At 42.5% G+C, this 57,671-nt stretch carries 57 protein-coding genes and 5 pseudogenes (2 of these 62 only partly in view); 26 read left to right on the top strand and 36 right to left on the bottom strand.

Translation table 11 applies throughout. The annotated features are described in order from the left end of the window. From GWP43_RS02395 to GWP43_RS02425, 7 genes are all read left to right on the top strand, one after another. Positions 1-244, top strand: partial view of an alpha-L-fucosidase gene (locus tag GWP43_RS02395; protein WP_162662414.1) — the 3' end only. 1,178 nt of this gene lie to the left of the window's left edge; only the last 244 of its 1,422 coding nucleotides appear in the window; its start codon lies beyond the left edge, outside the window; its stop codon occupies positions 242-244. 135 nt (positions 245-379) lie between these two features. Further along, complete coding sequence (locus GWP43_RS02400; RefSeq protein ID WP_162662416.1) at positions 380-1,018, top strand: TetR/AcrR family transcriptional regulator; 639 nt, start codon at positions 380-382, stop codon at positions 1,016-1,018. A 280-nt stretch (positions 1,019-1,298) separates the two neighbouring features. Further along, positions 1,299-1,877 (top strand): MptD family putative ECF transporter S component, encoded by a 579-nt coding sequence (locus tag GWP43_RS02405; RefSeq protein ID WP_162662417.1) that lies wholly within the window; start codon positions 1,299-1,301, stop codon positions 1,875-1,877. After that, a complete protein-coding gene (locus GWP43_RS02410) occupies positions 1,877-2,557 on the top strand; it encodes an energy-coupling factor transporter transmembrane component T (protein ID WP_162662419.1) in 681 nt (226 codons plus the stop codon). Before GWP43_RS02405 ends, GWP43_RS02410 begins: the two co-directional genes overlap by 1 nt. A gap of 48 nt (positions 2,558-2,605) precedes the next feature. Continuing rightward, positions 2,606-2,902: a DUF4258 domain-containing protein gene (locus tag GWP43_RS02415; protein WP_162662421.1), complete on the top strand. Its 297-nt coding sequence runs from the start codon at positions 2,606-2,608 to the stop codon at positions 2,900-2,902. After that, positions 2,880-3,119, top strand: a complete 240-nt coding sequence (locus GWP43_RS02420) for a type II toxin-antitoxin system MqsA family antitoxin (RefSeq protein WP_230977938.1) — start codon at positions 2,880-2,882, stop codon at positions 3,117-3,119. Before GWP43_RS02415 ends, GWP43_RS02420 begins: the two co-directional genes overlap by 23 nt. Positions 3,120-3,160: 41 nt before the next feature. Then, positions 3,161-4,606 (top strand): ABC transporter ATP-binding protein, encoded by a 1,446-nt coding sequence (locus GWP43_RS02425; protein ID WP_162662423.1) that lies wholly within the window; start codon positions 3,161-3,163, stop codon positions 4,604-4,606. Positions 4,607-4,813: 207 nt separating this feature from the next. Here GWP43_RS02425 and GWP43_RS02430 read toward each other — a convergent pair whose 3' ends face one another. Beyond that, positions 4,814-5,635: a glycoside hydrolase family 191 protein gene (locus GWP43_RS02430; protein ID WP_162662425.1), complete on the bottom strand. Its 822-nt coding sequence runs from the start codon at positions 5,633-5,635 to the stop codon at positions 4,814-4,816. 10 nt (positions 5,636-5,645) lie between these two features. After that, positions 5,646-6,365 carry a class I SAM-dependent methyltransferase gene (locus GWP43_RS02435; RefSeq protein WP_162662426.1) on the bottom strand — a complete coding sequence of 240 codons (720 nt, stop codon included), beginning with the start codon at positions 6,363-6,365 and terminating at the stop codon, positions 5,646-5,648. A gap of 65 nt (positions 6,366-6,430) precedes the next feature. Here GWP43_RS02435 and GWP43_RS02440 point away from each other — a divergent pair, with 65 nt between their 5' ends. Together GWP43_RS02440 and GWP43_RS02445 are read left to right on the top strand one after the other, a co-directional pair. Then, the gene (locus tag GWP43_RS02440) at positions 6,431-7,264 is read left to right on the top strand and encodes a hypothetical protein (RefSeq protein WP_162662428.1); all 834 of its coding nucleotides are present in this window, start codon (positions 6,431-6,433) and stop codon (positions 7,262-7,264) included. A gap of 33 nt (positions 7,265-7,297) precedes the next feature. After that, positions 7,298-8,284 carry a helix-turn-helix transcriptional regulator gene (locus GWP43_RS02445; RefSeq protein WP_162662430.1) on the top strand — a complete coding sequence of 329 codons (987 nt, stop codon included), beginning with the start codon at positions 7,298-7,300 and terminating at the stop codon, positions 8,282-8,284. A 327-nt stretch (positions 8,285-8,611) separates the two neighbouring features. Here the strand turns inward: GWP43_RS02445 and GWP43_RS02455 are convergent, their stop codons facing one another. From GWP43_RS02455 to GWP43_RS02465, 3 genes are all read right to left on the bottom strand, one after another. Beyond that, the gene (locus GWP43_RS02455) at positions 8,612-9,361 is read right to left on the bottom strand and encodes a CPBP family intramembrane glutamic endopeptidase (protein WP_162662432.1); all 750 of its coding nucleotides are present in this window, start codon (positions 9,359-9,361) and stop codon (positions 8,612-8,614) included. Between the two features lie 84 nt (positions 9,362-9,445). Then, complete coding sequence (locus GWP43_RS02460) at positions 9,446-10,360, bottom strand: alpha/beta hydrolase (RefSeq protein ID WP_162662434.1); 915 nt, start codon at positions 10,358-10,360, stop codon at positions 9,446-9,448. 63 nt (positions 10,361-10,423) lie between these two features. Further along, a complete protein-coding gene (locus GWP43_RS02465) occupies positions 10,424-12,346 on the bottom strand; it encodes a beta-N-acetylhexosaminidase (RefSeq protein WP_230977944.1) in 1,923 nt (640 codons plus the stop codon). A gap of 263 nt (positions 12,347-12,609) precedes the next feature. Here GWP43_RS02465 and GWP43_RS02470 point away from each other — a divergent pair, with 263 nt between their 5' ends. Next, on the top strand, positions 12,610-13,284 hold the full coding sequence (locus GWP43_RS02470) for a B3/B4 domain-containing protein (protein WP_162662437.1): 675 nt from the start codon (positions 12,610-12,612) through the stop codon (positions 13,282-13,284). Between the two features lie 10 nt (positions 13,285-13,294). Here the strand turns inward: GWP43_RS02470 and lepA are convergent, their stop codons facing one another. After that, a complete protein-coding gene (gene lepA / locus GWP43_RS02475; RefSeq protein ID WP_162662439.1) occupies positions 13,295-15,100 on the bottom strand; it encodes a translation elongation factor 4 in 1,806 nt (601 codons plus the stop codon). 210 nt (positions 15,101-15,310) lie between these two features. On the opposite strand from lepA, the gene GWP43_RS02480 reads away from it, so the two are divergent. Both GWP43_RS02480 and msp read left to right on the top strand, forming a co-directional pair. After that, positions 15,311-16,186: an Rpn family recombination-promoting nuclease/putative transposase gene (locus tag GWP43_RS02480; protein ID WP_162662441.1), complete on the top strand. Its 876-nt coding sequence runs from the start codon at positions 15,311-15,313 to the stop codon at positions 16,184-16,186. Between the two features lie 243 nt (positions 16,187-16,429). Beyond that, positions 16,430-17,959, top strand: coding sequence for a major outer sheath protein Msp (gene msp / locus GWP43_RS02485; RefSeq protein ID WP_162662443.1), 1,530 nt, complete (start codon positions 16,430-16,432; stop codon positions 17,957-17,959). A 233-nt stretch (positions 17,960-18,192) separates the two neighbouring features. On the opposite strand, the gene GWP43_RS02490 is transcribed toward msp, so the two are convergent. The 3 genes and pseudogenes from GWP43_RS02490 to argS all read right to left on the bottom strand — a co-directional run bounded on the left by GWP43_RS02490 (position 18,193) and on the right by argS (position 21,955). Further along, a complete protein-coding gene (locus GWP43_RS02490; protein ID WP_162662445.1) occupies positions 18,193-19,179 on the bottom strand; it encodes a hypothetical protein in 987 nt (328 codons plus the stop codon). Further along, positions 19,176-20,102: a DUF58 domain-containing protein gene (locus tag GWP43_RS02495; RefSeq protein ID WP_162662446.1), complete on the bottom strand. Its 927-nt coding sequence runs from the start codon at positions 20,100-20,102 to the stop codon at positions 19,176-19,178. The genes GWP43_RS02490 and GWP43_RS02495 overlap by 4 nt, the downstream gene beginning before the upstream one ends. An 88-nt stretch (positions 20,103-20,190) precedes the next feature. Continuing rightward, positions 20,191-21,955: pseudogene (gene argS / locus GWP43_RS02500) on the bottom strand (arginine--tRNA ligase). Positions 21,956-22,286: 331 nt separating this feature from the next. Here argS and GWP43_RS15505 point away from each other — a divergent pair. The 6 genes and pseudogenes from GWP43_RS15505 to GWP43_RS02520 all read left to right on the top strand — a co-directional run bounded on the left by GWP43_RS15505 (position 22,287) and on the right by GWP43_RS02520 (position 27,214). After that, on the top strand, positions 22,287-23,048 hold the full coding sequence (locus tag GWP43_RS15505; RefSeq protein ID WP_414162713.1) for an arginine deiminase: 762 nt from the start codon (positions 22,287-22,289) through the stop codon (positions 23,046-23,048). Between the two features lie 47 nt (positions 23,049-23,095). Further along, positions 23,096-23,179, top strand: a pseudogene (locus GWP43_RS15510) (arginine deiminase family protein); the annotation flags it as partial. 46 nt (positions 23,180-23,225) lie between these two features. Next, a complete protein-coding gene (locus GWP43_RS15515) occupies positions 23,226-23,516 on the top strand; it encodes an arginine deiminase family protein (protein ID WP_414162714.1) in 291 nt (96 codons plus the stop codon). Between the two features lie 139 nt (positions 23,517-23,655). Beyond that, a complete protein-coding gene (gene argF / locus GWP43_RS02510; RefSeq protein ID WP_162662448.1) occupies positions 23,656-24,648 on the top strand; it encodes an ornithine carbamoyltransferase in 993 nt (330 codons plus the stop codon). A 19-nt stretch (positions 24,649-24,667) separates the two neighbouring features. After that, positions 24,668-25,612, top strand: a complete 945-nt coding sequence (gene arcC, locus GWP43_RS02515; protein ID WP_162662450.1) for a carbamate kinase — start codon at positions 24,668-24,670, stop codon at positions 25,610-25,612. A 180-nt stretch (positions 25,613-25,792) separates the two neighbouring features. Continuing rightward, on the top strand, positions 25,793-27,214 hold the full coding sequence (locus tag GWP43_RS02520; RefSeq protein ID WP_162662451.1) for a YfcC family protein: 1,422 nt from the start codon (positions 25,793-25,795) through the stop codon (positions 27,212-27,214). Positions 27,215-27,494: 280 nt separating this feature from the next. Here GWP43_RS02520 and murD read toward each other — a convergent pair whose 3' ends face one another. Then, positions 27,495-28,946 (bottom strand): UDP-N-acetylmuramoyl-L-alanine--D-glutamate ligase, encoded by a 1,452-nt coding sequence (murD, locus tag GWP43_RS02525; RefSeq protein WP_162662453.1) that lies wholly within the window; start codon positions 28,944-28,946, stop codon positions 27,495-27,497. Positions 28,947-29,112: 166 nt separating this feature from the next. Here murD and GWP43_RS02530 point away from each other — a divergent pair, with 166 nt between their 5' ends. The 3 genes and pseudogenes from GWP43_RS02530 (at position 29,113) to recO (ending at position 32,107) form a co-directional block, all read left to right on the top strand. After that, positions 29,113-29,643, top strand: a complete 531-nt coding sequence (locus tag GWP43_RS02530; protein ID WP_162662456.1) for an adenine phosphoribosyltransferase — start codon at positions 29,113-29,115, stop codon at positions 29,641-29,643. 15 nt (positions 29,644-29,658) lie between these two features. Continuing rightward, a pseudogene (asnS, locus tag GWP43_RS02535) lies at positions 29,659-31,081 on the top strand (asparagine--tRNA ligase). 123 nt (positions 31,082-31,204) lie between these two features. Continuing rightward, positions 31,205-32,107: a DNA repair protein RecO gene (gene recO / locus GWP43_RS02540; RefSeq protein ID WP_162662458.1), complete on the top strand. Its 903-nt coding sequence runs from the start codon at positions 31,205-31,207 to the stop codon at positions 32,105-32,107. Between the two features lie 73 nt (positions 32,108-32,180). Here the strand turns inward: recO and GWP43_RS02545 are convergent, their stop codons facing one another. The 3 genes from GWP43_RS02545 to GWP43_RS02555 form a co-directional block, all read right to left on the bottom strand. Next, positions 32,181-32,801 (bottom strand): DUF2812 domain-containing protein, encoded by a 621-nt coding sequence (locus tag GWP43_RS02545; protein WP_162662460.1) that lies wholly within the window; start codon positions 32,799-32,801, stop codon positions 32,181-32,183. A 1-nt stretch (position 32,802) separates the two neighbouring features. Further along, entirely contained in the window at positions 32,803-33,117 is a 315-nt protein-coding gene (locus tag GWP43_RS02550; protein ID WP_162662462.1) for a PadR family transcriptional regulator, read from the bottom strand. Positions 33,118-33,427: 310 nt separating this feature from the next. Further along, positions 33,428-33,631, bottom strand: a complete 204-nt coding sequence (locus GWP43_RS02555; protein ID WP_230977950.1) for a hypothetical protein — start codon at positions 33,629-33,631, stop codon at positions 33,428-33,430. Between the two features lie 26 nt (positions 33,632-33,657). Here GWP43_RS02555 and GWP43_RS02560 point away from each other — a divergent pair, with 26 nt between their 5' ends. Next, entirely contained in the window at positions 33,658-33,858 is a 201-nt protein-coding gene (locus tag GWP43_RS02560; RefSeq protein ID WP_230977952.1) for a winged helix-turn-helix transcriptional regulator, read from the top strand. Between the two features lie 227 nt (positions 33,859-34,085). Here the strand turns inward: GWP43_RS02560 and GWP43_RS02565 are convergent, their stop codons facing one another. The 5 genes from GWP43_RS02565 to GWP43_RS02585 form a co-directional block, all read right to left on the bottom strand. Beyond that, positions 34,086-35,096, bottom strand: coding sequence for an SH3 domain-containing protein (locus GWP43_RS02565; RefSeq protein WP_162662464.1), 1,011 nt, complete (start codon positions 35,094-35,096; stop codon positions 34,086-34,088). Between the two features lie 105 nt (positions 35,097-35,201). Continuing rightward, positions 35,202-36,227, bottom strand: coding sequence for a DUF4365 domain-containing protein (locus GWP43_RS02570; protein WP_162662466.1), 1,026 nt, complete (start codon positions 36,225-36,227; stop codon positions 35,202-35,204). Positions 36,228-36,358: 131 nt separating this feature from the next. Continuing rightward, the gene (locus GWP43_RS02575; protein WP_162662468.1) at positions 36,359-37,135 is read right to left on the bottom strand and encodes a hypothetical protein; all 777 of its coding nucleotides are present in this window, start codon (positions 37,133-37,135) and stop codon (positions 36,359-36,361) included. 187 nt (positions 37,136-37,322) lie between these two features. Continuing rightward, on the bottom strand, positions 37,323-37,712 hold the full coding sequence (locus tag GWP43_RS02580) for a toxin-antitoxin system HicB family antitoxin (RefSeq protein WP_162662470.1): 390 nt from the start codon (positions 37,710-37,712) through the stop codon (positions 37,323-37,325). Positions 37,713-37,920: 208 nt separating this feature from the next. Continuing rightward, positions 37,921-38,133: a toxin HicA gene (locus tag GWP43_RS02585; RefSeq protein ID WP_162662472.1), complete on the bottom strand. Its 213-nt coding sequence runs from the start codon at positions 38,131-38,133 to the stop codon at positions 37,921-37,923. A gap of 129 nt (positions 38,134-38,262) precedes the next feature. On the opposite strand from GWP43_RS02585, the gene GWP43_RS14430 reads away from it, so the two are divergent. Continuing rightward, positions 38,263-38,709, top strand: a complete 447-nt coding sequence (locus GWP43_RS14430) for a hypothetical protein (RefSeq protein ID WP_230977954.1) — start codon at positions 38,263-38,265, stop codon at positions 38,707-38,709. Between the two features lie 222 nt (positions 38,710-38,931). After that, the gene (locus tag GWP43_RS14435; RefSeq protein WP_330997104.1) at positions 38,932-39,549 is read left to right on the top strand and encodes an integrase catalytic domain-containing protein; all 618 of its coding nucleotides are present in this window, start codon (positions 38,932-38,934) and stop codon (positions 39,547-39,549) included. Between the two features lie 356 nt (positions 39,550-39,905). On the opposite strand, the gene GWP43_RS02595 is transcribed toward GWP43_RS14435, so the two are convergent. From GWP43_RS02595 to GWP43_RS02675, 18 genes and pseudogenes are all read right to left on the bottom strand, one after another. After that, on the bottom strand, positions 39,906-40,949 hold the full coding sequence (locus tag GWP43_RS02595; protein WP_162662474.1) for a restriction endonuclease PLD domain-containing protein: 1,044 nt from the start codon (positions 40,947-40,949) through the stop codon (positions 39,906-39,908). 88 nt (positions 40,950-41,037) lie between these two features. After that, the gene (vapC, locus tag GWP43_RS02600) at positions 41,038-41,439 is read right to left on the bottom strand and encodes a type II toxin-antitoxin system tRNA(fMet)-specific endonuclease VapC (protein ID WP_162662476.1); all 402 of its coding nucleotides are present in this window, start codon (positions 41,437-41,439) and stop codon (positions 41,038-41,040) included. Next, a complete protein-coding gene (locus tag GWP43_RS02605; protein WP_162662477.1) occupies positions 41,439-41,660 on the bottom strand; it encodes a hypothetical protein in 222 nt (73 codons plus the stop codon). The genes vapC and GWP43_RS02605 overlap by 1 nt, the downstream gene beginning before the upstream one ends. A 106-nt stretch (positions 41,661-41,766) precedes the next feature. Beyond that, positions 41,767-42,216: a hypothetical protein gene (locus tag GWP43_RS02610; protein WP_162662479.1), complete on the bottom strand. Its 450-nt coding sequence runs from the start codon at positions 42,214-42,216 to the stop codon at positions 41,767-41,769. 261 nt (positions 42,217-42,477) lie between these two features. After that, positions 42,478-42,624, bottom strand: a complete 147-nt coding sequence (locus GWP43_RS14205) for a hypothetical protein (RefSeq protein WP_203232438.1) — start codon at positions 42,622-42,624, stop codon at positions 42,478-42,480. 23 nt (positions 42,625-42,647) lie between these two features. Next, positions 42,648-43,139 carry a hypothetical protein gene (locus GWP43_RS02615; RefSeq protein ID WP_162662481.1) on the bottom strand — a complete coding sequence of 164 codons (492 nt, stop codon included), beginning with the start codon at positions 43,137-43,139 and terminating at the stop codon, positions 42,648-42,650. A gap of 247 nt (positions 43,140-43,386) precedes the next feature. Beyond that, complete coding sequence (locus GWP43_RS02620; protein ID WP_162662483.1) at positions 43,387-43,797, bottom strand: PIN domain-containing protein; 411 nt, start codon at positions 43,795-43,797, stop codon at positions 43,387-43,389. Next, positions 43,794-44,063, bottom strand: coding sequence for a type II toxin-antitoxin system RelB/DinJ family antitoxin (locus tag GWP43_RS02625; protein ID WP_162662485.1), 270 nt, complete (start codon positions 44,061-44,063; stop codon positions 43,794-43,796). Before GWP43_RS02625 ends, GWP43_RS02620 begins: the two co-directional genes overlap by 4 nt. Before the next feature lie 476 nt (positions 44,064-44,539). Then, entirely contained in the window at positions 44,540-45,031 is a 492-nt protein-coding gene (locus GWP43_RS02630; RefSeq protein WP_162662487.1) for a hypothetical protein, read from the bottom strand. Between the two features lie 158 nt (positions 45,032-45,189). Beyond that, complete coding sequence (locus GWP43_RS02635) at positions 45,190-46,215, bottom strand: hypothetical protein (RefSeq protein ID WP_162662488.1); 1,026 nt, start codon at positions 46,213-46,215, stop codon at positions 45,190-45,192. Between the two features lie 330 nt (positions 46,216-46,545). After that, a complete protein-coding gene (locus GWP43_RS02640) occupies positions 46,546-47,826 on the bottom strand; it encodes an integron integrase (RefSeq protein ID WP_162662490.1) in 1,281 nt (426 codons plus the stop codon). A 201-nt stretch (positions 47,827-48,027) separates the two neighbouring features. Continuing rightward, entirely contained in the window at positions 48,028-48,618 is a 591-nt protein-coding gene (locus GWP43_RS02645) for an SAP domain-containing protein (RefSeq protein ID WP_162662492.1), read from the bottom strand. A gap of 117 nt (positions 48,619-48,735) precedes the next feature. Next, the gene (locus GWP43_RS02650) at positions 48,736-49,983 is read right to left on the bottom strand and encodes an NAD(P)/FAD-dependent oxidoreductase (RefSeq protein WP_162662494.1); all 1,248 of its coding nucleotides are present in this window, start codon (positions 49,981-49,983) and stop codon (positions 48,736-48,738) included. Between the two features lie 51 nt (positions 49,984-50,034). Beyond that, positions 50,035-51,588 carry an NAD(P)/FAD-dependent oxidoreductase gene (locus tag GWP43_RS02655; RefSeq protein WP_162662496.1) on the bottom strand — a complete coding sequence of 518 codons (1,554 nt, stop codon included), beginning with the start codon at positions 51,586-51,588 and terminating at the stop codon, positions 50,035-50,037. Between the two features lie 3 nt (positions 51,589-51,591). Then, on the bottom strand, positions 51,592-53,085 hold the full coding sequence (glpK, locus tag GWP43_RS02660) for a glycerol kinase GlpK (RefSeq protein WP_162662498.1): 1,494 nt from the start codon (positions 53,083-53,085) through the stop codon (positions 51,592-51,594). A 135-nt stretch (positions 53,086-53,220) separates the two neighbouring features. Then, positions 53,221-54,331, bottom strand: a pseudogene (locus tag GWP43_RS02665) (D-alanine--D-alanine ligase family protein). 84 nt (positions 54,332-54,415) lie between these two features. Then, a pseudogene (locus GWP43_RS02670) lies at positions 54,416-55,559 on the bottom strand (tetratricopeptide repeat protein). A gap of 51 nt (positions 55,560-55,610) precedes the next feature. Continuing rightward, on the bottom strand, positions 55,611-56,429 hold the full coding sequence (locus GWP43_RS02675; RefSeq protein ID WP_162662500.1) for a PilZ domain-containing protein: 819 nt from the start codon (positions 56,427-56,429) through the stop codon (positions 55,611-55,613). An 87-nt stretch (positions 56,430-56,516) separates the two neighbouring features. Between GWP43_RS02675 and GWP43_RS02680 the strand changes: the two genes are divergently transcribed. Both GWP43_RS02680 and GWP43_RS02685 read left to right on the top strand, forming a co-directional pair. Beyond that, positions 56,517-56,777 (top strand): exodeoxyribonuclease VII large subunit, encoded by a 261-nt coding sequence (locus tag GWP43_RS02680; RefSeq protein WP_230977963.1) that lies wholly within the window; start codon positions 56,517-56,519, stop codon positions 56,775-56,777. 151 nt (positions 56,778-56,928) lie between these two features. Then, positions 56,929-57,671 carry the 5' portion of a DUF4261 domain-containing protein gene (locus GWP43_RS02685; protein ID WP_162662502.1) on the top strand. 52 nt of this gene lie beyond the right edge of the window, so 743 of the gene's 795 nt are visible here — the first part of the coding sequence; its start codon is at positions 56,929-56,931; the stop codon falls past the right edge of the window.

A 57,671-nucleotide genomic window follows, 5' to 3' on the forward strand; every position in this document is an offset into this window, starting at 1 on the left:
TATGTTAGGTTGGAAGTGTGTTTCCCCTCTAAAAGAAGATATAAAGCTCTGCTTTGAAGATGACGATACGCGGCTGTATTTTTCGCTCTGCAAGGGAAAAACATGCGGTCTTATCAACTCTTGCTACCGCTTACCACAAAACCGCCGTATATGCACACTGGAGCTTTCCACCGTTGGGGCACCCAACTGCCGCGGGGAACTCATCCCTGACAGCATAGTGCTGACCTTGGAAAAACAACTTTAAATGCGACGGGTGAACAAAGCGTGAACTTTAGAAACTGTTGCATTGACGTGCGAACAACGTACACGTTCCGTTCTCATTGACAGAGAATGAGAAATATCTATAATATAACTAAGTTATATTTGACGGGTGTTTTAAATGGCAAACGGAGATTTCGATCTGACGCATAAGAAAATACTGGAATGCGGAAAAAAGATTTTCAAAGAAAAGGGCTTTGAAAAAGCCAATCTGCGGGAAATCTGTGCGCAGGCAGGCGTTACGACCGGAGCCTTTTACGGTCATTTTGAAGACAAAGAAGCTCTTTTTTCCAAATTGGTGCAGCCGGTTATTACCGATGTTGAATACCATTATAGCTTAATCAAACAACAAAGCTTTACAATGTACAAAAAAGAAACGGTAATCACAAAACAGACAATCGAATCCATCCTTGATTTAAAACTAAAGGGCGCAATTGGTATGGTGTCCTATTTTTTTGATAACAAAGATATTTTCGAGCTCTTGGCGTTTTGTTCATACGGAACAAAACATGAGCATTTTTTAGATGAAATAATAGAAAAAGAAGATGAAAATCACCTGAAAATCTTAGAGATGATTCACGGAAAAAAGAAAGCAGCCCAAGTAATCACCAAAAAAGGCATTCACTTACTGAACCATGCGTACCTGTATGCGCTATCGGAAGTTGCCGTTCATTGCGAAACAAAAGAAGAAGCCGAACGCAATGCCTATTTAATTGCAGACTTCTTTAATGAAGGCTGGAAAAAAATGCGCACGGTTTAATTGTAATTATGAATTAAAACTCATTTATAATTATGAATGAGGAAAGTGAGTTTTTTTAGGTTTAAATATAACTAAGTTATATTACGGGGAGCAGAGGAGATGGAAATTCTCTTATTAGTTATTCCCAATTAGAGAAAACCTTTTTGAAAATAGAGGGAGCAGATTCAAGGCGCGTGCAAAAAACACCCGCAGGCGTACTTGCTGTACGTTGAGGATTGTTTTTTGCTAAGCAACGCAGAAGATGCCCGTATATTTTCAAAAAAATTAGAGGAGGTTTTTTATGAAGTTAAAAGACATCGTGCAAATAGCTGTATTGACAGTTATTGGGTTCGCAATCGGAATGACAATTTCGATGCTGACGGGAACACTGGGAGCCATAGCCTTATACGCTTCTGCAGGATTTGCTGCTTTTGCAGTCAGTCCTGTTTTTGTGATAACGGCTAAAAAAATAAAGCATCGCTGGACGGCGGTTTTATTTTGGGTTATCTACGGATTGTTATATACCCTTATGGGCTATTGGATAATGATACCGATTTGTTTGGTTTCGGCAGCGCTTGGCGAAATCATCATCGGCGATTATTCAAGCAATGTAAAAGTTTCAATCGCTTTTTCGGCTGCAATGTTTGTCGTCGCAATGCACCCGATTATATTTGTCAAAGTATTAGGTGCGGAAGGAATTACGAAGTTCGCTCCGTCTATTTCAAGTGAACAGGCTCAGTGGATGATTCAGTTTTACACGGGAAAAGCCATCGCAATAGCGGTAGCGTGCAACATCATCTTGGAATCTTTGGCAGGCTTATTCGGTACTTATATCAACAAAAAATTCTTTGAAAAGAGCAGTAAAAAGAGCGTATTATAATGAAGCCGGCAAGAAACACTCAAGGATGGTCAATGAATCCGATAACGCTTTTTATCCTCATACTGCTCACATCATTCTTGGTGTTTTTTGTCGATCAAACGATGTATTATGTGCTGCTCGGTATGAGCTTTCTCTTTTTGGTTTTATTTTCATACTCGGAAGGCATAAAAAAGGCTGTAGTCTATATCGGTTTATTTTTGCTGATAAAGCTCTTGGCATATATCGATTTGGGAATGACAACCGGAGCATTGATAGGATTGATTGCTTTATTTTTAAGGCTCTATCCTATCTTTAACATTGGAAGGATATTGATTTTAACCAGTCCTTTAAAAATTATGAGCGCATTGCGTGCGGTAAAAGCGCCGCAATCTCTTTCGATAGGACTGGTTACCGCCTTACGCTTTTTGGACGAGATGACGGCGCGGCTAAAAGAAATAAGAAACGGCATGAAGGTGCGGGGCTTGCGTTTGAGCCTGTTACATCCTCTTCGCTCGTTTGAACTCTATCTTATTCCTCTCATTTATAAATGCCTTCATGTAAGTGAAACGCTGACCTCATCGATAATCGCAAAGGGGATTGAGTACGAAGGAAAAAAGACGAGTTATAAACCGGTGCGCTTCGGCTGGTACGATACGCTGGGTTTATCGGCGGCTGTATTTTTAGTATGGAAAGTACTATGAAAATATGTTACTTTACAATAGAGATAGAATGCAAGGCGGTATTGTATATTGAATTATTTATTTTCCGCACATGTTTTTAGACGAATGGTGGAACGTGAGTTTTCACCTGATGTTATAAAATCCGTTATAGAAACCGGTTCCGTTATCAAGGAATACCTTGATGATGAGCCGTATCCGAGCAGACTGATTCTTGGATTTGCAGGCGATCGTCCGATACATGTCGTATCAGCATTCGATGCGGCCAGTGTTACCGAACATGTGATTACGGTTTATCAACCGGATGAAGCGCTTTGGTCTGCAGATTTTACTCAGAGGAGAACCCATGATGAAGTGCCAAATTTGTAAGTTCGGGGAAATGAAAAAAGGGCGTACGCAGGTTGTGCTGACCCGTAACAATGCAACGCTGATTTTCCGTAATGTTCCTGCTCTTATTTGCGATGACTGCGGAGAATATTATCTTGATGAACAGACCGCAGCGGATATATATACTCGTGCAGAAGCATGTTTTTCTTTGGGTCAACAGATAGCGATCATTGAGTATCGGCAGCTTGTTTCTGCGTAGCAAAAGTGCAAATGAATTTGTTTTTATAAAGGAATTATGCCATGAGCATAATAGAAGCTCGGATAAAAAATTTTACGTATGACAATGATGAAAGTCCCACGCTCCACGCTATTGATTTGAATATTGAAGAAGGCGAGCTTGTTGTGCTTACGGGTTTTTCCGGCTGCGGGAAGACTACCTTAACGCGGATATTAAACGGCTTAATTCCCTATCATTACGGCGGAATACTCGACGGTGAAGTGCGCATTTTAGGGAAAAACATCTTGGATTATAAAAAGGGCGAATTGGCAAAGTACATCGGTAATGTGTTTCAAAATCCGAGTGATCAGTTTTTTGCTACCATTGCAGAGGAAGAGGTTGCCTTTGCCGGAGAAAACCTCGGTATGGATTTTCAAACCCTGTGCGAAAAAACCGATGCTGCTTTTCAGACGATGCAGATAGAATCGCTTAAAGGCGCGAAACTTTCAGAGCTTTCCGGCGGGCAAAAACAAAAGGTCGCCATCGCTTCCACACTCATCTATGACACAAAGCTGCTTTTTTTCGATGAGCCTTCTTCCAATCTCGACTATGAAGGTATTGTGCAATTTCAAGCGATGATACGGGATTTAAAGGCGATGGGAAAAACGATTATCATTGCCGAGCACCGCTTGTTTTTCTTAAATGAATTGTACGATAAGCTCATCTACATGAAGGACGGCACTATCGAAAAAATCTTTTTGAAGGGTGAATTGGCACCAGAGGATTGCAGGCGGTACGGACTGAGGGCAATACGGTATGACAGTCTTGTCTGCGAAAACCCTTCGGTACCTAAACAAGCGGTTACGCATATCGAGGACTTGAGCATTTCTATCGGCAGGCAGGAACTTATCAAAAACCTTTCGTTTGATGTACACGCAGGAGAGATTACTGCCATTATTGGAAAGAACGGCAGAGGAAAGACTACGCTCGGCAAAGCCTTAGGCGGGCTTTTATCCTGCAAGGGACAGATCGGTTACGGGAAGCGGCGGCGGCAACGCTTAAAGACAGCGTATTACATGATGCAGGATGTTGACTATCAGATTTTTTTCGATACGGTAGAAAACGAGCTTATCCCTTCTTCAAAACGGAAGGATGAATCCTATTTGCAACAAGCGGCTGAGTACCTGCACACAATTGACCTTTGGGAAAAAAGGCTTGACCATCCGCAGGAACTTTCAGGCGGACAAAAGCAACGGCTCGCCCTTGCAACGGCTTTTTTGAGCGACAGGCGCATCATCATCTTAGACGAACCGACCAGCGGTCTCGACTACAAGCGCATGGACGAAATCGCAAAGCTCATCTTACACTGCGCTCAAGAAGTCCCCGTGCTCATCATCACCCACGACTTGGAACTCTTATTCAAAGTCTGCAACACCGCCCTCCTGCTCGGTGAAAACGCATACAAGAAAATTCCGGTAAACGGAAATGAAAGAGAAATTCGGGAATTTCTAACGGTTTCAGTTTTTTAAAAGGGGGCATCTTCTTTTGGTTATAACTAAGCATATATTTTGCTGTCTGGACATCTCTATTCCAAAGGATGCGAAGCAAATCTAACCGACTTTTGAGAGATACCCTAGTGTAAGAGGTGTAATCACCTTATGCATCATCAGAAAAATTTTTATGCAATTATGCAATGTTATACTTCAACAAGTTCACGGATCGAAGCTCTCCTAAACTTAAAACAGCTTATCCAGCTCTACTGAATAGGATATGTCGTATATAAATCCGTTGCGTTCGCAATATGCTTTTATTTCTTTTGTCAGTTTTTTCGTTGCGCCGTATTCGAGTAAATAGACGGTGAGTCCATACGTTTTACATTGAGCCAGATATTCCATAAAATATGCTCTGTCTTCTACCGGTTTTGCTCCAAACGTATTATTCTTAAAATGTATTTCGGTAAATACGCTTTCTTGATTGATCCCATTTACTATCCCTTTAATGGAATCTTGCTGCATCGCTTCGGTGATAAACGTATCTCCGCCATTAATGATAATGGGTTTATTCTCCGTATGTATTTCGCGTAAGAGAGTTATGAGTCCTTGATATATTTCGGGTGTGTGATAATGATAATAAACGTCAGCGTTATCAAGAAAAAAACCGTCTATGCCTTTTTGAGACAAAAGCTGCGCTTTGTGTTTTATCCTTTTTTGCCATCTTTTATCTGCAACATTTACCCATTGTTCTTCGTCCCAATTCTCGTAGTGTCCTAAAGCGATATCCGCAAATGCGGCATAGTCATCGCGGAATGTTTCGATAGAGCCGATGTTTAAATAAGAAAATATGTGAACGTTTCCGTTTTTGTGAAGCTGCGCGATATCTTCTTGAGAAAAAAACTCCGCATCAATTACCAGCGTTTTAATTCCTTTAAGCTGCATCACTTTTTCATGATCCATACCTATCAGCACTTTGTAGTCTTGCTTTTTTTCTGCGGATATACCGTTTATCACAATAATTGTAAAAAAAATTAGTGCCATGTAAAGATCTTTTACATTTCGCATGAATCGCTCCTTATTTCTTTGCTGTGTACACTACGGCGTAATCTTCTGCATCGCTTTCGGTAAAGTTGTAATCCGAATAAGAGGCAACGGATTGAAATCCTGCCTGTTCAAATAAAGTTAACAGTGTTTTGCGCTGTAACGGATGTAACACCGTAAAGTCCGAACCTACGGTATTGTGCTGCTTGTCGATAAACTCTATGGTAAACTTGATATTTCCGTCCGGTAAAAAATCATAACGTCGCTTAAAAATAAAGGCGTCCGTTTCTTTATCTTTAAAGTCCATTTTTTTCTCAGCAAGGATGCGGTCGTAGTTGAGGACTTCAACAATAAAAATACCGTGCGCTTGTAAAGCTTGATACACAGCGCTGAAAAAACGGCGAAGTGCCGTTTCATCAGGTAGATGCGGGAGCGTATTGCCAAAACACAGTACGCCGTTACATATACCGAATTGCAGAATATCGGAGATGTTCGCTTGATGAAATGCCAATTCTCCGGATGTGCGAATACCCGAAGCTTTCTCCTTTGCGATTCCAATCATCTTTGCATTTAAGTCGAGCCCGTATATATCGTATCCACGTTGATGTAAACACACCGCAAGGTCGCCGGTTGCACAACCTGCATCACACAATCTGCCCGGCAACGGACAAAGGTGTCGGATAAAATCAAGCTTTTCCGCCTCAAGCGGGAAAACTTCGCTGTAATGTTCTGCAATCAAATCGTATACGTTCATTCACTCTTCTCCATCGGAATAATTATGGTATACTATATTAATATAATATGCTATGGGAGAATGGTATGATCAAAATAGCGAAATGCATATTTTTTTATGCAGCTTTTTTACTGTGCGCTGTACTTGTTTTTGCGGCTGATAACAGTAAAAAAACAGATAGACCGGCTATTAGAGTGTATGATTCAAAAGATAAGCTGGTGTGTGAACTCACGGAGAGCGCTGATATTGAGTCCTTTACTAATTTATTAACGGAGAGTGCAGCAGTCGCTGCCGATGATGCCGCTTTTACGCAGGTGCCAAAAAACGCCAAGATAGCGTATCGCTATGACATACCTAACAATTCATCTGTCGACATACGTCTTCTTATCTATGCCGATAGGCAAATTGCATATATAACCAATGCCCCGAAAGGCGATGATATGCCGGAGGTGTTTGCATGGGAGCTATTCGGAGAAGCATACAAGATACTATCCAAGCCTGATTCGTTAAAAAAGGCACTTGCTCGATATCAAGATAGCGATAACAATATTTTTGTCTATGATGCGAAAGGTTTTTTGGTATCTGAGGCACGTATTCCGTCAATCTTGCACGTATTCGGCAAAGTTATGGACGTCTATGCCGGTGATGCAAATGACCATCAATTTTCGGGAAGCATTTTACCGGAAAGAAGCGTACACGAAGGAAAGCAACTGCTGTACCGCTATACCATTTGGGCTTTTAGAGATGAACCGATACGGATATACGTTTATAGCGATACGGATAAAATTGTACTTACAAACACATTTCCGGCTTGGATTGATTGCACACTGACAAAAGAAGGATATGAATTGTTTTCAAATCCGAAACGATTGATTGATCGGTTGAATAGGGTGGCGATTGAATTGATGGATATACGCTGATCGGAATTTTGATATTCCTTAAAAAGGGAGCTAATGCAATCGGCCTTAATTATTAAACAGATAGATGATTATGATTATATATTAAGAGAGCAATTCGGCTTCCGCTGTGCGGATGAGGGGTGTTGTAAAACATATACGGTTCCGAAAGAGGTCGGAGTCGGAACTATCCGCAATATTTTCCCTTGCGGGAATGTCGGGCTTTCGATTATTCGACTCAAGCTGCGCTATCCGCTGGTGATGCAGTATGACGGCTATAATTCCGCATTTGAAACGACGTGTTGTTTTGGCGGGCATATCGCCTATTCCGAAACGGGCGTAATCGACACTTGCCTTTCACCGAATGAGCTGGGCATTTATACCAAGCAAAACAGCTGCGGTATGATGATGTATCCGGCAGGGGAGGCTATTACGGCTGTTTCTCTATTCGGTACGGATGAATTTAAGCAAGCGCTGCCCTTTGCGTTTGCAGGTATGCAATCAAAAAACACAGAGCCGGATGGCTTGACGGATTGGCTGATGGAGCCGAAAAAACCGGAACTTCCGTTGATACGGCTTTTTAAGGATATTATCGATAGTCCGGTAGAAGGCGCGATGCAGCAGATCTTTTATGAAGGTATTACCAAAACGCTGCTTACACAACTTTGGCAACGTTACATTGCAAACCCCATGCGCGGAATTACCCGTTCCTCGCTTTCTCCTGCCGAATATGCTGCCGTGTTACGCGCTCACGATATTTTATCGGAACGATATGCTGCTCCTCCGACAATTCCGCAATTAGCGCGGCTGGTATTTTTAAACGAAACCCGATTAAAACAGGGCTTTAAAGAAACATTCGGAAAAACAATTCATCAGTTTACCCATAGCATAAGGATGGAAACGGCACGATCATTATTGGATGATAAAAACACAACGGTCAGCCAAGCCGCTTATGCAGTCGGGTATGTGAATGTCAGTCATTTCTCGCAAGCCTTCCGAAAATTCTATGGAAGAAGTTTGAGGTTCCCTGCTATCTTCCCATAATAGCCGCATTACTCTGCCTCAATCAACTCATGCTCGGCAAAATGAGCCTTTCCCTCTTTTATATCACGCACGATATTTTCAAGATAGCGGATATTACTTTCAGAATAGAACGGGTTAACAGCGGCTTGTTTTTTTGGGCTTATATTTTATAGTGTGGATGGGAAGTCCCACTATTTTGAGGCATACTATGCTAGGTATAAATTTTGAATTCTCTGAATTATAGGAAACAGTACAATTTTTTAGAGCTAACAGGCTTTTTTTAAGCGGCGTAAAGCCACGTTTCATTTTAACAACGCTGCACGATGAGGCGGTGAACACACCGATTTCTTACGCGAGGAAAATGGCGGTATACAATTCGGAAAAGGTGAAGGATATTGCGTTCGCCGACAATCCGTACAGCCTCGATATGACGCGGGTACCAGTATTTCCCCACAAATAATAATACACCCCGATATTCCAAAGGCCGTGTACTATGGCTACCAGCGCGATACTTACTGCCGGATGGAATACCTGTTTGAGCTTGAGATAGGCAATGCGAAATACGATTCCGGCTCCTGCGGCGAAGAGCACAGACATACCCCCGAGGTAACGATGCGCGAGCGTGAAGAGCAGCAGGGCGGGGATTTCGGCGAAGCACAATTCAAAAAGTACGGTAGTTTTAAATGAGGCGGCCTTTTTATAACGGGACTGATCCGTGTGGAGGGATAATGCTAACATGCCACGTCGGGAATGTTGATTATGCGATAAAGACCGCTGCTGCAAATCTATGGCGTTTTCGGTGGTGCCTTCCGAGCCGTTTTCCGATGCAGGCACATTTCCCTGCAGCCGCGGTTCGATATAACCGGCATAGATGCGGTGCAGTCGATTCGGAGTATAGAGCCGATATAGTATTTCTTCATACACGGCGGCACATATCGTATAAAAACAGAAAACACACTGTGCATATAGTCCGTCCGGCTTGGGCGGAAGGGTGAACGGTACCGCTGAAAACAGCGGAGGAAGCAATAAAAAAGCAGTTACAGCAGCGAATTCAATAAAGAGAAGTACATCGTTTTTATTAAAGTCGTTCCATTTCATCTCGTTATCTTATCGTTATTTTTTTTAAACTAGGTTATCGCCTATCGCGAACCTCTAAAAATCTCATTGAGTTTTTAGAGGTTCCTACAGCCGCTTTTCTATCCATTCCAAGATATCGGCTTTTACTTCCTCTTTATTTGTTTCATTCAAAATTTCGTGCCGGCCGTTCTCGTATAGTTTTAGCGTTACGTCCTGCATCCCGATGTCCTGATAGATACGGTAAAGGGTTTTTAGCGTTTTGCCTCCGTTTGAAACGGGATCTTCCGAACCGGCGGTAAGTAAAACAGGAAGAGCGGCCGGTATACCTTTTAAAGCTGCCTGCGTATGCAGTCTTTTAAGACCACGCATAAAATCCTGAAAAAAGCCTGCGGTACAGACAAATCCGCAGTATTCATCATCGATATATTTTTTTACTTCGCTTTCATCCCTCGAAAGCCAGTCAAAGGCTGTGTGTGGATTTTTTATCCTGTTGTTATATGAGCCGAACACCAATGCATTCATAAATTTTGCAGCGGATTTCCGACCTTTAAATGCACAGTTAAGATTTGCAAGCAACAAGGCGACGGATACGCTTGGGTTGGGACCTGCCGAACCGATGAGAACTGCTGCTTTTACCGTTGTACCGTACCGTTCGATGTATTCCTGTGTTACGAAGGAGCCGAACGAATGCCCGATGATGATAACCGGAAGCGCAGGATATTGTTTTTGTATCTCCGCATTGATTTCTTTTTGATCTTCGACAACACGTCTGAATCCGTCTCCGTCGGCAAGGTACCCCATTAAGCCGCTTTTTGAACCGGTCTTTCCGTGACCGCGGTGATCGGAGGCAACTACTGCAAAGCCTCTCTCACATGCCGTTTTTGCAAAATCATCATACCGGAGGGCGTGTTCTGCCATTCCGTGCACGATGTGCAGCACAGCCTTAGGGTGCTGTTCCGGAAGCCATTTATAAACGGCGAGGGAGGCACCGTCGCTCATTGTCTGATATGCTATCTGCATTAGTTTCCTCTCCTCCAGGGCAAATACTTAAAAGTTCCGATGCGTTTGCCATGACTACCTTTTTTACCACGTTTCTCGGCAGGCGGTCATAATACGCAAGGCGCGATTATAGCGCACCGCTTGCGGTTCGAGCATTTTATCCGATTCGGGGCATGGATCGAGCCGTTCTTCTTCAAGTTCGTCGATTTGCTTAATCTTACCCTGTATGTAATCGGCCAGTACTTCCTGTGTAACTTCCAGCCGCATCAGCATTGCGCCGAAGCGGTGATCCAACACCTCCGAACCGAATCCGCGGCATTCTTCCGTCCATACCCGCCGACGCGCCTTCGCTGTTTCGGCTAATACCGTTTTTAGCGGCTTTATCTTATTTTCGATTAATGCCTGCAATGCTTTTTTATCCGCCTTCTTATACGCCTCCCAAATATCCAAGGGGAGCCGCCACTTATAGTAAAGCGTTTTCATCATCATCGCGTAAAATTCGGCGATACTGTGCTGCAAAGAATTATCCGTATTGGCTGCGTCCTTGGTAAAGGCTTGTTCAAGTTTTTTATAGACGGCATCCATATCGGTTGTTAACGTCCGTATGTAATGCAGAAATTTTGAACCGAGCGGATCTTGATATAATAGATACTTCGACGGCGTTATATCATAATTATTACCGGTTGTTCCTTCAAATAAATCCGGTTCTCCCTGCCGCATCCATTCGTCAAGCCCCATACCGGTATAGAGTTTTAGATACTGTGCAAATTCTTCTTCTTGATATTTGATATGGCAGTCAAGGTAGGCGTAGAGTACCAAGCCGAACATACAGGTGTAAAGCGGCGCTTCGCTACCGTCGTCTCCCCAGGTCGTAACAATAATTTCTTTGATTCTTTCCTTTCGACAAGCTTCAATAGCGGCAAGTGTGGTTTCGAGTGTTTTCTTATGATGGGGTATGTATCCCATCCAGCGCCATGCCCCGCCGGCAAACATGGTCTTTTTTGTTAGCGTACGGCATGCTTGAAGGTGGTCTCGATAATGTTTGCTTATGCAGCTGTAGTAATCCCAGTACATCAATCCTATCTGGTTAGGGATAATCGGCTCAGTATCCTCTTTGTTATTGGAATAACAGCCGAAGAACATATCATCCCAAATAATAGGTTTAAAGCCGTATGTTTTACAGAGGGTTTTCATAAAAGCAAGATGCTCTTGCATAATATCCCCCCTATTCTTAAACCCGTTTTCATCCAAATAGCGCCCGCGCCCCAGATTATAGGCTTCGTCCATCCCAATGTGGATAATATCAGTGGAGAAAGCTTTGCGCAACGATGCAATCATCCGTGTAAGTAGGGCTTGTACTTCAGCATTGCCGACATTAAAGATGTTATCGATATCCTTATACTTGTATTCTACGGCCTCCCACATAAAATATTGCTCCATGTGAGCAAGTGTCTGAATACACGGTATCAACTGTATGCCGAAAATCTGTGCATAGCGGTCAACTTCCTGTAAATCTTTTATGGAATACCGTCCGCGTAATGCGCCGAAATAGGGAGCGCCTTCAACTTCGTACACATCTTCCATGTACAGCATAAACCACGAATGTCCCATAAAGGCCATTTCGCGAATAAACTGCTTCAGCATATCGATATGTGCAACAGCATTACGGGAAAGATCGAGCATTAAGCCGTTTTTCTCAAAAAAATGATCCATGCGGAATTCCAATAAACGCTGTGCATCCCGCCGTGTATAGACCTTTGAGTCTTCGATCGTTTGGCTTTTAAGCAGCAGCATCGACAGCGCAAAATAAAAATGCGGTGCAGAGTCCGCTTCGATTTCGCATACGCCGTTCCTAAATGTTGCGGAAATTTCGGAGTCCTTCACTTTTTTGAACGTAACAGGAATACCGTCTTCGCTAATTCTGAGCGGATAGCTTTTCCGAAGTTCCGCCACTGCGAGTGTCATTTTCTCGTCAAGATCGGATAGATCGAGTTTTAAAGGTTTCAATTGTTTTATCGCCGTACACATTATTTTATCCACTAAAACTAATTAAAGAAATCTTCTAATAATTTTAGGTTTTAGAGTTTCTCTAATAATAGTTTTCATTATATCATAGTTATAGAGAAATGACAGCCTTAATTTAACGCAATGCATAGGCTTTTAAAAAAATTATCAGGCATCTCTAAAAAACTCAGCTTTTTAGAGATGCCCTATTAACAAAGGTATAATCAATCCGCTATACTCAATACAAAAACCGGAGGCCAGCTGCTATGGAATTTATTATTGATAAAAGTATCGTTGAGCTTGGGATTAAAAGTGTTGCGATTGGCATTGCAAAAAATATAGACCCGCAGGCGCCATTATCAGATTCGTTCTTAAAGAAGCAAAAGAAGATGGAAGATTGGGCGCTGCACTGCGATGTTGAGGCGGTGTCGAATCATCCGATTACGCAAGGGTATGCAGATATGTTGCAACGTGTTGGGCGTAGTATCAAAAAGTATCCGCCGACTGTTCCGGCCTTTATTCGGAATATTCAGCGACGCGGTTCTATGCCGCATATCAACAGTGTTATCGATATTTATAATGTTGAATCATTACATTCGTTTTTAGCGATTGGCGGGCATGATCTTGATAAGATAGACGGGCAGATAGCGTTTACCGTCAATAAAGAAGCGGGCGTTTTTCTTCCGATTTCATCGACGGAAAAACACGTCGCCGAAACCGACTATGTATACCGCGACCCTAAAGGTATTATTGCATGGCTTGGCGTCCGCGACGGTGAAAATTATAAATTTGATGACGGAACAAAAAATGCAATCTTTATTATCCAAGGGAATGCCAATACCTCTGTTGAAATACGTGTAGAAGCGCTCAAGCGGATTCAAAACGATTTAGCGGAGTGTATGCCCCAGTTGGAGTTTGAAATACAGGTTATCGAGAGGTAGTGCGCAACCGCTATTCGCTTTTGGTTTTAAGCACTGAAAGGAAGGCTGACTGCGGCAGCTCGACATCGCCAACCATCTTCATGCGCTTCTTTCCCTCTTTCTGCTTTTCAAGGAGCTTACGCTTGCGGGTAATATCACCGCCGTAGCACTTTGCCAACACGTCCTTGCGCACCGGATTAACTGTTTCCCGTGCGATAACTTGGCTGCCGATTGCGCCTTGAATAGCGATTTTGAACTGCTGGCGTGTAATTTCTTCCTTTAACTGCTCGCATACGTGGCGCGCTTTGTTGTAGGCGTTCGGCTTATACGAAAGCTGCGCAAGGGCATCCACCGGCTTGCCGTTCAGTAGAATATCGATTTTAACGAGCTCGGTTGGGCGCATTTCGATTACTTCATACTCAAACGACGCATAGCCGCGGCTGATGCTTTTGAGCCGGTCGTAAAATTCAAACAGCACTTCCGCAAGCGGCATTTCGTAGGTAACCTCCACCCGCTTTTGGTCGAGGTAGGTCATGTTGGTTTGCGTACCCCGCTTTTCGATGCAGAGAGAGATGATATTGCCAAGGTATTCAGTCGGGGTGATGATATTCGCTTTGATATACGGCTCATCCGCGGAAGCGATTTTCCCCTCGTCGGGATATTCTGCCGGGTTGTCGCAGATCATGGTTTCGCCGTTCCGCAGATGGAGGCGATACCGCACGGACGGCGCCGTAAAGATAACCGCTTGGTCGAATTCCCGTTCCAGCCGTTCCTGTACAATCTCCAGATGGAGCAGCCCCAAAAAGCCGCAGCGGAACCCATGTCCGAGCGCTACCGAAGAATCTTTTTCGTAGGTGAGGCTTGCGTCGTTTAGCTTGAGTTTTTCAAAGGCATCGCGCAGCTGCTCGTAGTCGTTGGTATCGACGGGGTACACGGAGGAAAACACCACGGGCTTTACTGCTTTGAACCCGGCACGGGGCTCCGCACAGGGACGATCTGCATCGGTGAGCGTGTCGCCGACTTGCACATCGGAGACGGTTTTAATACCCGCAATGATGTAGCCGACCTCTCCCGCACGGAGAGAATCCCGCTGCACAAGGTCGAGAATAAACACACCGGTCTCTTCTACACGGTATTCCGCATTGCTGTGCATAAAGCGGATGGTCATGCCGGGCGTTACCGTCCCTTCAAACACCCTCAGGTGGATAATAACCCCGCGGTATGCGTCATAGTGGCAGTCAAAGATGAGCGCCTGCAAGGGGGCTTCTGCGGAGCCTGTCGGCGGCGGGAAATACTTGACGATGGCTTCAAACAGCGCATCAATATTTTTACCGGTTTTTGCCGAAACCGCAACGGCAATATCGGAATCAAGCCCTAAATCGTGATCTATCTGAGCGGAAACCGCCGGAATATCCGCCGCCGGTAAGTCAATCTTATTGATGACCGGCAAAATTTCGAGGTTGTGCTCAAGCGCAAGGTACATATTGGAAAGCGTCTGAGATTCCACCCCCTGCGTTGCGTCCACAATCAAAATTGCCCCCTCGCAGGAAGCAATAGCGCGGGACACCTCATACGTAAAGTCTACGTGACCGGGCGTGTCGACAAAGTTTAAAAGATAATCCTGCCCGTCGGCAGCGTGGTACGGAATGGTAACCGCTTGGCTTTTAATGGTGATGCCGCGTTCCCGTTCAATATCCATGTTGTCAGTCATCTGCGCCCGATAATAGCGTTCGTCGATAACCTTGGCTTTTTCTATAAGACGGTCGGCAAGCGTTGACTTCCCGTGATCGATATGAGCAACAATACAAAAATTGCGGATATGGTCGATTGAATACATAGGGTCTTTATACTATTGGAAATGCGAGGGGCTGTCCAGAGAGGTGATACTGCAATTATAAAAAATATTGGACGGCAATATACGCTTCATAATGATATTTAGTCAGCAATATTTTCTCTCGTTTTTGGTCATGCCAGATTTCTGACAAACTAGGTTGCGCCACGCTTTTTTTTGGTATAATATTACAAGAACAAAATAGGAACTAAAACCATGGAAAAAGATTTTGATGAGCTGACCATAGCCGACGATTATATGTTTTACCGTGTCATGGAGGATCCGGAAATCTGTAAAACACTGTTAAATAGAGTTTTACAGGGAAAGGTAGGAACAATAACCAATATAGAGCTGCAAAAGACAATCGACGATGCAGGGCGAGCTAAAGGTGTCCGGTTTGACGTATGGGCAAAAGATTATAACGGGCGTATTTATGACATAGAAATGCAAGCTCTCGATAAGAAAGACCTTGCAAAACGCATCCGATACTATCAAGCTGCTATCGATGTGAGCCTATTAGGAAAAAGCAAACCGTATGAAAGTCTACCCGATACGTTCATCCTGTTTTTCTGCACTTTTGATTACCTTGAAAGAGCGTTACCAGTATATACTTTTAAAACAGTGTGCAGTGAAGACAGCCGGATAGAGCTGTACGATGGGGTAACAAAGATTATTATAAACAGTAAAGCTGCAGCGCAAGAAAAAATTAAAAAACTGAAAGTATTTTTAGAGTATATGAATGGGAAAGTAAGCGACGATGATGAGTTTATCCAAAGGCTGGAGCAGCGAATAAAAGAGGTAAAAGCGAATGAAGAGTTAAGGAGGGAGTATATGCTTGTAAATACAATTGAACGAGATGCGCGGAATGACGGATGGAAAGCAGGTATTGCACAAGGTCTTGCCGAAGGTAAATCTCTTGGTCTTGCCGAAGGCAAATCTCTTGGTCTTGCCGAAGGTAAATCTCTTGGTCTTGCCGAAGGTTCGCACCAAAAAGCCCTTGAAACAGCCCGACTTATGCGTCAACGCGCTTATCCGGTGGCAGAAATTTGTCTTATGACCGGACTCACAAAAGAGGAAGTAGCGCAATTGTAATTTATAATTGTGAATTACCCTAGCAATTCACAATTATAGAGAATTTTTGCTGAATTCAAGTCTCTTGCTTCTATATTATTATGTGCAATAGGGGTTTTCTGTAACAAAAAAAAAACAAAAAAGTTACAAAATAAGTGATTGACAAATAAAAAAAAATCAGCTAGCATATTTTTAATTAAGTATGGCCGCTCAAAAGCGTGTTACGCTTTGGCCAAGAAAGTATTAAAGGAGGTATTTTTTGTTATGAAAAAATATCTACTCGTAAGCTTGACTATTCTTTTTGCTGCTGCTTTTGTGTGGGCAGCAGATGATGCTGCAACTGCAGATCAGAACATTGCTATTGAAGCCGACGCAACCGTAAGTTGGGGTATTGACTTCAGTCCGGGCGGCATAAGACACGGATTTAACAACGAAGCTTCTTGGAAGGTAAAGTTCCCGATTTATAAGAAGGCTGATAGAACTTCTACAAGAGGTAACGTGCCCGTATACGGCGAAGTTGTCTTAGAGGGTGCGGAGCTTAGCCTTCTCAGTGAACGAAAAGAAAGCAATGAGAAGAACGACAAAGTGCCTTTTACAGTTGATGGAAAAGTTAAGGGGCTTAAAGCAAAATTGGTTTTCTACGACGTTTATCTAAGTGCTTTCAGCAAACCTAATTTTAGTGCAAATTATGCTGAAATATGGAAGCCTATTGACAATGATGATGATTATGAACCGAAGGACTATAGATATAAGCCGGCATTTGATGGTTTCGGCACAAAATTAGGCTATGCAAACAAGGACTTGCTGGGATTGGATGTCGGTTTAAAGTTCGGCTCGGATGGAAACTGGAAATCTGAGGACGGTAAGAAGGTGATCGATTATTCCACTGCACCCACACAAACAAATATATTGACAGAGACCAAGATTGCAGCTGATGAAATATGGGTTAATATAGTTACTGGAAAGACGTATTCCAAGGATGATACTGTTCCTCCTGGTACTTACTTACAATATAAGACAAAAGCTGGAGATCCTGCTCAGCACAGCAAGTATGCTATTGGCTTTGACCTTTCTATCAAGCCGCTCGATAAGATGCTTGAACTTGCTCTTACCGTCAACTCAACACTTAACAAGGGCTATAGTAAGGGTAACGTAAACTTCGGTGCTGAAGTAAAGTCCGCACCGGTAGACGGCTTAGAACTTAAAGCAGGTTTTGATGGTGGGTATGCCTTTGCGACAACGACAAAGGACTTTGACTGGGACACCGTATTTACTGCTCAGTATAAATGGGTAGGCGCCGGTGTGTATGTCGGTTCGGCAGGAACTGTGATTGGCGGATATGACGCAGACACCAAGACAAGAGGTAGAGTTGATATGGCTGTGTTTGCAAAGTTTGAAACAAAAGCCGACAAGGATGATGCAACCAATTTAGTAGAAGGCTTGGATGCAGGTGTTTATGTCGGTATGTATCAACTGCTTGCTAAGCTGAATGCTACTCCTAAGGAATTCCCGTTCTTTGCAAAGGTGTGGGGGGCATACACAATTAATATCAACGATTCTATGTCGATAAAGCCCTTTGCCAATGTCTGGCTTGAAACTCCTCATGCACAGAAAGTTGGTCTTGCTTATGACGTCGGTGTAACTTACAGTCCTGCCGAAAAGGTTGAAGTAACGGCAAAATGGAGTCAGGGCAAAATTAAGGAGAATAAACACGAGGTAAAGATTATCGAGAAGTCTGCCACAGGCGGCGAGCACTACGGTGCATTCGTTCTTTCACTCAAAGTTAGCTACTAAGCCGTATTCGGCCTAATAGCTACGCTTAAAAGCCTGTTCCGCACTACGCGGGACAGGCTTTTTTTGTATACGGAAAGCATACTGATTAATGAGATACTTTTTAACCTAAGATCGGCAAAATAAGATATCTGGCATCTCAGAATACCGTCATAACCAATTCCGGAGTAGATCCGGCCGCTGATATTTGCAAGATAGCAGGCCTTTCTAAAGTCGAACTGGAAGCGCCTAAATAATTAAGGATTCCGGCTGAGCATGGCATACGCAGCTTCCGCTCTTTCGGCAATGCGCGGCAGTTGCTTAAGCATATCCTGCGAAACGGCGGTATAATTGCGTATCAGCTCCGGCGGGGGACTTGCAAAACGTTGCCGTTCCAGCATGGCATAAAAGATACAAAATAGATCGGTTATGGTTCGTTTTGGTGCAAATAGTTCTGTAAGCGTTTCTGTCAACTCTGCGTAGGTCGCGCTTAAAAAATATGCTTCATCCTTTGTTGAGGTTGTAAGGTGATTGCTCATATACAAATCCTGTATATATTTGCGGAGGCAGCGGTCAATGCTCGCATACCAGCTTTCTATGGCATTTTTCGTGTTTTTTAAGCCCTCGTCAAAGGTTAAGTCCGTATCTGCAGGAATCTGATTTGTACCGAAAGCTGCATCGGCCGGGGGGATGTGCTTTTGAATTTTCCGTGCTGTTTTATAGAGCCGCTTTAGTTGTTTACGCAGTGCAGTAAGCCGCTGTTTTGCTGTTCCAAGCGTTCTTTTCCGCAGCTTTTTAAGCAGCAGCCACACTCCGCAGCCTGACGCTGTAAGCAACCCGACCCCTAAAATCGCTGCGCCATATAACAGAAAATCGGTTCCCGGAGGTAACAGCGGCGGCTTCGGCGGCTGGAGGTTTACCCGTTCACCGGTTCCCAAAAGTGAAGATACAGAGATTGCCGGAAGTTTATTGTGTAATTGTAAGAACGTAAGAGCGGGAAAATCGATGTCGCCTGTTTCCCATGGGATGAATGTAATAGCGAGATAGTACCCGGATTCCCGTTTCACAATGCTGATTTCGTTGATTGTCATCACATCGTTTTGCGTTATATTTCCGAGTGGGATAGGTACGCCGACAGTAAAGCCGCTGGCGGTTAAAGTTTTGTATTCTTTTTGAGATAACGGAAAAAGGAACTGTGCCGTATCACCGACAAAGATATGCTGGGGAATGAGTACACCGTTCATAATGCCGCATCCACCTGAGGCCGGTATCGGCTAAAGGGCTGAGCACCGTATTTGCCGGTCAAAAAAAATTGGTTCAAGAGCTTTACCGTATTACCATCGTACGGTAACACGAGCGGATATGCTCCGCAGCGTATACAGGTGTTTTCCCATTGTTGGGTATCTTCTGCTATACGGCGGATACGATCCTGCCGGAACTGATGCGAATTGGTCGGCAAGAGCCGCTCCAGTCCCGTTTCGGGGTCGGTAAAGCGCAATATCCCTGCGGCGGGCAGCGCTTCATCGTAAGGGGCAGTAATGCGAATAGCTGCAACATCATGGCGGCGTGCCAATAGCCCTAACTCCTTTTCAAAATTTTCTACTTTAAAATCGGATAGAATAATAATGAGAGCCCGTTGCCGCAGGAGTTTTGCTGCCGCTTCGAGTGCAGGAGCTAAAGCTGTTCCCTTGTTTTTGCTGCCCGAAATGGCAATACGTTCCAGGGTGCTTAGTATATGCAGGTTCGCTTCCCTGCCGCGTTGGAGCTGGAACACCCGCGCAACTTTTCCGTCAAAAGCGAGGAGTCCCGTATAACTATGCAAGTGTTCCGCCGCAAAGGTAATCAGCGCTGCTGCTTCCAAAGCTTTTTCTTGCGGCGATTGGGTGGTGCAACCTGTTTCCATCGAAGCGGAAACGTCGACAATCAGAAAAAGGCGCAAGTCTCGTTCTTCGCGATAAAGCTTCACAAAGGTTTTGCCGCTCCGCGCCATCAAGTTCCAATCGATACTGCGGATATCGTCCCCCGCTTCATATTCCCGCAGCGAATCAAATTCAATACCTCTTCCGCGGAAATGGCTGCGAAAACTTCCTGCTTGCATTCCCTGTGCAATGGAGAGCGCCGCCAGCTGTAGTTGTTTTGATCGTTCCGCTAAATAACCTGTTTTCATCTGCCCTATATACGGAAAACCTCTAAAAACAACGGTTTACATTACCAAATGTTTTTAGAGGTTTTGACAGTGTTAAGACTCCTGCCGTTTACATAACTTCAAGGAAGGGAACGAGCACGAGCCATGTTGCATTTTTCAGTACGATATATACTGCTTTTGCGAGGGCAAGCCGGGTTGCAGCGACATCTGCATTTTCTGCACCGAGGATGGGGCAATCATGATAGAAACGGCTGAACAGCTTACAAAGGTCGTAAAGATAGCTTGTTATCAGCATCGGTGCATACTGGTCGGCTGCTTTGTCTACTTGAGCGGGAAATTCCTCCAGTTTTTTCAGTAATTCCCACTCTATATCGGAGCTAAGCAGTTCAGGCTTGCAAATGCCCGCCTTTGCTTTTTTGCCTTCTTCCGTATCAGCTTTGCGCAAAATAGAAGCGATACGTGCACCCATGTATTGGATGTAGGGGCCGGTGTTGCCGTTGAACGAAAGAGACTCGGACGCATTAAAGAGCATATCCTTTATCGTGTCTACTTGGAGCAGGAAGTAGTGCAATGCACCGAGTGCAACTTTTTCTGCAACTTCTTCAGGGTTACCTACCGCCTCCTCACGTCCCTTGGATGAAATCTCTTTTAGCGCGCTATTCTTGAGCTCGGTAATAAGATCGTCCGCATCGACAACAGTGCCCTCGCGGCTCTTCATTTTACCTTCCGGTAAGTTTACCATACCATACGCAAGGTGATATAAACCGGTATACCAGTCATAGCCAAGAAGCTTCATTATATAGAAGAGTACTTTAAAGTGATAAATTTGCTCGTTACCGACTACGTAGATAAGCTTGTCAAACGGCCACTCGTTATGGCGTGTTATTGCGAGTCCAATATCTTGTGTGATGTAAACAGACGTTCCGTCTCCGCGCAACAACAGTTTCTTTTCAAATCCGATCGATTTAAGGTCGACCCAAATGGAGCCGTCTTCGTCTTTATAGAAGATACCTCTTTTTAAGCCTTCCATAATTTCGGAGCGCCCTTTGCGGAATACATCGCTTTCAAAGAAAAGCTTATCAAATGAAACACCTGTGCGGTCGTATGTTTGCTGAATACCCTGCAGTGCCCAGCCGTTCATCTTTTTCCACAGTTTTATCGTTTCAGGGTCTCCTGCTTCCCATTTCCGCAGCATTTCCTGTGCTTGCTCTTCGGCTTCGGGATGATCTTTGCTGTACTTGTGGAACTGAACATACATATCACCGACAAACTTATCGGGTTTGATGCCTTCTTTTACCGGATCAATACCGTTGCCGAAGAGCTGGTATGCCAGCATCGATTTACAGATGTGTACACCGCGGTCGTTGATAATATTGGTTTTGTATAAATCCGCTCCGCTGAACTGGAGGATACGAGAAAGACTTTCACCGATGGCGTCATTACGCAGATGGCCGAGGTGCAGCGGTTTGTTGGTATTGGGGCTGGAAAACTCGACCATGATTTTTTTTACCATGCAGGGTTTTCGTTTTTCCATAATTTTCATTTTGATTGATAATCGTGTTGAGAATTTGGGCGGCCGTTTCTCCCTTGGGTAAAAAGACATTGATATATGGTCCAACCGCTTTCACTTCTCCTTTTCCCTTGAGGGCAGGATCGGCTTGCAGCTTGGGCAACAACTCCGTTGCGATTTTAGCGGGAGCGGAGCGCAGTGCCTTTGCAAAACTGAAAAGCGGAAAGCCTAAATCACCAAGGTTCGGATCGGGAGGTGTTTCCATCGCAATTCGTTCCGCAGTAACAGACTCGGCTCCTTCCGGCAGCAGCGATGTAAGTGCACGGGCGATACTTTCTTTCCATAATAACCGTATATCGTTCATAATTACCTCACTTATAGGAATTGCTAAAAACTTCTGTTTTTAGTGATTCCTTTGTGTTTCTGATTTAGGAAAAACCTCCGGAACTATTGATTTTAAGAGGTCTTACCAGTATAGGAAATTCCGTACCTTAGTGCAAGAGGTCGATCAGGGTAAACGCATCAGGCCATCTTGTCGAAAAAAATTATGAATTATTTTGCTTGCATTTTAAAAAAACTGTGTTATAATTGTCCTTATCTTACAGGGATAAGGAGGCTGGCAGCGTTTTTTGCGCAAAACAGCCTTCAAGCGGTGCAGTTGCCGCATCCCGTACTATAAGTTATAGGAGGCTTATATGTCCGTATTGAGTGTTACCAGTGAAATTAAAAAACTGCGTAAAGTATTGCTTCATAGGCCTGGTGCCGAACTACTTCATTTAACTCCCGACACCTTAGGCGAACTGCTGTTTGACGACATTCCGTTCCTTAAAGTCGCTCAGGCAGAACACGACGCCTTTGCCAAGATTTTGAGAGATAACGGAGCTGAAGTTCTGTACCTCGAAGACCTTGCCGCAGAAGCAATTAAAAAACCCGAAATTAGAACAAAGTTTATTGACCAGTTTATCAACGAAAGCGATGTTTATTCCGAAAAGTACAAGGAAAGTCTTCGCGAACTGCTGAATAACATCAAAGATAATAAACAGCTGATTTTAAAAACGATGGAAGGCATCGATATTAAGGAACTTAATATCAAAGGTAATGCCTCATTAGTTGACTTTGTCGGCGATTCCGATTCGTCAATGATTGTCAACCCCATGCCTAACCTGTATTTTACCCGCGATCCTTTTGCTACGATCGGAAACGGCGTAAGCTTGAATAGGATGTTCTCCGTTACTCGTAACCGCGAAACAATTTATGCCGAATATATTTTCGATCATCATCCCGATTATGCAGGAAAGGTTCCCAAGTTCTATGATCGCTATGATCCGCCTCACATCGAAGGTGGCGATATTCTCAATATAAACGAAAAAGTTTTAGCCATCGGTATTTCGCAGCGCACCACAGCAAACGCGATCGACCTTATCGCAAAAAAAAGATTTTCTTTAACAGCGATTTGAAGATCGAAACGATCCTCGCGTTTGACATTCCCGTAAGTCGCGCATTCATGCACTTGGATACGGTATTTACGCAGATCGATCACGACAAATTTACCATCCATCCCGGTATTCTCGGCCCGCTCCGCGTATTCACTATCACCAAAGGCGCTGCAAAAGGCGAGTTGAAGATTGTTGAAAATGATACGACACTCGAAAAAAACGCTCGCTCAGTACACCGGTACCGGCCATGCAGAGCTTATTCAGTGTGCAGGCGGCGACAGGATTGCTGCAGCACGCGAGCAGTGGAACGACGGTTCGAACACGCTGTGTATCAGCCCCGGAACAATCGTTGTCTACGAAAGAAACGATGTTACCAACGAAATCCTCGCGAAGCACGGACTAAAGGTTCTGACAATGCCGAGCGCGGAACTTTCACGTGGACGCGGCGGTCCCCGCTGTATGAGTATGCCGCTCGTACGCGATAACTAAATCGTACATTGCTTTATACTGCCGATGCTGTTTTTGTATTAAGTTGAATAATAAAGAAAGCGGCATCGGCAAATTTTATTATTGCCCGCATATAAGCGGGTATGAATTTTAAGCGCTATAACAATAGCAAGGAGTTTTTATGGGTGTGAATCTTTTAGGACGCAGCTTCTTAAAGTTGTTGGATTTCAGCTCAGCAGAAATCAGGTATTTGTTGGATCTTTCAAAAGAATTAAAAAAATTGAAGATGACACATACCCCGCACGATCACTTAAAAGGAAAAAACATCGTATTACTGTTTGAAAAAACCTCAACACGCACACGCTGTTCTTTTGAAGTTGCCGCAATGGATTTAGGTATGGGTTCAACCTTCCTTGATCCTGCAAGCTCTCAAATGGGGCATAAAGAAAGCATCGAAGATACCGCACGGGTTTTAGGTCGTATGTACGACGGTATCGAATACCGCGGTTTCAGCCAAGAAATCGTTGAAAAACTGGCAAAATATGCCGGTGTACCGGTTTGGAACGGCTTAACCAACGAATTCCATCCTACGCAGATGCTTGCAGACGTACTAACCGTTGAAGAGCATTTCGGTCATTTAAAAGGCATTAAGTTGACCTTTGTCGGCGATGCACGCAACAATGTTGCCAATTCGCTGATGGTTGTATGCGCAAAGATGGGTATGCACTTTACCGCATGCAGTCCCAAGGACTTGTTCCCCTCCGCTGATTTGGTCAAGACCGCCGAAGCGATTGCAAAAGAAACCGGCGCAACCATCACGCTTACCGATGATGTAGAAAAAGGCTGTAAAAACGCAGACGTATTGTACACCGACATTTGGGTATCGATGGGCGAACCCGACAGCGTATGGGAATCCCGCATTAAGCTGTTGAGCAAATATCAGGTGAACAAGAAGATGATGGCTCTTGCCAACCACAACGCTATCTTCCTGCACTGCTTGCCCTCGTTCCACGATCTGAATACGAAAGTCGGACGCGAAGTGAACGAGAAATTCGGTATTCCCGAAATGGAAGTAACCAACGAAGTCTTTGAATCGGTACAGTCAAAGGTATTCGATCAGGCTGAAAACCGTATGCATACTATTAAAGCGGTTATGTATGCGACCTTAAAGTAAAGCGAGCGGCAATACGAATATGAAAAAAGAAAGAATTGTCGTAGCGCTCGGCGGAAATGCGCTTGGAAACAATCCGCAGGAGCAGCTTGCGTTAGTAAAAGAAACGGCAAAATCGATTGTCGCATTGGCAGAAAACGGCTATGAAATCGTTATCGGACATGGTAACGGGCCTCAGGTCGGTATGATTAATTTGGCAATGGATTATGCAGCGAACGGGGGCGCAGGGACTCCTGCAATGCCGTTTGCCGAATGCGGTGCTATGAGCCAAGGATACATCGGCTATCATCTGCAGCAGGCGATCGGCGATGAGCTGAAACGACGAAATGTTAAGCGTGAAGTCGTATGCCTTATCACACAGGTTTTGGTGTCCGAAAATGATCCTGCGTTCACAAACCCGAGCAAGCCTATCGGTATGTTCTATACAAAAGAACAAGCTGATAAAATTAAGGCTGAAAAACCTGACCAGACCTTTGTTGAGGATGCCGGTAGAGGCTACCGCCGCGTTGTTCCGTCACCGCAGCCGGTCGCAATTATCGAACGCCCCGTTATCGAGGAATTGGTTGCTAAAGGGCACATCGTTATCACCGTCGGAGGCGGCGGTATTCCGGTTCTGCAAAAGGCGGACGGTTTGCACGGCGTCGATGCGGTTATCGACAAGGATAAGTCCTGCGCAAAACTCGCAGCAGATGTTAAAGCCGATAAGCTTGTCATCTTAACGGCAGTTGAGCAGGTTTGTATTAATTTCAATAAACCCAATCAGCAGGCTTTAAGCAAACTGAACATTGCCGAAGCGGAAAAATATATTGCCGAAGGGCATTTTGCGAAGGGCAGTATGCTTCCCAAGGTGGAAGCATGCTTACAGTTTGTCCGCAATCACAAAGAAGGACAAGCGGTTATTACCTCGCTGGCAAATGCAGGCAATGCGCTGAAAGGTGGAAACAGCACGGTTATTACTGCAAACTAATCTATCGCGCTGACAGTCGACGCCGCACAAATAAGTACATTGCTGTTTGCTGCGGCGTGTCGGCCTATTGCCGGTACTCCGGTTAGAAAGACGTTGTCTTTTAACCGGAGCTTGCATCATATATATATCGTATAGATGATGAAGGCAAACCGGTTTTTAAATAAATTGGAGGAAAAAAATATGGGAAAAGATAAAAAAAAGAGGGCGTCCCTCTCGGCATTCTCGATCCTGTACATTATTTTACTTGTACTGGCTGTAATCACTTGGATTATTCCCGATGTACAAAACGCAACGCTCGGAACAATCGTTATGGCGTCCTACAATGGATTTTCCAATGCGCTTGACGTCTGTTTCTTCGTATTGGTACTCGGCGGATTCTTGGGTATCGTAACAAAAACCGGCGCTCTTAACGCAGGTATTACTCATCTTGTCAAGAAGTTAAAGGGTAATGAGCTTATTCTTATTCCGATCCTGATGACACTGTTCTCAATCGGTGGAACGACTTACGGTATGTCTGAAGAGACCGTTGCTTTCTATGGACTGTTGGCGGCAACGATGGTCGCTGCCGGTTTTGACTCGATGGTAGGTGCTGCAACCGTATTGCTCGGCGCCGGTGTAGGCGTTCTCGGTTCAACGGTAAACCCCTTTGCAACCGGTATCGCTATCGACAGCGTTAACAAGAGCTTTGAAGAACTCGGCATTCAGAGTAGTGTAAACAACGGTGTAGTTATCGCGTTGGGTATTGTTCTTTGGCTTTCTTCTCTCATTATAGCATGTGCGTTTGTAATGTCTTATGCAAAGAAAGTAAAGCGAGATAAAGGTTCTACCATTCTTTCCTTGCAGGAACAAGAAATCATGAATACGGAATTCTCCAAGAAAGATACGGACGTTGAAGTTGCCTATACCGGAAAAATGAAGTTTACGATGGGTGTCTTCGCATTCGGTTTCTTCGTAATGATTATTTCCGTTATTCCGTGGGATAAATTCAATGTTACCATATTCCAGGGCTGGTCTTCATTCTTAACAGGTGCTGCAATCGGTGAATGGTGGTTCGGCGAACTCGGTATGTGGTTCTTTATCATCGGTTTGATTATCGCGTTTATCAACAGATTCACCGAAAACGAAATTGTTTCCGCATTCATGGAAGGTGCCAAGGATATCATGGGTGTTGTTCTCGTTATCGCTGTTGCTCGTGGTGCTTCCGTACTGATGGGCGAAACCGGTTTGGATAAATACGTTCTCGAACATGCTTCCAAAGCGTTGGAAGGCTTGCCTGCATTTGCATTTGCACCGCTTTCATACATCTTGTATGCACTGTTGTCCTTTGTTATTCCGTCGACCTCAGGTTTGGCAACCGTATCAATGCCGATTATGGGGCCGCTTGCTCAGAACTTAGGCTATAACCCCGCTGTTATGGTTATGATTTTCTCCGCAGCATCCGGTATCCTGAACCTATTTACCCCCACGAGCGGTGTCGTTATGGGCGGTCTTGCGAGCGCACGTATCGAATACAGCACATGGCTCAAATTTGTCGGAAAACTACTTGCTATGCTGTTTATCGTTAACCTCGTTGTTCTGACTGTAGGAATGATGATTCTGTAAAGATAATCTCTGGGCATAAAAGCCTTGAGGCCGTTGGCGCCTAAAAATTTTGGTTTTTTACGTGCTACATATTTAATCAACATACCCCCGACGCAAGCGTCGGGGTACAATGCTCAACGTTTCGCATTGTATGTTCTATAAGGTGGTTGCAGTCGGCTTTAATACCCTTTGTTACGACGCAAGCGTCGGGGTATTAAATCCTCCGCACGAATAAATGAAAACAGCCTATTAACTCAAACGGGTTAATAGGCTGTTTTTTTACTTTTTAGAGGAAAACGCATCAGATGTTTGACCAATATTGTCGTACGGCTTCCTTAAAGCGGAGTCCGCGGTCAAACTCATTTTTAAACATGCCGAAACTCGTAGCGCCGGGGGAAAACACGACGATCTCTTGTGTTGTAGTATGGCTGCTTTGCGGCACCGTATTGTTGCTTTGCGGTGTATGTTCGCATTCTCGGTGGACGGCCTCAAGTAGTGTCGATAGGTCTTGAAAGCGACCGAAGTACGGAGTGTGTTGTGCTTGCAGCAGCGGGATTAATTTATCGGTGCCCGTACCGGCGAGTAAAAACAAGGCTTTTGCTTTTTTAAGCTCCGGCGCAAGCGCGGTAAAATCGAGTTTTTTGTCGGTACCGCCGGTGATGAGGATAATCGGTTTTTCAAAGGCATTGACCGCTGCTGCCGCCGCTTCGGGAATTGTCGCTGCGGAATCATTATAGAATTTGAATTGGTCTGTTTCGTAAAAAAATTCGAGCCGGTGAGGGATACCGCCGTAGTTTTGCATAACGGCTGGAATTTTTTCCGGATTTACGCCGTATAAAGCAAGAGCGAGCGAGGCTGCCATAACGTTTTGCTTGAGCGCTGCGCCGGGCACCGCAATTCGGGGCGGCAGTAATAACCGATCATCGCCCGGTGTCAACCGCATCCATGCGGAGCCGTCGGGAGCTATCCATGCGCCGACAAGATGCGTCGGCAGCGGGTGTGCGCTGTACCAAAAGACCTGTCCGGCAGTTTCCTGTGCAAAGGTCTTTCCCCATCCGTCGTCGTAATTGCATACGGTGTAATCGGTCTTATCCTGATTGCGGTAGATAATTTTTTTGTCGGCGACATAGCGTTCCATCGAACCGTACCAGTTTTGATGATCGGGCATAATGTGAGTGATAATCGCTATTTTCGGTTTCAGCTGAGGGCAGTGTGCGAGGTCGCCAAGCTGCCAACTGGAAAGCTCCAACACAACCGGTGTATCGGAATTTGTTTCGGTTAAGAAGGTGAGCGGACTTACCGTGATGTTGCCGCCGAGAAATGCCGGTATGCCGCACTGCTGCAGTCCGTAGTATAGCGCGCTGACGGTTGACGATTTGCCCTTGCTACCGGTTACGGCAAGCACCGGCGCAGAACTCAGCTGCAAAAAAATCGAGATATCCGTTTCGATGCAGTGCGCTGCGGCAAGATACTGGTTCCTCTCGGATTTTACGCCGGGGTTTTTAATCACCATATCCGCCGTACGGAAATCTTCGATATTATGACCGCCGAGCGCAAAGCGTACATTAGGATAGTGTCGCAGCTCTGCGACGGAGGGTGCAAGCTCCTCCTCGGTTTTCATATCGGTTACGATAACCTCTTTTGCACCGTGTTCCGCAAAAAAACGCGCGGACGCAAGTCCTCCGCCGTTTAAACCGAGTCCCATAATCGTTACCGAAAGCCCTGCAATATCGTTTAAATTCCGTATCATCATTCAACGATAGTATCAAAAAAAAAGCCTTTAGGAAAGAATGGAGATCTTTAAAAACTCGGTTGGTTTTTTAGAGATGTCCCAAAGCATTAAATCCCGCATTAATACGCCGGAATGTCCGTTTTTGCATTACCTTGACTATTATACCCTGTAAAGTTAAAATGTTAATATGAAAGATACATTGATAGATGGTGCCGTCCGTAAGATTCCTGATTTTCCTAAGAAGGGAATTTTGTTTTATGATATTACGGGGCTTCTGATAAATCCTGAAGCATTTCACTATTGCTTGGATAAGCTTACGGGCTTTTATAAGGATGAAAAAATCGATGCGGTTGCGGCTATTGAATCGCGCGGTTTTATTTTTGCGGCTCCTTTTGCCGATAGGCTCGGTATTCCGCTGATTCTCATCAGAAAGAAGGGAAAGCTGCCGGGTGAAACCTATTCCTGTTCTTATGACCTCGAATACGGGCAAGCAACGATCGAAGTGCACACCTCCGATATACAAAAAGGTCAGCGGATATTGCTGCTCGACGACTTGATTGCAACCGGCGGCACGCTGAATGCGGCGCGGAAAATGCTGAATCAGGGCGGTGCCGAGGTGGCCGGTTTTTGCGGCGTTATCGGATTGCCGTTTTTGCACTATGACAAACTTCTCGGCGATTTGCCGATTAAAACACTGATCGAATACGACAGCGAATAGGGATGAATTTTTAAAATGATTACATTAATTAAAGATATACTGACACAAAAACCGGACGGGCAGGAGGTCGCCGTCTACGGATGGGTGCGTACCAAACGCGAAACAAAAAACCTCATTTTTATTCAGGTAAACGACGGTTCATGCTTTGCGTCGATTCAGCTCACCTTTGACCGTGATAAGGGAATCGATGCGCAAACCGAAAAAGAATTGAGCAGGATTACGACCGGTGCCTCGATTAAAGCGGTCGGAGCATTGATCGAATCTCCCGCATCGGGACAGGCCGTAGAGGTCGCTGCAAAAACGATTTTTGTGTACGGCGAGGCTTCCGGCGAAACCTATCCGTTGCAAAAAAAACGGCATACGTTTGAGTTTTTACGCGACATAGCTCACTTACGTGCCCGTACCAATACATTCGGGGCGGTTGCCCGTGTGCGGAACCAAATGGCTTTTGCTGTACATAACTTCTTTCAAGAGCACGGGTTCCAGTACGTGCATACGCCGCTGATTACCGCCTCCGATTGCGAAGGCGCCGGCGAGATGTTTCAGGTAACCACGCTCAATATGCAGGAGATTATCCGCAAGGCCTTAAAGGATAAAGTTGATCCTGCCACCTTCGCAGTTGATTACAAACAAGACTTCTTTGAACGGGAAGCCTATCTGACGGTTTCCGGTCAGCTTGAGATAGAAACGTATGCAACGGCGCTTTCACGGGTTTATACTTTCGGGCCGACCTTCCGTGCGGAAAACTCGAACACGACGCGGCACCTCTCCGAATTTTGGATGATAGAACCGGAGATGTCGTTTTTCCGGCTTGAGGACAACATGGATTTAGCGGAGAAATTTGTTGTCTACCTCCTTAAATGGGCGTTAACTCATTGCAGAGCCGACCTTGAGTTTTTTAACGCGCAGATTAAACCGGGGCTTATCGAAACGCTGGAACACGTGGTGGAGTCCAAGTTTACCCGCATCACTTACACCGATGCGGTGAAAGAACTTGAAAAAACACGCTTCCGAGTTTGAATTTAAACCGTTCTGGGGTTGCGATCTTCAAAGCGAGCATGAAAAATATTTGACCGAGCAGGTTTTTAAAGGCCCCGTTATCGTAACGGATTATCCCAAGGAAATAAAAGCCTTCTATATGAAGCAAAATGATGACGGCAAAACGGTGCGGGCGATGGATGTGCTGGTGCCGGGACTCGGCGAGATTATTGGCGGTTCCGAACGGGAAGACGACCTTGCCGCGCTGGAAACCCGTATGACCGATCTCGGGCTTGATGTCAAAAACTACTGGTGGTATTTGGATTTGCGCCGTTACGGCACCGTACCGCATTCGGGATTCGGACTCGGATTTGACCGGTTGCTTCTCTATGTTACCGGTATGGCGAATATCCGCGATGTTATTCCGTACCCGCGGACTCCGAAATCTGCGGAATTTTAACCCCGGCAACGTGTTGTACCGCAACGCAGCGTATTTATACGGGATGTACCGGTATGCAGTGTACCGGTACATGATGCGTTTGTATGTACCGTACTTACACGCTCCGACCATAAAACCGGCAGTATGAGTAACCGTTCTTGGAATACCGAGGCGCTTGTGCTGTCGGTTTCTTCTTTTAGCAGTGACCATCGGAACGTGTCGCTCCTTGTGCCGCAGGAGCACGGGTGTACGATTGTACCGGCAACCCTGTTCGGCGGCGCGCGGAGTAAACTGCGGGGGATGGTTTCTACCTATCAAAGCGGGCAAGTCTGGCTCTATTCAAACCCGATAAAAAATTCGAACAAAATTACCGATTTTTCAGTGAGCGCCTACCGGATGGAGCTGCGCGAAAGTTTAGCCCGCAGCTGGTGCGCCGCCGTGTGTAGCGAAATCACGATAAAGACCTGCGGTACGGTGAACTGGCAGCTGGTAAACGCTTTTTTGGATGGGCTGTGCGTGTCCGACGATGAAGGATGCGAGCGGGGACTCCTGCGCTTTTTATGGCGGCTATTGCAGACGGCAGGCGTTGTTCCCGATATATTCCACTGCGGCACGTGCGGCGTCGAGATTGCACGTAGCGCCGGGGTTGTAACCGGCAGTGCGGAAATTGTAAGCGTCGGTGCGAGGAGCGGCGGCAGGGGGATAACCAATGCTGCGGGTTGGGGGAACGGCGGCGTCGAAATTGCAGCCGACGCTGAAATTGCGACAAACGCCGCGTCCTGCCCGACGGAAACGTGCTGCACCGTGTATAGCCCCGCAGAGGATGAGTGCTTTTGCAGCTCCTGCCGCCGGTTCGATGCCCATACGTTTCCGCTTTCTGCAGAGGCTTTTAGGTATCTGTATGCCGTAACGGAAAAAGCTCCCGGCTATTCACGGCACTTGCCGCTCAGCCCCGCCGCTTATGGGGAGCTTAAGCGGTTCCTCTTCTTCTTAACCGAAAAGATGGCAGGGGCACCGCTCAAAACCTTTCAGATGGGGTATGTGTAATTTCTAAAGTTGCAGAGGGGTTAATGGGCATCTCTACAGACGATACCTTGAGTGTTTGAAGGATGCCCTCATATCAATCTGTTAACTCAGACTCCTTTTTATATTTTTTATAGTTTTTTTGTGCTTTGTATAATATGCTTGCAACTATCAATGTAACTAACCCGATAATCCCACTCAAAATAATTTTAGAGACTTCAAAGTTGCTTTTGTATACTTTATACGCAGAAAATACAAACAATGCAAAAACAATGATAAATCCTTGCAAATAAGCATTCTTGATATTTTTATAGTGCTCTGCCAAATCGGAATTATCGGTCAACAATTTTTGCGGTTCTTTTCCGTTATTTTCTACTACGAGTATTTCTTTATTAAAGCCTTGAAAAGAATTAGCTATTTTCCCATCACCATGTGCATACGGTCTAAATCTAACTTTTCCAAACACTATGCTGCCTTGGTTTAATGGAGCTCTATACACCCTTGTTCCATTCTCTTTTAGCATTTGTATATAGCTATCATTTTCGCTTGATGAGTTTGCGCCTATAAATTGTGTAGAATAAGAATAATTTTTATCGGTTTTTTCAAAATTATATACGAAATTATTGATCGCCTTTAATCGATAACCTTTTTTAGCCGTTTCATTTAGCCATGTTTCCAAATCACTTATCGGATCTAAAAAAAATTTAATTTTCTGCATATTATCTACCTCGTATATTTTTTATCAATAATTGAAGTTCATGCAATCGATTCGCCTCTTTTTTAACCTGTTCTTTTCCTGCTTCGGTTATAATATAATTGACTTTTCCATCGACTCTTGAAGATTCAACAATCCATCCTTTGTCTGCCAGATTCTTTATGGCTCCATAGAGAGTCCCCATTCCCAAAACAACTCTTCCATCGGTTTTTTCTTCAATAAATAATTTAACTCCATAGCCATGCAGTTCCTTATATAAGGCTAATAAAACCAATAATGTCGTTTCAGTTAAAGCCCCGCTAGATATATTATCTCTCACACTTATTGCTTCCTTTCTTTATATCACTATGCGTAATATATCACTATCCGTAGTATTCGTCAATATTAATGAATATTTTACTTAACTTTTAGTTGATAAGTCATAAATCTTACATTGAGACAATAACATCACAGAAGAATTTTCTGGATCACCGCTAAGTAGCACAAATTATCAACCTAACGTTCGCTTAACCTGCATTGCCGCAAAGGTAATGGCAGGTTGAAGCGGGTGTTAGATGTCTTTTATTTATTTTTCTATGATGAATGATCTATAACACAGAAAAATTCTATATGAATCAAAGCGTACACACTTAACCCCAAAATGTGTCTTCTGCCGATTGTTGTTCGGCAAAAGTCCATACTTCTTGTATCTTGCCATTTTCTATTTTGAATAGATCAATTCCCGGATCATTGAGCTTATCAGCACCTTTCTCCGCTATGGAAACAACACTTGCAGCAACAACACACTCGTTGCTCGCAGCCCAATGGGTAATATCATCTGAGTACGGGCACAAAAAGGTTTAATGAACTCGAAAGATTAATGCCTACAACAACTCGAACTGTTTTAACAAGACAACTCCGTCAGCTTGAAAAAGATAAACTAATCGACCGCAAAGTCTTTGCCGAAGTCCCCCCTCATGTTGAATACTCTTTGAGTAAATTGGGAACTCAGTTTCAAAAAGTATTAGACGAGATTGAGATTTTTGGTTTGAATTATATCGCCGAATTAAATAAAATGTAAAAAGGAAAAAGTAGGTAGCATTCTTATCGATACATTATTTTTTATAGTGAAACCTGTTTATGGCATCATTTTCGATCTATAGAATGTTTGAAATATCAAATTCCCGTAGATAGGTCTTTTGGCAATTGTTCATAAGTGGTCTTGGTTGTCAACCTGATATGATTTTAAACTGTAATACGATTTGCCCGTGTTGTCATTTTTGAAAATTGTGTTATGTGTTTTTTCAATTACATTGAATCAGCTTTTTTCTGATGTTCTTCCATAATCGGATCCCAATAATCACGATATTCCTGTTCGTATTGTGTGTTTTTTGCAGAAATCCCATATACAATCAGTTTTGAAATTAGACGATATCTTAATTCAAAAAGACTTTGTGTTTCTTTCCAATAGCTAAAAAAAGATGTGCTGACTCCTTTAATTATGTTTAGCGGTAAATTATCATCCGAATAAGCGATTTTATATATTAAAGGCATTTTAACTACATCTGAATAATGCCAATGATGTCTATGTACAAAAGGCTTGTTTAAATATCGTTTACCGTTAATATAACATTGAGCCTCATCAATAGGCTTAATTTCCAAAATTTCTATTCCATCAATTGATTTCGGAATATACCAATGAATTTCTACCTGATGATGATTCAACACTTTCCATGTGCTTTGGTTGTCGTCATCGTCATAGTTTTGGAAAAACCAAGCTTTATCGGAGTCAACAACTTCTTTGTCCTTTAAATCCGGATCTCTTGATCTTGAATAGGTGTAGGTATACTTTGTATAAAAATTAAAGTGATTATCTTCTCTATAACCTTCACCGGAATATGTGTTCTTATCCGGAAGAGACCAGTTTCCGCATTTTAAATATTCTTTTAATTGATTTGCTGTTTTCGGTTTAATAAATTCAGGTTGAAAATGCGATAAGTAACCGCCGAACACCCAACCGTATTCAGCTTTATCGTCTTTCCATTCATAAGGCGGAATTAAAATTTCAACCCATGGGGCTGTAATTTCGTCGATTGTTTCTTCTTTCCCAACAGCAATAATTTTTACAGGTAATCTGTGCGGCAATCCGCAAAGACGATTTGATTTTAAAGACGGATAGCCTCTCACTTTTAATCCTTCTTTGGAATTAACATACATTGTATCAATTACTTTGCCATTTCCATAAAAATTATTTTTGTCCGCAAAAACCGATGTAATTATTAAAATCGATACTAATAAAGTTAAACAAAAATTTTTCATATTTTTTTCTCCAACATTACACCGCGTAATGTACACATAACATTCGCTTGACCTGTATTTGCCGCAGAGGAAATGTTGGGTTGAAGCAGGTGTTAGACCAAATTTCTACATATAGGGATTAAACTCTCCAAAGTTTTCAACAAACTCAATTATTGTATTTATTATTTCAATGTCTTTATATTTTCTAATGAAACATACTTCCGTTTTATCATAGTAGATTAAGATCATAGAAGCAAAATATCTAATCATTTCGGTATACTTGGTATTACTAATTATACTTTTCAATATGGCTGATTTATTCTTTATACAACTTATTATTGCTTCAATAGATTCACCAAGACTACCTCTTATTATTCCAGTATCTTCATCAATAAGTGATAACAACTTAACTGTCATTTCTTCATCAAATTCTGAAATTTGTAATTTTGCGTATTCAGAAGTTGTAGGTAAGATCTTTTCTCCAACATAAAAAATATCACCATGCCATGGAATATGTGCAATATAATAGATTAGTTGATCAGAAATGAACTCTATAGATTTATTCTTTAAATAATCAATAAAGTTGTCCCAAGTTTCTTTATTATTTATATAATTCCTAAATAACGAGCACATTCCAATAAAATGTTCATCAACATAATTTGATTGAAAAAAGCTTATACTATCAGTGGCTGTTAGTTTTGGTGTTTTTCCAATCATTAACGGGAAAAATAAGTCCTGATAATTTTCTTCTAATAATGTATTACTTCTATTAATACTAAATGCAATATTTTTATGAGTAGGATTTAATTTTAGATATTCCTTGATATTAATCCAATAAGCCTCTTTTTTTTCAACATTATATACTAAACCATAAACAGGCAATGAGTACTTAGACCAGTACTCGTAATGATTTTCAACAGGTATGTTTGCGGTTCTATTTTTTTTATTTATATAAGAAGATCCAGACTTAATTTGAAAGGCAATGCTAATATTTATTGGTTCTTCATCTTTGAAAAACTCAATAATACAGTCAATTCCAAAATCATTTTCTTGTTCAATTTTATGAAAAATTGAGCCATTATCTTCAACTATTCCTTTTAAGAAATTAATACCCTTTTTTGCTGTAATTGAAGTTTTTTTTAATTTTGGCATTATTTTCTCCTGTCAAAGGCGCCGGTCTAACATCCACTTAATCTGGATTGCATAGCAACGTCAGGTTGGAAGCGGGTGTTAGACGTTTTTTTTGTTATGAAAAACTATAGTTATTCATAACACTTTTTAGATTATCGAATTTTTCCATATTTCAATAATCTTTCGACATCCTTTCTTATTTTTTCATAGTCACAATTATCATATTCGTTCTTTTTAAATACTAAATGAGGAACCTCGTCTTGTCCCGGTGATATTCTGTATAAACTTATCATTGCATAATCATCCATTAAAATAACGGCCATAGTTGTATATAAATTTTGTGTGTAAATTTCTAATTTATGATCCCTATTTATAGACTCTTTCTTCAGTTCCTTAATAAAATCATTAATTTTATTTATGTAATAATCTCCTTCATGATCATTTTTCCTTGTTAACACAGAAATTGAGTCCGCCGCATCGGGATCCAATAAAATAAATCTTGTCGTTTTATAACTTTGATTAAATCTTTTTCTGAATAATTCAATATTATTAGCAAAAAATCTTTTACCATCATTCATTACTACTGTAACGATTTCGCTTTCGATAAAATTCTCTTCATAAGTATCGTTTTTTAGTGGAAACCCTGATTCAAAACCTTCTAATCCTTTTTTTTCAAGTCTATCCAAAAAAGGAAGATTTTTCTCAAGCAAAGTCCGCAATGTTTCCTCAAAATGATTTCTTTCAAAAATACTTATTATAATTGTGAACAAAGCAGCAGTAATTATAGAATAAGCAATTGATTTACATATTTCAATAGCAATTGGATCCTGTATATAATTATAGGTAATATATAATAAGACCGCACTTACAATAATTAATATCAAAGCAAAAACAATTGTATTTAGTTTATAAGACTTTTTTACCTTCATCTTCATTTATCTCCTTATTATTTTCGCGGTAACGGACAAAATAACTATCGTTTTTTGTCTTTACTAGAATTTTATTTTTTCTCAGTATGAACAAAATTTTTCTTCCTCTTCTGGGCGCCGAAGGCGTCCACCCAACATCGTTTTAAACCGCATGCGGCTCGACCGCGTATCGGCTTTGAAAACGGTGTTATACGAATACAGTTTGTTCTTGCGATAATATATGCTCTTTTTCTGAATTCTTTGCAAGAAGATATACGCAATATTGGTTCATACTTACTCCTTCCTTTTTAGAATCTTCGGCAAGAGTCTTGTGCAAAGATTTTGGAATGCGTAGTTTGAATTGACCGGAATAATAATCGGCACTTTTTGGCTCTGCAATTTCAATATTTTCTTCAATGGCAGCCAAAAGCCACTCTTTTTTTGCATCTTCTGCATTATTAACTGCATCAGGAATTGTTGAACCGCAAGTTATACAACCCGGAAGGTCTGGATATGAGGCTACAAAACCTGATTCTTCTGAATCCGGAATAATTTCCAGTTTATATGGCATTTTCATATATTCATCAATTGTTTTCATATCAATCCTCCTTTCCCTTGTGCTTCTCCTCTGATTCTACAACCTCTTTTACCATTCGTACATAAACAATTTTTATCGGTTCATTTAAAATAAGCATTTGAAAAGATTTTCAAATCTTGAAAGTGCTTATTTTCCGCCGTTTCGTAATAAAATGAGAAACGGCATACAATAAGCGATGTTTGCTGGTAGGCAAACTCGGCAGTGTTTTTCAGCCGCGCGGCTTAGCGGCTGAAAATAAACGTTCATGTTTTGGAATGGTAATCGGATTACAACCATCTTTTCGAAAAGTATAATGGCTGCTCCCTCGTTTTGGCTGTGTCATCCTATAGCCGTAACTTTGTAGTACTTTCTTGAGTTCTGTAAAACGCATATCTTTATCAAGAGATAGTATTTTAGCCAGAAGTTTTTCCCATTGAGCCATAATCTCATTATAAGTGGTGTTATATATGGTGTCAAGAAAGCGCATTGCCTCACGTTAAATCTAACCGAAAAAAAAGCTGTTCATCACGTAAAAATCTAACCCAAAATAGAAGCCCAAAGGAAGGGCACAATGGGGTTAGACATGAAAACGAAAAAGAAATTGAGCGAAGAAACGGCCAAACGGTATTGTACGGCAGGAAAGAAGCAAAAGACGAAAATACTCGATGAGTTCATCGCAACAACCGGTTACAATCGAAAGTATGCCATTCACGTTCTGAAAAACAGTGCCTACGTAAAAGTCACGCACTTTAACAATGTCGCAAAACAGAGCGTACAGGTCATTACAAAGACGCTCAAAAAGCGGAACTATGAAAAATACTACGGTCAAGACGTACAACAAGAAGCCATCCGGCTGTGGATTTTTTCGATGTACTTATGTTCAAAACGACTCGTGCCGTTCATTCGGGATAATATCGATTACTTTGCTCAAAAGTTCGGCTATGATAAACAACTGAAAGAAAAACCTCCTCTCAGAACGTCCACGGATGGACGGGCTATAATTAAAAGCAAGTTTTGAAACAAAACTTGTCCTCTACCGATGTACAAGGATGTACATCGGTAGAGAAACGCGACAGTCGGCAGGATTCTCAAGCCGGAAATCCCGAAACATTCCATCCGCGGTATTTCAACAACACGGCCTGCAAAGAATCTTAACAAGTTCATCCCCATCCGTACCTTTTTCGATTGGGATGAACGTAAGCCGGGTTTTTTTGAGGTTGACACCGTTGCCAACTGCGGCATAAGTACCCAAGGGCAGTATATTTGCACGCTTACCCTTACCGATGTTCATTCCGGATGGACAGAAAACCGAGCCCTTTTAAACAAAGCTCATCGATGGGTAAAAGAAGCAATAGAAGATGTGAAAGAGAAACTTCCGTTTCAAATGAAAGGCATCGATAGCGACAACGGAAGTGAGTTCAAAAATACACAGCTGTTGCAATGGTGTAAAAGTAATGAAGTTATTTTCACTCGGAGCAGATCATATAAAAAGAATGATAATTGTTTTGTTGAACAGAAAAATGATAGTGTCGTAAGACGCATCGTCGGTTACTATCGCTTTGAGGGAGAAGCGGCACGAGCGGTCATGGCTGCCCTTTATGAACAGTACAATGCACTGGTCAATTTCTTTTTCCCTTCGATGAAAATTATTTCAAAACAACGGATAGACGCAAAGGTTGTAAAAAAATATGATACGGCAAAGACGCCGTATTGCAGGTTGATGGAAAGCTCTGATGTAAGCGAGGCGGTAAAGGCTGAGTTGTGCCGTAGGAAGAACGGCTTAGATCTACAACAACTGCTTGAGACAACGCAAAGCTTGCAGAGTAAACTTATCGCTATTGCCCAGCCTTGGACATAGAGTGCTATGGTTAGATTTTTACATGAGTAACCGGAAGCCTTTCGGTTAGATTTTTACGTGAGTAAATACGGTAGGTGTGTTTTTAGATCTTTTTAAATTATAGATTAATGCTTATTTATTTCTAAAAACTATATGATTTTTTTAGTCTGTCTAACGGGCGACGTATGCCGCAAGAAGCGAGAAAGCCGCAAGGTTTTTGAGCTTTGCCATCAGCTTAATCCACATGCTGGACGGCTCTGCGTATCGGACGACAGGCGGAAGTTCTGTCGTCCCGTTGAACGGACACGCAGCGTCCGTTCAACAATGAGTTAATCCGCAAACGAGCATAGTTCCGTTTGTCAGTGTTGAAGCGAGTGTTAGACGGTTGATTTTTCAATTAATTCAATTAAGAACTTTCCGAAATCATCATTTAATCTTATTTTATCTGAACCACGTTGAAATGCCCCTAATGTCCTACCACCATTGTATGTTAAATAATTATTATTATCCTTTTGCAAAAATATATCTGCAACTTTTGAGAGAGTGTGATCGAAAGTAAACCATTTTTTCCCATATTTTGGGGTCAGATTCTCTACATCAACATACCAAGGCCATCTATCGGTAGGCTTACCAGTTGTTTGTGGCTCGGAAGTAACCTTAAAAATCGAAGTGAGCTTAGTTGATCCGACAGCATAGCAAATCAGTAAGTCATTCATCCTTACAGAATTTGGTCTTCGTTTTGAGAAATGCATTTTGTCTTTTTGAGAAAAGTCACCATCATATATTTTATTATTAGCTGATCCATATGGCTTAAGAAAAATACGTATTTCTGGCTTCAAAATAATGTCTGTTGTTTTTATGATAATATCATTTAAATTAATCTGTTCCGTATTATTTTTGGTTATCGGGTGCCTCCTATTAAATTCATCAACTGCTAGCATTAATTTTATAACAGAATCCTCACTTAGTGCATTAACTTCAACAGCAGATAAGACTTCATTAAATAGAACTTGTAATTCTTTAGTATCACTTATTACACAGCCCCATTCATGATTGCTAATCATTCCATTATCAGTTAGATTAGCAGATGTTATTATAGCATTTTTTATTATTCCATCATTTATAAAAAAGTATAACTTTCCATGAAGTTTATTATCAATTTTTATAGACCATTCAATGTTTCTACTGTTTAATTCATCAATAAAAGATACAAGTGAATTTGATTTATAACTTGCATCTTCAGGTTTGAGTGTAGTTATTAAAGTCACTTTTTTTATCTGATTATGTATTACTTCTTCAAAAAAATCCGTAAAGTCTTGATAACAAAAAGGACTTAAAAAGAACAGCTCGTTTGCTTGTTTTGCGAGATCTCTTATTATCTTTATATGCTTCCCAGAAATATTACCAATGATATTCATCATATCTCCTCGCGTGGAGCCTTCACATAACATTGTTTTAAACCGCAAGTTGCAACAGCAACTTGTCGGCTTTGAAAACGGTGTTAGGTTTTCATTCTTCTACCCAATCTTCAATTTTCAAATCGGTTACTCTTGAAAATTCATTCGTATTGTGAGTAATAAGAGTCGCTTTTTCATGCAGTGCGGCGGCGGCAATAAGCAAATCATTTGCACCTATCAGTGTACCTGCATGCTCCAAATCTTTTCGGATTTCTGCATAGTCGTAAGACATTTTGTCTGTAAAATCCACAATTTCAAACGGCTTTAAAAATTTTTCTACTTTCTCTGTAGTCTTTTCTCTTGTCTTGCTTTTAAATGCACCCAGCAAAAGCTCTCCTTTTACTACTGAAGAAATTTTTATCTCTTTTGGTGAAACTGACAAGAATTTTTCTCGAACAGACGGATACTTTCCATTCATAAAGTAAATGCAAGTGTTTGAGTCTACAAAATACATTAAAAAGCCTCTCGCATTTCAAGTTTTGGTTGATCCGGTCTGGTAAATGACGAATCTGAAACAGAACCGAACAAATCAGCCCAGCCCTCCGGATAATGCGGTTCTATCCTTTCCATAATTTTGCTTACAACCCATTTTGAAAGCGACATTTTTTCTGCATGAGCTTCGTTTTCAATTTTGAGAAACTGCTCTTGCGTAACATACAATGATAATTGCGGCATTTTCGCACCTCTTAGTATAAAAGTATAACATTTTATCGCAAAAATCAAGTATGTTTACAAGTATATTATAAAAAAGGCGGGCTTGACCCGCCAGATTATTTAATTATTACGGACAGGTAAACTCAGCAACATTGCTCCAAGAACTGTCAGAAACATTATATGCAGAACTTGTTACTTTTAACCAGAAGTAATATTTTTTCCCCGATGTAGGCTTAAAATAATATGAGCCAGTATAATTAACCGTTCTTGTATTTTCCCCTGCTTCTACAGTAGCAGTTGAATTATATGTGTCATAAGAGGCTTTAGAAGAATCATTTGTAGTCGAGTAGCCTAAAATTACGTTCGTTGCACCCTCAAATTTTCCGTTGTAATTAAATGTAACATTAACAGCACAACTAATTGTGTTATCTGTTATCGAATTAATAACTAAATTTGTCGGTGCTTTAAGTTTAGTTAGAGTTTTACCCTCATTTGTTGCTGCCTGTTTACAGCTGACAAAAGCAAGTGTCAATAATACAGTAGTTAGTAATACTGTAAATTTAGAAAAGCGTTTCATAAAATCCTCCTATGATTTTATTTTCTTTAGTCGAAAATATGTCGGAAGATTTACCTTATTAACAATAAGTGCCGCAACGCGGCGTCAACCTAACACCCGCTTAACCTGCATTTGTGTCTTTGCCGAAGCGTGTAGCGAGGCAAAGTTGGCGCGAAAGTTGCATTAAAAGGGGAGCTGCGCGAGCAGCGACCGCCTCTAGCAACTTTCGTGACAAAACAAATGTCAGGTTGAAGCCGTGTTAGATTCATTTTTTGTTATACATTACTTCCCTTTTTTATTTGGATTCAGTTGTTCTCCGCGATTACCTTGATTTTGGTCATACTGGCGATTTGTTCCAGATGTTCCCTTGTTGGAATTTTGCATATTTGATTGATTATCAGCCGGTTTTATTGGTTTATTTTTGCTCATAGTTATACACTCCTCTCATCATTTTAATTTATATAATCCAACTCAAACTTACTTCCTGCTAATTTTATGTGGAAAGTTCCTCCCGTATATTGGATTTTTGATTCGCTGTCAAATGATACCGATTTACCAGTATATGCATAACTTTCGGGTATCACAAGAATATCGAACCTTGGATTGTAAAAATATGTTAGTTTAGAAGTTTTTCCGCTTACAACAACATCTTTAACGGTAATCGTTTTTTCGCCGCCGACGGGTATTTCGGTTTTTAATACGGTCGGAAAGTCAAAAGAGTTTTCCCACCCTTGTAAGCCAATAATGCCCCCAGCGGCGTATGATCTTCCTTTGATTTCTATATAACACTTTTGACCACTTTCATTCTTAAATTTTAATGTAAACTCGTCTTTTGTGTATTCCGGTTTTTCCGATGGGTTATCTGGGCAACCCGTAAGCATAAGTACAGCACCAACCATTACAGCCAATGCACCAATCATTGAAACTACTTTTCTCTGTTTCATTTCGACCTTCCTTTCGCAATGCTTTTTTCATTGCAAGTTTATTTTTCGGTCGAAAGGCTGTTTCGATTGGTTCCACACCCGCCTGCCTTCAGGCAGGTCAATCTAACTGCCGCTTAACCTGCATTTGTGCCTTTGCTGACGCGCATAGCAGCGGCAAAGTTGGCGCGAAAGTTGCATAAAAAGGGAGCCAGAGGCGACCGCCCAAGCAACTTTCGTGACAAAACAAATGTCAGCGTTGAAGCGGGTGTTATACCGGATATTCCATCGTCCAATCCTCAATTAATAAGCCTTCTACTCTTGAAAACTCTTTGACATTGTGGGTTATCAATGTTCCACCGTTTGCTAGAATTGTTGCTGCAATCATCATGTCATTCGGACCGATTATGGCACCATTTGACGATAAAACTTTTCTTAATTTTCCGTATTCTATCGATGCTTTTTTATCAAAAACAGCTGTCGGATATAAATCTAAAAACGGTTTATACACTGAAATGGTCTTTTCATAATTGTTGGAATTCCTTGCCCCGTATTCGAGCTCCGCAAGAACAACAGACGGAATAACTATGTCTTTTTCATGTTCTTCCAGTTTTTCGCCAATCTTACGAAATGTTCCCTTTATAAAATAGATTATAATGTTTGAATCTAAAAAATATTTCACATTACCGCCAGCTTTGTATCAGCAGAAAAATCCGGTTCAGTGGATATATTCATTTCGATATCCTTGCCACTTCCAAAATATTGCCAAATATTTTTTTTATTTGCTTCATCGCGAAGGTCAAAAGGAAGCCCATTAACAGCAACCGTTTTTTTCATAAAAATTCTGATAGCTGTCGGTAAATCCAGTCCGTAATAATCATAGATATGAGTAACCTCATCTTTTAGAGCTTGATCAACTCTAACTTGAACAAGTGTTGTATTTATCATCACTTCCTCCATTTTAAGTATTCGATATTCATACGTTCATATAGATATTATATATTTAAATAAGTTGTTTTTCAAGGTTACAGCAAAGCTGTTTTTTAATGATAGAACTTTTAACTATTTAAAACTTAAATGCCCATTTTCTAATACAAACTGTATTGTCCCAAAAATGATCTTTTTTATTCTTAAACTCAATTCTGCAAATAAATTTCGTATTTCTGTTTCAGGATATTTTTATTATTATAGAACAAAACTGCTTGCTTTTTTAATCTGACATAGATTTAATTCCTCAACTCATCCGGATGATTCGTTTTTGTATATCTCTTTTATATCACCGCCCTATGCGGCGGTGTCGGTATAACATTCGCTTAACCTGCATTTGCGGCTTGTCCGCAATGTCAGGTTGAAGCGGGTGTTAGACGTCTTTCATTTATCTTGTACTAATAATCTTAATTCTTTTTCCATAACAAATGAGCTTCCTAAAACAAAGTACATACCCATGCTAGTAGGGCGCAAATCGGAATATATATAATGCAATGCATAACATGTGTTTTCCAATTAAATCCAAATAAATGCGGACCTACGATATCCTTAACTTCCGGATAAAAACGAGGAAAGAAATTTGAATGACAGAGAAGAACCCAATCGAAAAACACAACGTCGAAAGTTTCCATCCCGTAAAGCATAATTAAAAATCTTATGAAGAACTCAATAAAATTAAAATTATTATGAATTCCGTCCCATGCTCCAAGTATAAATGCAGCCAAAAGGATAAGAAAAGCAATTGCAATTATAATCCAACCGATTATATGGGCGCCGTGAAATCTTTCTTTTCGGTCAGGAACAGCATCATAAACCTCTTTGGGGGCTGAAGAAAAAAACTTCTTGTTTTGAACAAAAGCCACTCCTCCATACAACAAAAGAAAATAAAACACCATCAGCATAAGAGTTGTTATCATCGTTATTGCCATTTGTTATACACCTTATTTATTTGTATTATATTTTAAATTAAAAAACTAGCGGATCCATGAGAGCGGCCAACTAACATTCTTTCTTAAACAGATGAATTTTCTGCTTCACGAATACAAATCCCTTTTTTTTATATTCAAATACATTCCTGTTTGTATTGTTATTTAATAATAAACTGCATATCTACAAAATCAAATTGAATTATATGGTTATAGAAAAAAACATTACCAAGCCCATTTAGTTTCATCATATGAGATTGTGCTCCTTTATTAAAACCAGAGCCCTTTATTGTTGAATAAGCACCATTCATATTGTTGTAAATAATCTCACCTATTTTTATATCATTATAAGAATACATTACTCTTGGTGTAATAGGAACTTTATCTTTATAGCCATATCCATAATTTGAATAATCATTTATATCATATTGTTGATTTCTATCTCCAAAATTATGTCTTGGAGTAAACCCATAATTACCTGTATCAATCATTCCGAATTCAGGTTGTCCTCTATATTCAAAATAAATATCAAATTCATCATTAGGACTTTGATACATTTTTAAAGCAGCACCATCAAGTTTTTCGTCATTTAAAATAATATATTGATTGATAAAGTCTATTGTAACTCTGCCATAATTCAATAGAAATTCAGCTCCGATAACTCCATCAAAAGTTTCACTAACATTAGGATCATATCGCAGAGAAATGTCTCCAAAAGATACGGAAGCTAGATAATTAAGATTATAATTAGACCATTCGTTTTTTAAATATTGAGCAACTTCTTTTTCTGAAGAATGATTCTTTATCAGCTCTAGTTCATTCTGTTTGATATATTCAACTACTTTTTGTATGAAATCATCTTCAGTCACATTAATCTTTTCTAATAAAGAATAATAAAACCAGTTCCGTGTAGAGCCTGAATCTAACATTACATATACGTCATTATTCCCTTCTACTTTTAAAACAGGTTTTCCCAAACAACCATAAAAATTCATTGTAAAAGGAATTCGTGAATCTGTTCGCTCACGATTTAATTCTTCTTTAGCTTTAGAGTAATCAAATTCTCTTTGTGTTAACTGTTCGGTCAATATTTTTCCATCATAACTGAGTTTTTTACCGTCGGAATTATTTTTACAAGAAATTAGTAGTGAGCAATATACTACTGTTAGAAAAAATATTTTTTTCATTAATCTTCCTTTTTATAAAATTTTTATAGTTTATATTATATTTTTGAAACCATTTTTCAATCGCCTCTTTGTTTTACTTGATTTTTTTTCTTCCGTGCGAGCTTTAATACAACCGCTTCCTAATTTGCCCTAATAAACAAAAAATATCCAAGCCATTGGCTTGTGCGTATAACATCTTTTCGACCTTTCCTCATTATATCACGGAAACTACGCGCTTTCAATATAAACTGCTACAAGATAAGAAATTAAATCTTTCTACCATAATATCAGCCGGAACACATCATCAACAGCCAGATTAGGCCTATCTTCACTAAATAGGATAAAGACAAATCACATTCGGTCGATAGGGCTTTGAACGCCGAGACCGCCGCGGTTGAGGACGTGGGTGTAAACCATAGTGGTTGAAACATCGCTGTGACCGAGAAGTTCTTGGATGGTGCGGATATCGTAACCGGATTCCAGTAGATGCGTTGCAAATGAGTGGCGGAACGTGTGGCAGCCGATTGGCTTCGGAATACCCGACTGTAAAACAGCTTCGTGCAGAGTGCGCTGAATAACCGAAGGATCAATATGATGCCGTCCCTGCTCACCGGTTTCTTTATTTTGCCATCGGCGTGCTTGGGGAAACACCCACTGCCATGCCCACGTTTTACCGGCATTAGGATATTTTTTTGCAAGGGCAGACGGCAACGGCACCGAACCGAAACCGTCTTTGCAGTCTGCCTCATGGATGCGGCGGACATTTTCCAAATGTTTTTGCAGCGGAAATTTCAAAGATACCGGCAGCATAGTTTTACGGTCTTTTGCTCCCTTTCCGCAGTGTACCGTAATTTCATTTTTATCAAAATCAATATCCTGTACTCGTAACCGCAAGCCTTCCATCAACCTCATTCCCGTTCCATAAAGTAAGCGAATAAAAAGACCATAATCGTTTTCAGGCAACAAAGAGAATAGCTTTGCCGTTTCCTCACGGCTCAGTACAGCAGGCAGCTTCTTAGACTTTTTGGCACGGATGATATTTTCAGGACTTTGTATCGTTAATCCTAATATGTTTTTATAGAGAAACAAAAGAGCCGCAAGAGCTTGATTTTGACTTGATGCGGCAACCTTTTCTTTTGTTGCAAGACGGCTCACAAAGGAATTTATCTCCACATCGGAAAATGTTTTAAGGTTTTTATCCTTATGTTCTCGGATAAAACGGCTTATCCAATAGCTGTATGCTTCCCGTGTACGTTTGCTATAGTGTTTTGCAGTAATCACTGCATCAAACTTTCTTAAAATATCCTGAATATCCGATGCATCAGGCGTATTGCTTTCCCTGATCATTTCGGTATTCAAAACTACAGCATCATGAGGATCGCTATCAGCGCCTTCACAGTTTGCCCTGATAAAATCGGAATCTACACGGCAGAATCCTTCACTATACATATTATTTAATAAAAGATCACAAGAATTACGATCAGCAGGAATAGTCCAAAAGCATTGAGCCGGAATCCAAGCTCTGTTGGGTACTTTTTTTATCGCTTGCAAGATTTTAGAAAAATCTTCTCTACCTGCTTTAAAACGTACTGATAACGTTTCGTTCTCATAAGGTTGAATTTCAATAAACATAAAAACCTCCTGAATTTATTTTCAGTCGCAATCCCCCAAAAAAACGCAGAGCGCAGCCGAGAAACGGCATGTACTAAACTTTCGACACGAATAAAATATTAAAAGTAAAAACCGGCCAACGGGCAATCCATCTAATATTCTCTTAACCTACAACGGGACGTACCACTGTTGTCTGGTTAACGCGGTTAAATGACATTTTCTCTATATATTTATCTCTGTGTCGGGGTTGTTGATCTTTTTCCACGTTATATAATCTTTTTTTGCCTTAATAGCTTTTAGCTCATTCCATGCCTCTAATGCCTCTTCTCTTGTTGCATTTTTTTCATTTGCCAGATAATCACTAATGAAATTATTAAATTTACAGGATGGAATTTGAGGAAGTTTTCCTTCAGTTTTATTTAACCGAATATATTCACAAATGACATCATTATAAGTTATTTTTTCACCATGAGAAAGTTTATCTTCAATCCATCGATTAAGCCAATATTTTGCCCCTGATTTCGGTTGTAATCCCGGAATCCGTTTGTCCATTTCACTATGTATGAATTCCCATGTTTCTTTTTTGTTGCTAAAATTTTCAACATAAGTATGACTATTCAATATATCTCTATTCCGGCTTTTACTCCGATAACTATTTTTTTTATTCACCGTTCCGGTTTCCAAAAACTGAATAATCATCTCTTCAAGCTGATCCTTTCGTATTTTTAAACCAAAAGGAATTTCAAGCGATTTTGCTAATGCTTTGAGTTCACTCATGTACCAATATTTATTCTCAAATTCTTGTATTGTCATAGAGTCTTTTGCTTATGTGTAGTAATTATTGTATAACTGTAGGCATTAACGGTTATGATACTATCATCAATACTGATATCCTGATTTCTGTGTGCGCTGCGTTCGGCTAACACCTCATTACTGAGCTGTAACTTCTGCGGTGATCGGTTCCGTCAAAGAACGTATCTTGTCGGCGCTCAACGGTATGTTGATCATTTCGGAGGGAATCATGCGGGCAATCCGTTTTGTTGCAAGCACTGTGTTTCCCGATTTTACCGATACGGTGGCATTTTGGTAGATGGCATCCACCCGCATAAAGAGGTTAACCCCGTCGGGCATGTGCGTCAACACCTTGCGTGGCATCACATAGCGGATACCTTTGCCGGGTGTACAGGGAACGGAAGCCGAATCGGGTAGAGCACCGAGCGCGTACAGCCCTGCGTGTTTTCCGGCGATTCTGCTTTCCCGTGTTACAAAATCGACGATGTCGTGCACATGCAGAACATTACCGCAGGCGAATATTCCCGGTATCTCTGTTTGCATCGCGCTGTCAACCATCGGCTCGTTGGTAATCGGGTCAAGTGTGACACCGGCTTTTATCGAAAGCTCGTTTTCGGGGATCAGACCTACCGAAAGAAGGAGCGTATCGCAGGGATAATAGGTTTGTGTGCCTTCAATTTCGTTAAAGTGCGAATCGATTTGCGAAACGGTAACGCCTTCCAGCCGGTTCTTTCCGTGGATAAAGCTGATATTATGGCTTAACAAAAGCGGTATACCGTAATCCTCCAAACATTGAGCGATATTCCGGTTGAGCCCGCTCGAAAACGGCATAATCTCTACGACAGCTTTTACCTTTGCACCTTCGAGTGTCATGCGCCGCGCCATAATCAATCCGATGTCGCCGGAGCCGTAAATGACAACCTCGCGCCCCATGCGGCAGCCTTCCATGTTCATCATCCGCTGTGCCATGCCCGCGGTATATACACCCGCCGGACGGTACCCTTTTACGGCAATCGCGCCCGCAGTGCGTTCGCGGCAACCCATCGCAAGCACAACGGCTCCGGCTTGTATGGTTTTAAGCCCGTCCGTCCCTGCCGCAGTGATAAGCCGCTCCGGCGAAATATCGAGTACCATTGTATTCAGCATTACCTGAATATCCGTTTGTGCAGTCTGCATAATAAAGCGCTGCGCATATTCCGGCCCGGTCAGTTCTTCTTTAAATTCATGCAAGCCGAAGCCGGCGTGGATACATTGATTGAGGATGCCGCCCAATTCGCGGTCGCGTTCGATAATCAAAATTTTTTTTACGCCGGTTTCCCGCGCGGCGAGGGCTGCCGCCAAACCTGCGGGGCCGCCTCCAATCACTACAACATCATATTTCATCATGCTCTTTTTCCGTTTAATCAACCTGTCCGGAACCTTCCGTTTTTGAACAGGTTACCTTGAATGCTTTGGGGAACCGCCGCTGCGGATTTCACTCTCTGCGGTATTTTTTAACCTTCCCAACACGATCTCCGTACCCCTGTCCGATTTGGCGATGTTTTCCATCGGCAGCTGTAATTCCCTGCTGAGGATTTCCAAAACGCGCGGCGTACAAAAGCCTCCTTGACAGCGTCCTGTTCCGGGACGTACCCGCCGCTTAACACCGTCAACGGTACGCGCTCCGGCAGGACGGCGGATTGCTTCAACGATTTCCGCCTCCGTTACCGTTTCGCAGCGGCAGATAATCCGTCCGTAGAGCGGATTTTCCGCAATCAGGGCAGCCCGCTCTTCGTTGGAAAGGGCGGAAAACTGACTGATACCTTTCCGTGCACTAACAACGTGCGGCTTTTTTATCAATTCCGCTCCTGCATATTGCACAAGCTCCGCAACATATTCGGCGATTGCCGGCGCCGAGCTTAATCCGGGAGATTCGATGCCTCCGGCGTGAATAAATCCCTTTGCATGCTTTGAAGCATAGATCATAAAGTCGCCGGTACTCGGACGGGCGCGCACGCCGGTAAAGGTGCGTATGGTTTTTCGGAAGTCGAGCGCCGGTACCGATTTTTTTGCGGAACTGTCAATCTTGTTCAGACCGGCAAGCGTCGTCGAAGTATCCTCGCGGTCGTCAACGTCCTGTGCCGTCGGCCCTGCCAAAAGGTTGTTATCATAGGTGGGAGTTACCAGAACGCCCTTGCCCATTTTGGTCGGCGCCTGAAAGATAACGTGATGCACCAGATCGCCGCATACCTTATCCAACACACGGTACTCACCTTTGCGGGGATTGATAGCGTAATCGTAGTCGCCGATCATCGCGGCAATCTTATCCGCGTAGAGCCCTGCGGCGTTGATAACATACCGCGCAGTAAAAACTCCCTGCGATGTCGTTACGGAAAAGGTAGGTGCTTGCGCCGACGTTTGTGCAGTTACAGCGTGAACGTCGGTATCCTGTGTTGGCGCGTGTTGAATATCCTCATCTATTTTTTGTATGCCGGTTACTTCGGCATCACATATCAGCTCAACACCGTTTTCTACCGCATTTTCGATAAAGGCATACGTCATCCCAAAGGGACACACGATACCGGCAGTTCCGCAAAACAGCGCTCCCTTCGTTTCGGGCGAAAGGTTCGGCTCTTCCGCTAAGGTCTTTTCCCGATTCCAAATCTCAAGCTCCGGCACGCCGTTTGCAATGCCCCGTTCATAGAGCATTTTGATTGCTTCCATATCTTCATCGGAGAAGGCGACAACTAACGAGCCTATCTGTTTAAAATGAAACTGAAGCTGCGGCGCAAGGCGGCGGATCAATTCGTTTCCGCGCACATTGAGGCGGGCTTTTAATGTGCCCGGTTTTGCATCAAAGCCTCCGTGCACGATAGCGCTGTTTGCCTTGGAGGAACCTTCGCAAACCTCCGAATGCTTTTCGAGCAATGCAATGCTTAGCCGGTACTGCGACAATTCGCGTGCAATAGCACACCCAACAACGCCCCCGCCGATTATAATCACATCATACATGAGTTAGTCGTCCCAATTCATGGCGCGCGTTATCGCTTTTTGCCAACCGGCATAGCGCTGTGTCCGCGCCGCTTCGTCCATTTGAACGGTGAATGCGCGGTCTACTGCCCAGTTGCGTTTAATTTCTTCCATATCTTTCCAGAAGCCGACTGCCAGTCCCGCCAAGTATGCGGCGCCGAGTGCGGTTGTTTCCAGCACCTGAGGGCGATGTACCGGTACGTTCAAAATATCTGCTTGGAACTGCATCAAAAAATTATTGACTGCCGCGCCTCCGTCTACTTTCAGCGCCTTGAGCGTAATGCCGGAATCTTTTTCCATTGCGGAAAGGACATCCCGTGTCCCGTAGGCAATCGATTCAAGGGTGGCGCGGACAATGTGTTCACGCTTGGCGCCGCGGCTTAAACCCACAATCGCACCCCGCGCATACATATCCCAATACGGAGCGCCGAGGCCGGTAAAGGCAGGCACAACGTATACGCCGTTTGTATCTTCTACCCGTTCTGCGTAATACTCCGTTTCTGCGGCGTCGTACACCAGTCTTAACTGATCCCGCAGCCATTGCACGGCTGCTCCTGCTACGAAGATACTTCCCTCAAGCGCGTAAGTTACCGTGTCCCCGATGCCCCATGCAATGGTCGTTAACAGCCCGTTCTGCGAGATAATCGGCGCAGTGCCGGTGTTCATCAGCATAAAGCAGCCGGTACCGTAAGTGTTTTTCGCCATGCCCGCTTCGAAGCACGCCTGCCCGAACAGCGCCGCCTGCTGATCTCCCGCGGCTCCTGCAATAGGGATGTCGGCGCCGCCGAAGGTGCGTTCATCGGTTTTGCCGTACACGCAGCTTGACGGCTTTACCTCCGGCAGCATGATGCGCGGAATATTCAGTTCCGTCAGAATTTCATCATCCCATTGCAGGGTGTTGATATTGAACAACATGGTGCGGGATGCATTGCTGTAGTCGGTAACGTGTACCTTGCCGCGGGTCAAATTCCAGATAAGCCACGTGTCGATATTCCCGAACAGCAGCTCGCCCCGTTCCGCCCGCTCGCGTGCTCCCGCAACATTATCGAGTATCCATTTTATTTTTGTGCCGGAAAAATAGGCGTCGATGATAAGCCCTGTCTTTTTTCGTATCGTATCCGTCCAGCCCTTTGCTTTGAGTTCGTCGCAGATGGAAGCGGTACGGCGGCACTGCCACACAATCGCATTGTATACGGGCTTTCCGGTATTCTTATCCCACACGACGGTGGTTTCCCGCTGGTTGGTAATCCCGATTGCTGCAACCTCATCGGGGCGCGTTCCGGTTTCTTCCAATACTTGCCGGGCAACACCGCTCTGTGTCCCCCAAATTTCCATAGCATCGTGTTCCACCCATCCGGACTTAGGAAAAATCTGGGTGAATTCCTGCTGTGCAGTAGCGATAATCATACCGGCTTTATCAAATAAAATAGCACGGGAACTGGTTGTTCCCTGATCGAATGATAAAATATACTTTTTCATATCAGTCCTTTACATGGAAACGGATTCCATTTTCTCTTCTTTTACCGATATTTATTTGTGTAGATTTTGAATGAGCTTTAATTATACGCCAAGACATCTTCTAAAAACTCGGTTAGATTTTTAGAAGATATCCCGTCAGCGAAGTTTCCAGTCGGTTCTGATTTGTCGTGAAGAATTGAATCGCTCTATCGCGAGTTCAAATAAATGCATGATAAGTTCTCGGTACGGCATCCCCGACGCTTCACACATCTTGGGGAACATGGAAATAGCAGTAAAGCCCGGAATGGTGTTTACTTCGTTCAAATAGATTTTCTTTGTTTTTTTATCTATAAAGAAGTCAACGCGCGCTAAGCCGCTTAAATCAAGCGCTTGGTAAGCCTTGCCGGCAATATTGCGGATTTCTCGGCGCTGTTCATCGTCGATATCGGCAGGAATTTTCAGCTGTGCACCGTCGGGATCGATATACTTTGCATCATAATCGTAAAATTCATGGGAGGGGATAATTTCTCCCGGAGTGTAAACTACACACTCATCGTTACCGGTTACGGAACACTCGATTTCGCGTGCGGCAATACAGGCTTCGATCAATACCTTACTGTCCCAAAGAAAGGCTTCTTGTATCTTTTGCAGCAACTCGGCACGATTAGTCGCTTTACCGGCGCCGACGGAACTACCGACCCGGCACGGTTTTATAAACAACGGGTATTCCAATTCCTTTTCCGCCTGAACAATAAATCTTTCGCACTCTTTCGGATTATCCCATTGGAATTTTCTTACACAAAGGAAAGGAACAATCGGCAACTGTTCGTGCTGCCAGATTATCTTTGTCTTTTCTTTATCCATTGCCGCACTGCTTGCAAGCACACCGCCGCCGACATACGGGAGATCAGCCATTTCAAATAAGCCTTGAATAGTGCCGTCCTCTCCAAAGCTGCCGTGCAATACCGGAAATACAACATCCGCTGTAATCGGCTGTCCGTTCACGGATAAACCGGCTGTAACGCCCCCGCCCGGGATGACGGCAACTCGTGCAGCTTTATTGCACTCTATTGTTAAAACCGCAGATGTATCCTTACGGATATGTTCTAAGAGAGACTCAGGTTGTAAATACCATTCGCCGTTTTTGGTAATGCCGATTAAATGTACGATATGTTCACTGCCGATAGCACGAACAACAAAAAGAAGCGGAAACAAGCGAAACCTCATGTTCGCCTGACCTTCCACCATAGATAATCGCTATATTCATAGTATACTCCGCATCAAATTAAATCTAAGGGAAAACCGGTGAGCAAAGCTCACCTCTAAAAACGGAAGTTTTTAGAGGCCCCTTTTATGTATTTTCCAATTTTTTTAAAATTTCAACGGCGAGTGCATCTTCGGGATAAATATCAAGAACCGTTCTAAAAAAATGCTTTTGCTTCTTCAGTCCTTCCTTCTTTTAACGAAATAGTTCCTAAATTTGAAATAATCTTGATATTCTCCGGTTCCTGTTCAAGTGCGCTCATCAGCCAACGGCGACTTTCATCAAATTGACCGAGCTCCATTAAACAGATGGCTAGTTCATTGCAAATATCACAATAGGCGACCGCCAGTTCCTTAGGAGTCTTTTTGCCAAGCTCCAGGCAATGGAGAAACGCTTCCGAAGCGTCCTTCCACCGCTCCTGACGACGCAATGCCCAACCGAGTAAAAACCACGCATTCCATACTTTTGGGTGATGCTCTAAAAACTCCCGTATTTTTTCAAGCGCCTTTTCTTCTTCACCCATTTGGATAAAATCAAAAGCACCTTTAAATAGCTCGTCATCGAGCGCTTGTGTTTCTATCCAGTCAATGAGCTCGGAAGCCTTTTGCCTACGGTGTGCCGTTAATTCATCTTGTGCCGTTTCAATATGCAGATATGTCTCGAATACGCTTTTTGCCTTAGGAAAATTCTTTTGACGGATAAAGAAAAAACCGGCATTAAAAAAGGCATCAGGCAACGGCGGTTCGGCAGCCAACACCTCTTTATACGCTTGAAAGGCTTTATCGGTATAATAGTCGGCATAGTCTTCTGCACCGGCTTGTTCATAAAAACGAGCACGTTCATCCATCAACAATGCAACGTTCAGCTTTGTTTGCATATTTTCCGGAAACAGTCCTTCAAGTGCGAACAGTAGCTGTTCCGCTAAGTCAAAATCGGCATTTTTTATCTTTAGAATTGCAGCATTAGTCATCTCTTCGAGAATGTTCGGCCGTAGTTCTTTAAAAATATCTCGATAGTATGCAATATGTTGATTATCCCGTTCATAAGCGAATACATTCAGCATACCGGCTAAAATCATCTCTTCTGAAATAGTTTCCGGTCTAAAATCTTTCCCTTCATCCGTTAAAAGAAGCGGAAGCGGTATCGATGAATCAAAGCCCGGAATTTTTGCCGTTAAAGCATATTCCTCAGGCATTTTGATGTAGATGAGCTGCTTATCGGAGTTTTCCATATTGTATGTATCCTATTACTTACGAAGATTATGCGTATGTTTATAGTCGGATTAAGGGTAGATTTTGCGCTGTTGATTAAAATATTGGGTCAATCGTATTTTATATGCAAGCGGTACGGTCGAGGCATTATACGCCATCGCTACTGCAATAAGGTCTTTTCGTTTTTCGACTAATTCCGCTCTGATGATTTTACCGCGTAACCCAACAATGACAGTAGGATCGTCAAAATCAAATTTTAGCACACAATCTTTATTGAGTAGGAATGGGGCAATCCCCGCCATAATAAACTTTGCGCCGGAAAATGAAATATCTCGCACGATACAACGCCGTGGAATGTTTTCGATGTAGACAATCGTCTCTTTTTTGGTCAGCGAGAGCTTTCGCATTGCCTCCGCATTTAATTCGATACGTTCATTGCCGCGTTTGGTTGTATTCGCTTTTGCATCGACGAGGAGCCCTAATTTTTCAATTAGGTCATCAGGAGCGCGCTGCGTGTATTCAATACTAAGTAAGAGTAAATCGGGTGTCACGGTATACGGAGTACAACTTACAACTTTCCCGGAAACAAAAAACGAAAGATCGCTTTTTCCGTTTGTTTGCGAAAAAGAGAACCACAGAGAGACAGCCGTAGAACCTTCGCATATTTTTTCATATATTCCGCAGTGCTGTGGTACGATGACCTTTGCTCCTATCATCGAAGAAGAGTTGATGACGCATGGCCATGGCCCTCCTTCGGATCCGACGCAGCGTATCGACGACTGCTGTGCATTAAGATTCATCGCTTGGATAACTTCTTTCGTAAAAGTTATTTCTGCCTTTTGGAAAAAATCGTAGTATTTATTGACCTGTTGGCTCGTCAGGAAACCCATATTTATAATAATAAATTTATTTTGTTAAAAGGTCAAGGTGAGAATGAGCAGCTGTTCGGTTAGGAACCCATCGGGCAGCCGCTTTTAATGCGCCTTGACGATGCAAAAGAAAATCTGCTGTACACAATGCAGGCACTGCAGACCGATACGAAACACCGGTTCGCCTGGCTGACTCGAAGCATTGAAGGGGCAAACCCACAGGAAATACTCAACAGAGGGTATTCTATCGTTTACAACCGGCAGGCAGAGCTCGTACCTCGCCGCGCGCAGGATGCGGCAGCGGCGCGTGATCTTCGTATTAGGCTTGCCGACGGCGAAATCGAAGTCTCCATCGGTAATACCCGTTGATGCCGCTGAAATGGCGCAGCTGAAAGACATTGACAACCGTGCAACGAAAATGCGAATTGAACAACATTATAGATTGACACTTTGTTCGGTTGTTCAATATATATGTAGAATTGTATTGAGAAAAAATTATAATAGTAAAAAAGGAGATATCATGGGAATCTTAAATAATGCATTCAACAAGAAAGATAAAAAAAAGGAAGTTAAAGCACCGCTTATTTTATCTATGCCGATGTTTAAAGGCGATAGCGGGTATTCATTGGAGAAAGTTATCGAGGATTTAAAATCATATTGGGGACTTACGGTTGATCAGATAGAGGGCGATGATACTACCGCTTTATTCGAAATCGGCGAAGAACGTGTAGTCATTGCGTTGATGCCTGCGCCGATACCCGCTGAGGAATTTGAATCCATGTACAGCTATTCTTACCTTTGGAAAGATGCGGAGAAAGAGATAAAAGAACATACACAGCATGCAATAGTCTCACTTTTAGCCGGCAATACCTCGGCAGTGGAAAGGTACTCTCTATTAACTAAAGTGAATGCTTCTATTTTGAGAACGTGTGAAACGGCAATAGGGGTATATCAAGGCTCATCGACACTGTTACTCCCAAAAAAGCTTTATCTTGATTTTGCTCATTTTTTATTGGAGGATATGTTACCGATTCAGCTGTGGGTGTATATCGGGATTATCAATGGCGATGAGAAAAGCAGTGTTTATACGTATGGGATGAAAGAGTTCGGTAAATCCGAGATAGAAATAATCGATGCAGATATGAAAGGCAGTGAAGTATATGATTTTCTATTATCTGTCCTTGAGTATGTTTTACAGCAAGATGTAACGCTGCACCACGGAGAAACCATAGGATTTACCGAAGAACAGAAAATTAAAATCAC

This window comes from Treponema vincentii, assembly GCF_010365865.1.
Classification (GTDB): Bacteria; Spirochaetota; Spirochaetia; order Treponematales; family Treponemataceae; genus Treponema.

What these genes read in the sequence shown, in the direction of transcription:
- GWP43_RS02400 (WP_162662416.1), top strand. Translation starts at nt 380, where the DNA reads ATGGCAAACGGAGATTTCGATCTGACGCATAAGAAAATACTGGAATGC.
- GWP43_RS02405 (WP_162662417.1), top strand. Translation starts at nt 1,299, where the DNA reads ATGAAGTTAAAAGACATCGTGCAAATAGCTGTATTGACAGTTATTGGG.
- GWP43_RS02410 (WP_162662419.1), top strand. Translation starts at nt 1,877, where the DNA reads ATGAAGCCGGCAAGAAACACTCAAGGATGGTCAATGAATCCGATAACG.
- GWP43_RS02420 (WP_230977938.1), top strand. Translation starts at nt 2,880, where the DNA reads ATGATGAAGTGCCAAATTTGTAAGTTCGGGGAAATGAAAAAAGGGCGT.
- GWP43_RS02425 (WP_162662423.1), top strand. Translation starts at nt 3,161, where the DNA reads ATGAGCATAATAGAAGCTCGGATAAAAAATTTTACGTATGACAATGAT.
- GWP43_RS02430 (WP_162662425.1), bottom strand. Translation starts at nt 5,635, where the DNA reads ATGCGAAATGTAAAAGATCTTTACATGGCACTAATTTTTTTTACAATT.
- GWP43_RS02435 (WP_162662426.1), bottom strand. Translation starts at nt 6,365, where the DNA reads ATGAACGTATACGATTTGATTGCAGAACATTACAGCGAAGTTTTCCCG.
- GWP43_RS02440 (WP_162662428.1), top strand. Translation starts at nt 6,431, where the DNA reads ATGATCAAAATAGCGAAATGCATATTTTTTTATGCAGCTTTTTTACTG.
- GWP43_RS02445 (WP_162662430.1), top strand. Translation starts at nt 7,298, where the DNA reads ATGCAATCGGCCTTAATTATTAAACAGATAGATGATTATGATTATATA.
- GWP43_RS02455 (WP_162662432.1), bottom strand. Translation starts at nt 9,361, where the DNA reads ATGAAATGGAACGACTTTAATAAAAACGATGTACTTCTCTTTATTGAA.
- GWP43_RS02460 (WP_162662434.1), bottom strand. Translation starts at nt 10,360, where the DNA reads ATGCAGATAGCATATCAGACAATGAGCGACGGTGCCTCCCTCGCCGTT.
- GWP43_RS02470 (WP_162662437.1), top strand. Translation starts at nt 12,610, where the DNA reads ATGGAATTTATTATTGATAAAAGTATCGTTGAGCTTGGGATTAAAAGT.
- lepA (WP_162662439.1), bottom strand. Translation starts at nt 15,100, where the DNA reads ATGTATTCAATCGACCATATCCGCAATTTTTGTATTGTTGCTCATATC.
- GWP43_RS02480 (WP_162662441.1), top strand. Translation starts at nt 15,311, where the DNA reads ATGGAAAAAGATTTTGATGAGCTGACCATAGCCGACGATTATATGTTT.
- msp (WP_162662443.1), top strand. Translation starts at nt 16,430, where the DNA reads ATGAAAAAATATCTACTCGTAAGCTTGACTATTCTTTTTGCTGCTGCT.
- GWP43_RS02490 (WP_162662445.1), bottom strand. Translation starts at nt 19,179, where the DNA reads ATGAACGGTGTACTCATTCCCCAGCATATCTTTGTCGGTGATACGGCA.
- GWP43_RS02495 (WP_162662446.1), bottom strand. Translation starts at nt 20,102, where the DNA reads ATGAAAACAGGTTATTTAGCGGAACGATCAAAACAACTACAGCTGGCG.
- GWP43_RS15505 (WP_414162713.1), top strand. Translation starts at nt 22,287, where the DNA reads ATGTCCGTATTGAGTGTTACCAGTGAAATTAAAAAACTGCGTAAAGTA.
- GWP43_RS15515 (WP_414162714.1), top strand. Translation starts at nt 23,226, where the DNA reads ATGATACGACACTCGAAAAAAACGCTCGCTCAGTACACCGGTACCGGC.
- argF (WP_162662448.1), top strand. Translation starts at nt 23,656, where the DNA reads ATGGGTGTGAATCTTTTAGGACGCAGCTTCTTAAAGTTGTTGGATTTC.
- arcC (WP_162662450.1), top strand. Translation starts at nt 24,668, where the DNA reads ATGAAAAAAGAAAGAATTGTCGTAGCGCTCGGCGGAAATGCGCTTGGA.
- GWP43_RS02520 (WP_162662451.1), top strand. Translation starts at nt 25,793, where the DNA reads ATGGGAAAAGATAAAAAAAAGAGGGCGTCCCTCTCGGCATTCTCGATC.
- murD (WP_162662453.1), bottom strand. Translation starts at nt 28,946, where the DNA reads ATGATGATACGGAATTTAAACGATATTGCAGGGCTTTCGGTAACGATT.
- GWP43_RS02530 (WP_162662456.1), top strand. Translation starts at nt 29,113, where the DNA reads ATGAAAGATACATTGATAGATGGTGCCGTCCGTAAGATTCCTGATTTT.
- recO (WP_162662458.1), top strand. Translation starts at nt 31,205, where the DNA reads ATGAGTAACCGTTCTTGGAATACCGAGGCGCTTGTGCTGTCGGTTTCT.
- GWP43_RS02545 (WP_162662460.1), bottom strand. Translation starts at nt 32,801, where the DNA reads ATGCAGAAAATTAAATTTTTTTTAGATCCGATAAGTGATTTGGAAACA.
- GWP43_RS02560 (WP_230977952.1), top strand. Translation starts at nt 33,658, where the DNA reads ATGCCTACAACAACTCGAACTGTTTTAACAAGACAACTCCGTCAGCTT.
- GWP43_RS02565 (WP_162662464.1), bottom strand. Translation starts at nt 35,096, where the DNA reads ATGAAAAATTTTTGTTTAACTTTATTAGTATCGATTTTAATAATTACA.
- GWP43_RS02570 (WP_162662466.1), bottom strand. Translation starts at nt 36,227, where the DNA reads ATGCCAAAATTAAAAAAAACTTCAATTACAGCAAAAAAGGGTATTAAT.
- GWP43_RS02575 (WP_162662468.1), bottom strand. Translation starts at nt 37,135, where the DNA reads ATGAAGGTAAAAAAGTCTTATAAACTAAATACAATTGTTTTTGCTTTG.
- GWP43_RS02580 (WP_162662470.1), bottom strand. Translation starts at nt 37,712, where the DNA reads ATGAAAACAATTGATGAATATATGAAAATGCCATATAAACTGGAAATT.
- GWP43_RS02585 (WP_162662472.1), bottom strand. Translation starts at nt 38,133, where the DNA reads ATGGCTCAATGGGAAAAACTTCTGGCTAAAATACTATCTCTTGATAAA.
- GWP43_RS14430 (WP_230977954.1), top strand. Translation starts at nt 38,263, where the DNA reads ATGGGGTTAGACATGAAAACGAAAAAGAAATTGAGCGAAGAAACGGCC.
- GWP43_RS02595 (WP_162662474.1), bottom strand. Translation starts at nt 40,949, where the DNA reads ATGATGAATATCATTGGTAATATTTCTGGGAAGCATATAAAGATAATA.
- vapC (WP_162662476.1), bottom strand. Translation starts at nt 41,439, where the DNA reads ATGTATTTTGTAGACTCAAACACTTGCATTTACTTTATGAATGGAAAG.
- GWP43_RS02605 (WP_162662477.1), bottom strand. Translation starts at nt 41,660, where the DNA reads ATGCCGCAATTATCATTGTATGTTACGCAAGAGCAGTTTCTCAAAATT.
- GWP43_RS02610 (WP_162662479.1), bottom strand. Translation starts at nt 42,216, where the DNA reads ATGAAACGCTTTTCTAAATTTACAGTATTACTAACTACTGTATTATTG.
- GWP43_RS14205 (WP_203232438.1), bottom strand. Translation starts at nt 42,624, where the DNA reads ATGAGCAAAAATAAACCAATAAAACCGGCTGATAATCAATCAAATATG.
- GWP43_RS02615 (WP_162662481.1), bottom strand. Translation starts at nt 43,139, where the DNA reads ATGAAACAGAGAAAAGTAGTTTCAATGATTGGTGCATTGGCTGTAATG.
- GWP43_RS02625 (WP_162662485.1), bottom strand. Translation starts at nt 44,063, where the DNA reads ATGATAAATACAACACTTGTTCAAGTTAGAGTTGATCAAGCTCTAAAA.
- GWP43_RS02630 (WP_162662487.1), bottom strand. Translation starts at nt 45,031, where the DNA reads ATGGCAATAACGATGATAACAACTCTTATGCTGATGGTGTTTTATTTT.
- GWP43_RS02635 (WP_162662488.1), bottom strand. Translation starts at nt 46,215, where the DNA reads ATGAAAAAAATATTTTTTCTAACAGTAGTATATTGCTCACTACTAATT.
- GWP43_RS02640 (WP_162662490.1), bottom strand. Translation starts at nt 47,826, where the DNA reads ATGTTTATTGAAATTCAACCTTATGAGAACGAAACGTTATCAGTACGT.
- GWP43_RS02645 (WP_162662492.1), bottom strand. Translation starts at nt 48,618, where the DNA reads ATGACAATACAAGAATTTGAGAATAAATATTGGTACATGAGTGAACTC.
- GWP43_RS02650 (WP_162662494.1), bottom strand. Translation starts at nt 49,983, where the DNA reads ATGATGAAATATGATGTTGTAGTGATTGGAGGCGGCCCCGCAGGTTTG.
- GWP43_RS02655 (WP_162662496.1), bottom strand. Translation starts at nt 51,588, where the DNA reads ATGTATGATGTGATTATAATCGGCGGGGGCGTTGTTGGGTGTGCTATT.
- glpK (WP_162662498.1), bottom strand. Translation starts at nt 53,085, where the DNA reads ATGAAAAAGTATATTTTATCATTCGATCAGGGAACAACCAGTTCCCGT.
- GWP43_RS02675 (WP_162662500.1), bottom strand. Translation starts at nt 56,429, where the DNA reads ATGGGTTTCCTGACGAGCCAACAGGTCAATAAATACTACGATTTTTTC.
- GWP43_RS02680 (WP_230977963.1), top strand. Translation starts at nt 56,517, where the DNA reads ATGCGCCTTGACGATGCAAAAGAAAATCTGCTGTACACAATGCAGGCA.